56 protein-coding genes and 1 tRNA gene (2 of these 57 cut by a window edge) are annotated in these 56,700 nt (G+C 60.4%); 36 read left to right on the top strand and 21 right to left on the bottom strand.

The window, feature by feature from the left end; genetic code table 11:
• Together ACIOTN_RS05120 and ACIOTN_RS05115 are read right to left on the bottom strand one after the other, a co-directional pair.
• A protein-coding gene (locus ACIOTN_RS05120) for an acyl-CoA dehydrogenase (protein WP_133833390.1) crosses the window boundary here: on the bottom strand, positions 1-782 show its 5' portion. Its footprint begins 1,234 nt before the window's first position; 782 of the gene's 2,016 nt are visible here — the first part of the coding sequence; it begins with the start codon at positions 780-782; its stop codon lies off the left edge, out of view.
• A 52-nt stretch (positions 783-834) separates the two neighbouring features.
• Positions 835-1,494 carry a TetR/AcrR family transcriptional regulator gene (locus ACIOTN_RS05115; RefSeq protein ID WP_105661260.1) on the bottom strand — a complete coding sequence of 220 codons (660 nt, stop codon included), beginning with the start codon at positions 1,492-1,494 and terminating at the stop codon, positions 835-837.
• A 75-nt stretch (positions 1,495-1,569) separates the two neighbouring features.
• Between ACIOTN_RS05115 and ACIOTN_RS05110 the strand changes: the two genes are divergently transcribed.
• Genes ACIOTN_RS05110 through ACIOTN_RS05100 form a run of 3 tightly spaced genes read left to right on the top strand, consistent with a single transcriptional unit; the run spans position 1,570 to position 5,057 of the window.
• Positions 1,570-2,865: an acetyl-CoA C-acetyltransferase gene (locus ACIOTN_RS05110; protein WP_133833389.1), complete on the top strand. Its 1,296-nt coding sequence runs from the start codon at positions 1,570-1,572 to the stop codon at positions 2,863-2,865.
• The gene (locus ACIOTN_RS05105) at positions 2,865-4,202 is read left to right on the top strand and encodes a 3-oxoacyl-ACP reductase (protein WP_402734848.1); all 1,338 of its coding nucleotides are present in this window, start codon (positions 2,865-2,867) and stop codon (positions 4,200-4,202) included. The genes ACIOTN_RS05110 and ACIOTN_RS05105 overlap by 1 nt, the downstream gene beginning before the upstream one ends.
• On the top strand, positions 4,203-5,057 hold the full coding sequence (locus ACIOTN_RS05100; protein ID WP_402734847.1) for a MaoC family dehydratase: 855 nt from the start codon (positions 4,203-4,205) through the stop codon (positions 5,055-5,057). It abuts the gene before it with no gap.
• Positions 5,058-5,119: 62 nt separating this feature from the next.
• Here the strand turns inward: ACIOTN_RS05100 and ACIOTN_RS05095 are convergent, their stop codons facing one another.
• The 5 genes from ACIOTN_RS05095 to ACIOTN_RS05075 all read right to left on the bottom strand — a co-directional run bounded on the left by ACIOTN_RS05095 (position 5,120) and on the right by ACIOTN_RS05075 (position 9,810).
• Positions 5,120-6,313, bottom strand: a complete 1,194-nt coding sequence (locus tag ACIOTN_RS05095; RefSeq protein WP_402734846.1) for a glycosyltransferase — start codon at positions 6,311-6,313, stop codon at positions 5,120-5,122.
• Between the two features lie 67 nt (positions 6,314-6,380).
• Positions 6,381-7,358, bottom strand: a complete 978-nt coding sequence (locus ACIOTN_RS05090; protein WP_402734845.1) for an alpha/beta fold hydrolase — start codon at positions 7,356-7,358, stop codon at positions 6,381-6,383.
• A gap of 132 nt (positions 7,359-7,490) precedes the next feature.
• Positions 7,491-7,574: transfer RNA gene (locus tag ACIOTN_RS05085), tRNA-Leu, on the bottom strand.
• Positions 7,575-7,802: 228 nt separating this feature from the next.
• Positions 7,803-8,447, bottom strand: a complete 645-nt coding sequence (locus ACIOTN_RS05080; protein ID WP_402734844.1) for an NADPH-dependent F420 reductase — start codon at positions 8,445-8,447, stop codon at positions 7,803-7,805.
• 82 nt (positions 8,448-8,529) lie between these two features.
• A complete protein-coding gene (locus ACIOTN_RS05075) occupies positions 8,530-9,810 on the bottom strand; it encodes an Nramp family divalent metal transporter (RefSeq protein ID WP_105661266.1) in 1,281 nt (426 codons plus the stop codon).
• 243 nt (positions 9,811-10,053) lie between these two features.
• On the opposite strand from ACIOTN_RS05075, the gene ACIOTN_RS05070 reads away from it, so the two are divergent.
• From ACIOTN_RS05070 to ACIOTN_RS05050, 5 genes are all read left to right on the top strand, one after another.
• Positions 10,054-10,722 (top strand): response regulator transcription factor, encoded by a 669-nt coding sequence (locus ACIOTN_RS05070; protein ID WP_402734984.1) that lies wholly within the window; start codon positions 10,054-10,056, stop codon positions 10,720-10,722.
• Positions 10,719-12,155 (top strand): ATP-binding protein, encoded by a 1,437-nt coding sequence (locus ACIOTN_RS05065; protein ID WP_402734843.1) that lies wholly within the window; start codon positions 10,719-10,721, stop codon positions 12,153-12,155. Before ACIOTN_RS05070 ends, ACIOTN_RS05065 begins: the two co-directional genes overlap by 4 nt.
• Positions 12,052-13,119 carry a TAXI family TRAP transporter solute-binding subunit gene (locus ACIOTN_RS05060; RefSeq protein ID WP_402734842.1) on the top strand — a complete coding sequence of 356 codons (1,068 nt, stop codon included), beginning with the start codon at positions 12,052-12,054 and terminating at the stop codon, positions 13,117-13,119. Before ACIOTN_RS05065 ends, ACIOTN_RS05060 begins: the two co-directional genes overlap by 104 nt.
• 84 nt (positions 13,120-13,203) lie before the next feature.
• Entirely contained in the window at positions 13,204-14,520 is a 1,317-nt protein-coding gene (locus ACIOTN_RS05055) for a M20/M25/M40 family metallo-hydrolase (RefSeq protein ID WP_181148864.1), read from the top strand.
• A gap of 47 nt (positions 14,521-14,567) precedes the next feature.
• Positions 14,568-15,707, top strand: a complete 1,140-nt coding sequence (locus tag ACIOTN_RS05050; RefSeq protein ID WP_105657868.1) for an acyl-CoA dehydrogenase family protein — start codon at positions 14,568-14,570, stop codon at positions 15,705-15,707.
• 65 nt (positions 15,708-15,772) lie between these two features.
• Here ACIOTN_RS05050 and ACIOTN_RS05045 read toward each other — a convergent pair whose 3' ends face one another.
• A complete protein-coding gene (locus ACIOTN_RS05045; RefSeq protein ID WP_402734841.1) occupies positions 15,773-16,006 on the bottom strand; it encodes a DUF5703 family protein in 234 nt (77 codons plus the stop codon).
• A gap of 44 nt (positions 16,007-16,050) precedes the next feature.
• Between ACIOTN_RS05045 and ACIOTN_RS05040 the strand changes: the two genes are divergently transcribed.
• The 3 genes from ACIOTN_RS05040 (at position 16,051) to mshC (ending at position 18,553) form a co-directional block, all read left to right on the top strand.
• Complete coding sequence (locus tag ACIOTN_RS05040) at positions 16,051-16,260, top strand: hypothetical protein (RefSeq protein WP_105657829.1); 210 nt, start codon at positions 16,051-16,053, stop codon at positions 16,258-16,260.
• Positions 16,261-16,338: 78 nt separating this feature from the next.
• Positions 16,339-17,163: an undecaprenyl-diphosphate phosphatase gene (locus ACIOTN_RS05035; protein WP_105657830.1), complete on the top strand. Its 825-nt coding sequence runs from the start codon at positions 16,339-16,341 to the stop codon at positions 17,161-17,163.
• 127 nt (positions 17,164-17,290) lie between these two features.
• Positions 17,291-18,553 carry a cysteine--1-D-myo-inosityl 2-amino-2-deoxy-alpha-D-glucopyranoside ligase gene (gene mshC / locus ACIOTN_RS05030; RefSeq protein ID WP_105657831.1) on the top strand — a complete coding sequence of 421 codons (1,263 nt, stop codon included), beginning with the start codon at positions 17,291-17,293 and terminating at the stop codon, positions 18,551-18,553.
• Between the two features lie 33 nt (positions 18,554-18,586).
• Here mshC and ACIOTN_RS05025 read toward each other — a convergent pair whose 3' ends face one another.
• A complete protein-coding gene (locus ACIOTN_RS05025; protein ID WP_402734840.1) occupies positions 18,587-19,495 on the bottom strand; it encodes a PAC2 family protein in 909 nt (302 codons plus the stop codon).
• Between the two features lie 83 nt (positions 19,496-19,578).
• Here ACIOTN_RS05025 and ACIOTN_RS05020 point away from each other — a divergent pair, with 83 nt between their 5' ends.
• The 16 genes from ACIOTN_RS05020 to ACIOTN_RS04945 all read left to right on the top strand — a co-directional run bounded on the left by ACIOTN_RS05020 (position 19,579) and on the right by ACIOTN_RS04945 (position 38,359).
• Positions 19,579-20,292 carry an HAD family hydrolase gene (locus ACIOTN_RS05020; protein ID WP_402734839.1) on the top strand — a complete coding sequence of 238 codons (714 nt, stop codon included), beginning with the start codon at positions 19,579-19,581 and terminating at the stop codon, positions 20,290-20,292.
• A complete protein-coding gene (locus tag ACIOTN_RS05015) occupies positions 20,289-21,416 on the top strand; it encodes a site-2 protease family protein (protein WP_332486258.1) in 1,128 nt (375 codons plus the stop codon). The genes ACIOTN_RS05020 and ACIOTN_RS05015 overlap by 4 nt, the downstream gene beginning before the upstream one ends.
• A 42-nt stretch (positions 21,417-21,458) precedes the next feature.
• Positions 21,459-22,520, top strand: coding sequence for a tRNA (adenine-N1)-methyltransferase (locus ACIOTN_RS05010; protein ID WP_402734838.1), 1,062 nt, complete (start codon positions 21,459-21,461; stop codon positions 22,518-22,520).
• 220 nt (positions 22,521-22,740) lie between these two features.
• A complete protein-coding gene (gene arc / locus ACIOTN_RS05005; RefSeq protein ID WP_402734983.1) occupies positions 22,741-24,378 on the top strand; it encodes a proteasome ATPase in 1,638 nt (545 codons plus the stop codon).
• Entirely contained in the window at positions 24,375-25,991 is a 1,617-nt protein-coding gene (dop, locus tag ACIOTN_RS05000; RefSeq protein ID WP_133833377.1) for a depupylase/deamidase Dop, read from the top strand. The genes arc and dop overlap by 4 nt, the downstream gene beginning before the upstream one ends.
• A gap of 66 nt (positions 25,992-26,057) precedes the next feature.
• Positions 26,058-26,243: a ubiquitin-like protein Pup gene (locus ACIOTN_RS04995; protein WP_133833376.1), complete on the top strand. Its 186-nt coding sequence runs from the start codon at positions 26,058-26,060 to the stop codon at positions 26,241-26,243.
• 78 nt (positions 26,244-26,321) lie between these two features.
• Positions 26,322-27,695, top strand: coding sequence for a Pup--protein ligase (gene pafA, locus ACIOTN_RS04990; RefSeq protein ID WP_402734837.1), 1,374 nt, complete (start codon positions 26,322-26,324; stop codon positions 27,693-27,695).
• Between the two features lie 119 nt (positions 27,696-27,814).
• A complete protein-coding gene (locus tag ACIOTN_RS04985) occupies positions 27,815-28,750 on the top strand; it encodes an FKBP-type peptidyl-prolyl cis-trans isomerase (RefSeq protein WP_332486254.1) in 936 nt (311 codons plus the stop codon).
• A gap of 16 nt (positions 28,751-28,766) precedes the next feature.
• Positions 28,767-29,162 (top strand): FKBP-type peptidyl-prolyl cis-trans isomerase, encoded by a 396-nt coding sequence (locus tag ACIOTN_RS04980; protein ID WP_013348985.1) that lies wholly within the window; start codon positions 28,767-28,769, stop codon positions 29,160-29,162.
• 93 nt (positions 29,163-29,255) lie between these two features.
• Positions 29,256-31,259 carry a helix-turn-helix transcriptional regulator gene (locus tag ACIOTN_RS04975; protein ID WP_402734836.1) on the top strand — a complete coding sequence of 668 codons (2,004 nt, stop codon included), beginning with the start codon at positions 29,256-29,258 and terminating at the stop codon, positions 31,257-31,259.
• 102 nt (positions 31,260-31,361) lie between these two features.
• On the top strand, positions 31,362-31,622 hold the full coding sequence (locus tag ACIOTN_RS04970; protein WP_133833372.1) for a hypothetical protein: 261 nt from the start codon (positions 31,362-31,364) through the stop codon (positions 31,620-31,622).
• A 32-nt stretch (positions 31,623-31,654) separates the two neighbouring features.
• Complete coding sequence (gene tatA, locus ACIOTN_RS04965; protein ID WP_105657843.1) at positions 31,655-31,870, top strand: Sec-independent protein translocase subunit TatA; 216 nt, start codon at positions 31,655-31,657, stop codon at positions 31,868-31,870.
• Between the two features lie 9 nt (positions 31,871-31,879).
• Positions 31,880-32,746, top strand: a complete 867-nt coding sequence (gene tatC, locus ACIOTN_RS04960) for a twin-arginine translocase subunit TatC (RefSeq protein ID WP_105657844.1) — start codon at positions 31,880-31,882, stop codon at positions 32,744-32,746.
• A 28-nt stretch (positions 32,747-32,774) separates the two neighbouring features.
• Complete coding sequence (locus tag ACIOTN_RS04955) at positions 32,775-35,558, top strand: DEAD/DEAH box helicase (RefSeq protein WP_402734835.1); 2,784 nt, start codon at positions 32,775-32,777, stop codon at positions 35,556-35,558.
• Positions 35,559-35,614: 56 nt separating this feature from the next.
• Positions 35,615-37,219, top strand: coding sequence for an amidohydrolase (locus tag ACIOTN_RS04950; RefSeq protein ID WP_402734834.1), 1,605 nt, complete (start codon positions 35,615-35,617; stop codon positions 37,217-37,219).
• Positions 37,220-37,630: 411 nt separating this feature from the next.
• Positions 37,631-38,359, top strand: coding sequence for a polyprenol monophosphomannose synthase (locus ACIOTN_RS04945; RefSeq protein ID WP_105657847.1), 729 nt, complete (start codon positions 37,631-37,633; stop codon positions 38,357-38,359).
• Between the two features lie 358 nt (positions 38,360-38,717).
• On the opposite strand, the gene ACIOTN_RS04940 is transcribed toward ACIOTN_RS04945, so the two are convergent.
• The 6 genes from ACIOTN_RS04940 to zapE all read right to left on the bottom strand — a co-directional run bounded on the left by ACIOTN_RS04940 (position 38,718) and on the right by zapE (position 43,366).
• Entirely contained in the window at positions 38,718-39,065 is a 348-nt protein-coding gene (locus ACIOTN_RS04940; protein WP_105657848.1) for an RNA polymerase-binding protein RbpA, read from the bottom strand.
• Between the two features lie 184 nt (positions 39,066-39,249).
• The gene (locus tag ACIOTN_RS04935; protein ID WP_105657849.1) at positions 39,250-40,188 is read right to left on the bottom strand and encodes an SPFH domain-containing protein; all 939 of its coding nucleotides are present in this window, start codon (positions 40,186-40,188) and stop codon (positions 39,250-39,252) included.
• 55 nt (positions 40,189-40,243) lie between these two features.
• A complete protein-coding gene (locus ACIOTN_RS04930; RefSeq protein WP_105657869.1) occupies positions 40,244-40,720 on the bottom strand; it encodes an NfeD family protein in 477 nt (158 codons plus the stop codon).
• 104 nt (positions 40,721-40,824) lie between these two features.
• On the bottom strand, positions 40,825-41,676 hold the full coding sequence (locus ACIOTN_RS04925) for a putative RNA methyltransferase (RefSeq protein WP_402734833.1): 852 nt from the start codon (positions 41,674-41,676) through the stop codon (positions 40,825-40,827).
• The gene (def, locus tag ACIOTN_RS04920; RefSeq protein ID WP_105657851.1) at positions 41,676-42,317 is read right to left on the bottom strand and encodes a peptide deformylase; all 642 of its coding nucleotides are present in this window, start codon (positions 42,315-42,317) and stop codon (positions 41,676-41,678) included. The genes ACIOTN_RS04925 and def overlap by 1 nt, the downstream gene beginning before the upstream one ends.
• A complete protein-coding gene (gene zapE / locus ACIOTN_RS04915) occupies positions 42,314-43,366 on the bottom strand; it encodes an AFG1/ZapE family ATPase (RefSeq protein WP_181148991.1) in 1,053 nt (350 codons plus the stop codon). Before zapE ends, def begins: the two co-directional genes overlap by 4 nt.
• Positions 43,367-43,684: 318 nt before the next feature.
• Here zapE and ACIOTN_RS04910 point away from each other — a divergent pair, with 318 nt between their 5' ends.
• Together ACIOTN_RS04910 and ACIOTN_RS04905 are read left to right on the top strand one after the other, a co-directional pair.
• Positions 43,685-44,047 carry an ArsR/SmtB family transcription factor gene (locus ACIOTN_RS04910; protein WP_402734832.1) on the top strand — a complete coding sequence of 121 codons (363 nt, stop codon included), beginning with the start codon at positions 43,685-43,687 and terminating at the stop codon, positions 44,045-44,047.
• A 171-nt stretch (positions 44,048-44,218) separates the two neighbouring features.
• A complete protein-coding gene (locus ACIOTN_RS04905; RefSeq protein WP_402734831.1) occupies positions 44,219-44,686 on the top strand; it encodes an SRPBCC domain-containing protein in 468 nt (155 codons plus the stop codon).
• Positions 44,687-44,741: 55 nt separating this feature from the next.
• Here the strand turns inward: ACIOTN_RS04905 and ACIOTN_RS04900 are convergent, their stop codons facing one another.
• Complete coding sequence (locus tag ACIOTN_RS04900; RefSeq protein WP_402734830.1) at positions 44,742-45,329, bottom strand: HAD-IA family hydrolase; 588 nt, start codon at positions 45,327-45,329, stop codon at positions 44,742-44,744.
• Positions 45,330-45,555: 226 nt separating this feature from the next.
• On the opposite strand from ACIOTN_RS04900, the gene ACIOTN_RS04895 reads away from it, so the two are divergent.
• The gene (locus tag ACIOTN_RS04895; protein WP_105661272.1) at positions 45,556-46,017 is read left to right on the top strand and encodes a DUF3817 domain-containing protein; all 462 of its coding nucleotides are present in this window, start codon (positions 45,556-45,558) and stop codon (positions 46,015-46,017) included.
• Positions 46,018-46,166: 149 nt separating this feature from the next.
• On the opposite strand, the gene ACIOTN_RS04890 is transcribed toward ACIOTN_RS04895, so the two are convergent.
• Entirely contained in the window at positions 46,167-47,135 is a 969-nt protein-coding gene (locus ACIOTN_RS04890; protein ID WP_402734829.1) for an arsenic resistance protein, read from the bottom strand.
• A gap of 148 nt (positions 47,136-47,283) precedes the next feature.
• Between ACIOTN_RS04890 and ACIOTN_RS04885 the strand changes: the two genes are divergently transcribed.
• Positions 47,284-47,658 carry a DUF3054 domain-containing protein gene (locus tag ACIOTN_RS04885; RefSeq protein WP_402734828.1) on the top strand — a complete coding sequence of 125 codons (375 nt, stop codon included), beginning with the start codon at positions 47,284-47,286 and terminating at the stop codon, positions 47,656-47,658.
• Here ACIOTN_RS04885 and ACIOTN_RS04880 read toward each other — a convergent pair.
• Together ACIOTN_RS04880 and ACIOTN_RS04875 are read right to left on the bottom strand one after the other, a co-directional pair.
• Positions 47,647-48,189, bottom strand: a complete 543-nt coding sequence (locus ACIOTN_RS04880; RefSeq protein WP_208294227.1) for a hypothetical protein — start codon at positions 48,187-48,189, stop codon at positions 47,647-47,649. The two genes, ACIOTN_RS04885 and ACIOTN_RS04880, sit on opposite strands and share 12 nt — an antisense overlap.
• Positions 48,190-48,786, bottom strand: coding sequence for a sigma factor-like helix-turn-helix DNA-binding protein (locus ACIOTN_RS04875; protein ID WP_105658355.1), 597 nt, complete (start codon positions 48,784-48,786; stop codon positions 48,190-48,192). It abuts the gene before it with no gap.
• A 164-nt stretch (positions 48,787-48,950) separates the two neighbouring features.
• Between ACIOTN_RS04875 and ACIOTN_RS04870 the strand changes: the two genes are divergently transcribed.
• On the top strand, positions 48,951-49,232 hold the full coding sequence (locus ACIOTN_RS04870) for an Lrp/AsnC family transcriptional regulator (RefSeq protein WP_105658354.1): 282 nt from the start codon (positions 48,951-48,953) through the stop codon (positions 49,230-49,232).
• A gap of 85 nt (positions 49,233-49,317) precedes the next feature.
• Here ACIOTN_RS04870 and trpD read toward each other — a convergent pair whose 3' ends face one another.
• Entirely contained in the window at positions 49,318-50,385 is a 1,068-nt protein-coding gene (trpD, locus tag ACIOTN_RS04865) for an anthranilate phosphoribosyltransferase (RefSeq protein ID WP_332486218.1), read from the bottom strand.
• Positions 50,386-50,671: 286 nt separating this feature from the next.
• On the opposite strand from trpD, the gene ACIOTN_RS04860 reads away from it, so the two are divergent.
• From ACIOTN_RS04860 to ACIOTN_RS04845, 4 genes are all read left to right on the top strand, one after another.
• Positions 50,672-51,310 (top strand): heme-copper oxidase subunit III, encoded by a 639-nt coding sequence (locus ACIOTN_RS04860; RefSeq protein ID WP_105658353.1) that lies wholly within the window; start codon positions 50,672-50,674, stop codon positions 51,308-51,310.
• 76 nt (positions 51,311-51,386) lie between these two features.
• Positions 51,387-52,181: a cytochrome c gene (locus ACIOTN_RS04855; protein ID WP_105658352.1), complete on the top strand. Its 795-nt coding sequence runs from the start codon at positions 51,387-51,389 to the stop codon at positions 52,179-52,181.
• 71 nt (positions 52,182-52,252) lie between these two features.
• On the top strand, positions 52,253-53,302 hold the full coding sequence (locus ACIOTN_RS04850) for a ubiquinol-cytochrome c reductase iron-sulfur subunit (protein WP_105658351.1): 1,050 nt from the start codon (positions 52,253-52,255) through the stop codon (positions 53,300-53,302).
• 2 nt (positions 53,303-53,304) lie between these two features.
• A complete protein-coding gene (locus tag ACIOTN_RS04845; RefSeq protein WP_105658350.1) occupies positions 53,305-54,975 on the top strand; it encodes a ubiquinol-cytochrome c reductase cytochrome b subunit in 1,671 nt (556 codons plus the stop codon).
• Between the two features lie 1,058 nt (positions 54,976-56,033).
• Here ACIOTN_RS04845 and ACIOTN_RS04840 read toward each other — a convergent pair.
• On the bottom strand, positions 56,034-56,700 hold the 3' portion of the coding sequence (locus ACIOTN_RS04840) for a GntR family transcriptional regulator (RefSeq protein ID WP_105658348.1). The gene runs 116 nt beyond the window's last position; the window shows 667 of its 783 coding nt (coding positions 117-783); its start codon lies off the right edge, out of view; the stop codon is at positions 56,034-56,036.

Raw genomic sequence — 56,700 nt, 5'->3', positions numbered from 1 at the left:
GTGCCGGTTTCATCCACGTTGCCGTAGCGGTTGAGCAGGTTGGTGCGCGGCACGCGGACGTTGGTGAAGTGCAGACGGCCGTTATCGATGCCGTTCAGCCCGCCCTTCAGCCCGTCATCTTCGCCTCCGATGCCTTCAAGGAAGTTGCCTGCTTCATCGCGGATCGGCACGTAGAAGCAGTGCACGCCGTGGTTCACGCCCTTGGTGATCAGCTGCGCGAAGACGGTGGCGGCCTTGCCGTGCAGGGCGGCGTTGCCCAGGAATTCCTTCCAGGCGGCCTTGAACGGAGTATGGATGACGAACTCATCGGTGGCTTCGTCGTAGGTAGCGGTGGTGGCAACTGCGGCCACATCGGAGCCGTGGCCGATTTCGGTCATGGCGAAGGCGCCGGGGGTGTCCAGGTTCATCGCCCCGGGCAGCCATGCCTTGTGGTGCTCTTCGGTGCCCAGGTGCAGGATCGCCCCGGCAAACAGGCCCCACTGCACGCCGGCCTTGATCTGCAGCGACGGGTCCGCGGCGACCAGTTCCTCGAAGGCGGCGATGGATCCGCCGTGGTCGTTCTTGCCGCCGAATTCGGTGGGGAAGGCGCGCTGGACGGCTTCCTGCTGCACCAGGATGCCCAGCTGGCCCAGAACGCGTTCGCGGTGCTCATCCATGCCCAGCAGCGGGTCGCGCTGCAGCTGCGGGTCCGCGGCGCGGGCGCGAGAGGCCTTGCGGATTTCGGCATAGGGGCCGAAGAGCTGTTCGGACAGGGCGTTGACGTTGATGCGGTTCTCGCTCATGACGTGTCTTTCTATTCGGTGGTGAGTCGGGTTGGGAGTGCACCTGGGTGCTTCAGTTGGTTTTCGGGGTCCGGGTGGAGGCGATGCCATAGGCCAGCCAATTGGTCAGTTCCGCGGCCAGCGACGGCAATGCCGGCTTGTTGGCGGAATCCGGTTGGCGCAGCCACTGTTCGCCGGCCGCGCGGACCATGCCCAGCGCCGCGCGCGGCCACAACTCCAGGGTCGCGGAAGTGGCGCGCTGGTCATAGAGCTTGAGCAGGCGTTCGCTCATCAAGCTGGATGCCTCTTCGAAGAAGGTGCTCAGGGCGCCAGCGGATTCATCGTCGGCGCAGCGCGGGGCCGATGTCACGAAGAAGTACAGGTTCGGGCTGTTGGCTGCCAGCTCCAGGTAGGAGGAAACCATGGCGTGCAGGGCGCTGATTTCGTCTTCCTTGGCCAGGCCTGCGGCGATGACGCGTTCGCGGAAGTCGTTGATGACCATGGCGCTCAGTGCCTGGCGCAGGCCCTCCTTGTCGCCGAAGTACCGGTAGTACACCGGTTTGGAAGTTTTCGCGTGATTGGCGATGTCTTCCATGGAGACCTGCGGGCCGAGCTTGTGCACGGCCTTGCGCGCCAGCTTGAGCAGTTCTTCGTGGCGCGCGGTGCGATGCGCTTGCCAGCGAGCTGCCCGGCCGTCGGTCTCGCGGTCGATTTCCCCAGTGATCTTGTTCACGTAACTCACAGTATCATGTACTCTTGGTTGCAGTAATACTTGTCACACCAGAATATTTGTAGGAGTTCAACGAACATGAGCCAGCCCTCTGTGCGCAATGCCGTGATCATCGGTGGCAACCGCATTCCCTTCGCCCGTTCCAATACCGCCTACGTCAATGCGTCCAACCAGGACATGTTCACTGCAGCACTCGAGGGCCTGGTCGCCCGCTTCGGCCTGCAGGGACAGCGCATCGGCGCCGTCGCCGGCGGCGCGGTGCTCAAGCATTCCAAGAACTTCAACCTGATCCGCGAATCGGTGCTCGGCTCCTCGCTGGATCACGCCACCCCGGCCTATGACGTGCAGATGGCTTGCGCCACCGGCATGGAAGCCATCGGCTCGCTGGCCAACAAGATCAAGCTGGGCCAGCTCGATTCCGCCATCGGCGGCGGCGTGGACACCACCTCCGACGCGCCGATCGCCGTCTCGGATGCGCTGCGCGGCATCCTGATGGAGCTTTCCCGCGCCCGCAGCACCAAGGCCAAGCTCGCCGCGCTGGTCAAGCTGCGCCCAGGCCATCTGGCCCCCGCAGCCCCCGGCACCGGCGAACCGCGCACCGGCCTGTCCATGGGCGACCACCAGGCAATCACCACCAAGAAGTGGGGCATCACCCGCGAGGCCCAGGATGAACTGGCCCTGGCCAGCCACCAGAACTTGGCGGCCGCCTACGACCGCGGCTTCTTCAATGACCTGGTCACCCCGTTCAACGGCCTGTCCAAGGACAACAACCTGCGCGCCGATTCCACCATGGAAAAGCTGGGCAAGCTCAAGCCCGCCTTCGGCAGGAACCTGGGCGATGCGGCGACCATGACCGCCGGAAACTCCACCCCGCTGACCGACGGCGCCTCGGCCGTGCTGCTGGGCAGCGAAGAGTACGCGCAAGCCAACGACCTGCCGATGCTGGCCAATTTCGTGGACTTCGAAGCGGCAGCAGTGGACTTCGTGCACGGTGCCGAGGGCCTGCTGATGGCTCCGGCCTACGCCACCGCCCGGATGCTGGAGCGCAACAACCTCACCTTGCAGGACTTCGATTTCTACGAGATCCACGAGGCCTTCGCAGGCACCGTGCTCTCGACGCTCAAGGCGTGGGAGGACGAGGAATTCTGCCGCGAGAAGCTGGGGCTGGATGCCCCGCTGGGCGCCATCGACCGGTCGAAGCTGAACGTGAACGGCTCCTCGCTGGCCGCAGGGCACCCCTTCGCCGCCACCGGCGGGCGCATCATCGCCAGTACCGCGAAAATGCTGCATGAAAAGGGCTCGGGTCGCGCGCTGATTTCGGTCTGCGCCGCAGGTGGCCAGGGCGTCGTCGCAATTCTGGAGGCTCGCAGCTAATGGCGGACAAGTACATGGAACTGGTTAATTCCGGGATCACCAAGAAGCTGGCCACCCTGCTGGGCTTGCCGCGTCCTCCGCGCTTGCGCCGCTACAGCCCCGATGCGCCACTGCTGCCCGGCCCGGTGCTGGTGCTCGGTGCCTCGTCCAAGGCCCAGGACCTGAGCGACACCCTGGTCGCCTGGGGGCTGGATGTGCGCCGGCACGACGCCGGCGATGCCAAGCTCGGCGGCCTGGTGCTGCTGCTCGATGAACTCGAGCACCCCACCGAGCTGTCGCCGCTGATGCTGGCGGCCGGCCAGGCGTTGCGCAAGCTGCTGCCAGGTGGCCGCGTGGTGGCCTTCTCCCGTCCCGCCAGCGATGACGATGCGCCGGAGCTTTCCGCCGTGTGCCAGGGCATCGACGGCATCGTGCGCTCGATGGGCCGCGAAATGCGCGGTGGAGCCACCGCCAACGGCATCGTGCTTGCCGAAGGCACCAGCGTTGCCAGCCCTAGTGCGCTGGCCGCGCTGCGCTTCTTCTTCTCCGGGCGCAGCGCCTACGTGGACGGCCAGTTCCTTTCCGTGCGCACCAATGATGGCGTGCTGCCTGCCGACTTCGCCAAGCCGCTGGCCGGCAAGGTCGCGGTGGTGACCGGTGCCGCTCGCGGCATCGGCGCGGCCATCGCCAAGACGCTGTCCCGCGACGGCGCGCAGGTGGTTGTGGTGGATATGCCTGCTGCCGGCGAATCGCTAGCCAAGGTCGCCAACTCCATCGGCGCCACCGCCTTGCAGCTGGATGTCACCGCCCAGGATGCCGCCCAGCAGATCATGGACCATGCGATCGGCCGCCATGGCTCGCTGGATCTGGTGATCTACAATGCCGGCATCACCCGGGACAAGCTGCTGGCCAATATGGATGCCGGCCGCTGGGACTCGGTGATTGCCGTGAACATCGCTTCGCAGCTGCGCATGAATGAAGCCTTCCTGGCAGCCAAGCTGCCCGGTTTGCGCATCGTTTCGCTGGCTTCCACCTCCGGCATTGCCGGCAACCGCGGCCAGACCAACTATGCAGCCTCCAAGGGCGGGGTGATCGGCATGGTGCACGCCAGCGCCAAGCTGTTTGCAGAAAATGGCGGCTCCATCGCCGCTGTGGCTCCCGGGTTCATCGAGACCGAGATGACCGCGAAGATCCCGCTGGGTACCCGCACCGTTGCCCGCATGGTTCTCCCTTCGCTGATGCAAGGCGGTCTGCCGGTAGACGTTGCCGAGGCGATTAGCTTCCTCGGGTCCGATGCCGCAGCCGGGTTGAACGGCCAGGTGCTGCGGGTCTGTGGCCAATCGCTGGTAGGTGCCTAGATGGGTGCGCAGATCGTCACCTCGATTCCCTCGATGGCCTCGGTCTATGCCAAGGCCGTGAAGACCCTGAAGCGGAAGCCGAAGAACCCGGTGCTGCCCGAAACCGTCCTGGTCTTCCAGGGCGCCAAGGCCGATCCGGTGAAACTCGCCGAGTTCCGCCAGGCCGTAGGCGCGCCGATGAACGGCGTGCTGCCCAGCCTCTACCTGCACTCGCTGGCTTTCCCGCTGGCTATGTTCTTGATGGTGCAAGATGATTTCCCCATGCCGCTGCTGGGCATGATCCACCTGTCCAACCAGGTCGACGTGGACCAGCCGCTGGGGGAGCACGAAGCATTCGATATCGAGGTGCACAGCGAGAACCTTTCGGCCCATCCCCATGGGGCCACCTCCGACTTGGTGATGCGCCTCGTCGTGGACGGGCAGGACCGGGTGCTGCTGCGCAGCACGTTCTTGGCCAAAGGCGTGCGGCTCGAGGGCCGTGCACCGGAGAAGAGCGCGCATCCGGCCTTTGCTGCACCGCAGCGTACCGCGAGCTGGAAACTGGATCAGGGAACGGGACGTCGTTGGGCCGCAGTAGCCGGCGACTACAACCCGATTCACCTGTCCGCGCTCAGCGCCAAGGCGTTGGGCATGCCAGCGGCTATTGCCCATGGCATCTACCTGGCAGCCCGGGCATTGGCGGGGATCGAACCAGCTAACGGAACGTACCGCTGGAGCATCGAGTTCAAGTCCCCGGTAGTGCTTCCGGCATCGGTTGACCTGGCCTTCCAGCCGCAAGCCGATGGGTACAAGGTCCACGCGTGGAATGCACGCAAGTCCAAGCCCCACTTCGAGCTGGATCTGGTGCGCAGCTAGGCTCCACCGCTAGTGCCTTGGCCTTCAATGGAATTGCCTTGAAGGCCAAGGCACTATTGCGTTCAACGTACTTGGCGCTCGGACTGGGCGACACGGTAGCTGGCCAGGGTGGCCACGGCCGCGCGTTCCCAGGTGAAGAGGGCCGAATGTTCCAGCGCCCCATGTCCGGCAGTGGTAATCTGTTCAGGATCCCGGGCCAGTTCAAGCAGCTTGGCGGCCCAAAGCTGGGCATCAGGCTCGGTCATGAGCCAACCGGATTCGCCGTCATTGACGGCGTAGGCCAACCCTCCCACCGCATTGGCCAACACCGGCGTGCCGCAGGCCTGCGCTTCGGCGGCCACCAATCCGAAAGTCTCGGAGAGCGAGGGCACCGCGACGACATCGGCATTGGCGAAGACGAGCGCCAGCTTCTCGGGGGAGAGCGGATCGAAGAACCGGACGACGTCCTCCAGGCCGTGGTGTTGGACTTGCGCTGGCAGGTCGTAGTCCGTTGCCCCGGACAGCGCACCGAACAGCGATGCGGTAATGCGCAGGGCTGGATCCTCGCGACGCGCGATGCCCATGGCTTCGAGCAGAAGATGGGCTCCCTTCAGCGGTTGCATGCGCCCGGCGTAGACCAGGTGCAGGTCATCGTCTCCCAGAGGCCGGCGCAGCTTGTCCTGATCCGGGTGGAAGATGCGGTGGTTGACGCCGGGCAGGACGATGTCGAGCTTGTTCGAGTCCACGGCGTAGAAGCGCTGCAGCTGTTTCGCCTCGACGGGCGTGTTCGCGATGATGCGCGCGCAGTCGGCGAGCAGCTGCTTCTCTGCTTCCTTTCGCTTCCCAGGCTCGGGGAGACCTGATTCGTGTTCCTTGGCCGCGGCCGAGGTGTGCATCGAGACCAGCAAGGGAGCGGACCAGCGCTGCGCCAGTTGCAGCCCCACCATTCCGGAGAGCCAATAGTGCCCGTGGACGACATCGAACTTCATGCCGTGCGAGTGCGTTGCGATTTCCTCCGCGGCCTCGTCGATGATCGCCGGGAGCTGTTCCTTGGCAAGGTTCCGGTGGGCAGCGATCTGCACCTGATGCATCCACACGCCCTCGCTGACCTGGAGCGACTCGGATTCGTTGGCGGTGCGCGTGAGCATGTGGACTTCGTGGCCCAGGGCGCCCAGCGCATAGGAAAGGTTCTGGATGTATACGTTCATGCCACCTGCATCGCCGGAGCCCGGCTGCTGCATCGGTGAGGTATGCAGGGAAAGCATGGCTATGCGCATGTTCAGTACTCCAGTAGTGCTTTGCTAGTGACGGAATTTTTCGTTCAAAACTCCGCCTCTGATGCTATCAAGAAGCCAGGTCGAGCATGTTCGCGTTTGCCGACGTCCAGTGATCGACCATTTCTGCTCCGCCGTGGCCATCGTTCTCGCAGATAACCAGTGAGGAAGCTGGCCAGAGCTGGTGTAGTTTCCATGCGGTCATTGAAGGTCCTGAAACATCGGCTCGTCCGTGGATCAAAACGGCCGGCAGGTGCCGGATCCCAGCCATATTCTCGATGATCGGCGGTTGGCAGAAACCATCATGGGCCCAGAAATGAGTGGTCAGCCGTGCCATCGAATGCCGGAAGCGGCGGTCATGCCAGCGCGGATCGCGGATTACCTGCTCCGATCCGAGGGAAATGTGGGTATCCTCCCATAGCGCCCATTCGCGGGACGCCGCATCGCGAAGTTCCAGATCGGTGGAGCCGAGCAGTTGCGCGTAGGCCTCGACCAGTCGCAGTTCACCCGCCGCGTAGGCCGGAATGTGGCTGCTGGCGAATCGCGAGAAGAGGTCCCATGCTTCCGGGAAGAGCGCTCCAACAGTTTCGGTGATCCATTGGACTTCTTCACGGCTCGTTGTCGTGACGGCGAAAAGCACCATGCCGACGACGCGTTCGGGATGGGCCTGTGCGTAGGCGAGAGCCAAGGTCGAGCCCCAGGACACGCCATTGATAATCCATTTCTCGATACCCAGCCCGACACGCAGCGTTTCGATATCGGCTATCAGCCGCTGGGTAGTGAATTCTCCCATGTCCGTATCCGCAGCGGCTGCCGAGGGGAGAGAACGTCCGCAACCGCGCTGTTCAAAACCAATGAGGCGAGTACGGGACAGATCCCAGCGGTTCCGGTAGCGGCTCGCGCCGAGTGTTCCTCCTGGTCCACCGTGCAGGTGCAGTGCCGGGATTCCCTCGGGACTGCCGAACGCTTCCCAGTACAGCTGGTGGCCATCATCAGTTGGCATGAGCCCCTGCTGGGCGGGGATGTTGCCCGGGGAAGAATCAGTCATATAAGCACTTTACGACAGCGCACGTGCAAGCGCGGCGGAGGCATGCGCCGCATCCTCAATCGAGGGCGGGGATCCGTTCGGATTAAATAAAGAAATCCCCGGTTGACCGAAGTCAACCGGGGATTCTACCTGTGCGCGAAAGGGGACTTGAACCCCTACCCTCTTGCGAGGACTAGCACCTCAAGCTAGCGCGTCTACCTATTCCGCCACCCGCGCAGGTTGTCTGTTGTTCGCGTTGTTATCGCTGGCAACGAAGTAAAACTTTACCACCCCCAGCAGGGGATTTCCAATCGGGAAACTCCCCGCAACTGGAGGGTGAAAACCCCGGAATTCCGCGGGAAAACCGGGATTGAGTAGAGGTTTAAGGTAAAAATTCAGAAAATCAGTGTCGAGCGTCACAGGAATATGATGCGATCTGCCTAGTGAAACCCGGGTTTAGCGGCTTCACTGCGCAGATGGGCCGAGTCTGGCGGACAGCGTTGCCGCATCGAGTACTTCGTTGAAGATCGCGCCACCAGGTTCCAAGCCGCGGCCCGCGGCCAAGTTGGGCAGGAGGACCGGAGAGAAACCCAGGGCGACGGTAAGTTCCGAAACCGTCTGGGCATCCTGCTTGTTATCCGAGGCGACGCCCAAGGCGCGTTGCGCGGATTGCTTGGTTGCCCGATCCGCGTCCATGTCCCAATGGCTGATGTGATTGAGGGCTTTGACCACGCGAGAGCTCTTGAAATGGGTTGCAATGCCTTCGGAGCTGGACAAGCCAGCGTCAAGTGATGTTTCCAGCCAGTCGGGAAGCGGCTCGTCTTCCCAGCGATTGGTCGCATCCACCAGCAAGATGCCAGCCAGGGATGGGACATCAATGTCGTCGAGTTCCTCTTGGGGCACCATGAGCACCACCAAATCGGCATCCTCGGCAATGTCTTCGGCCAGTACGGCGGTGGCATGCGATGCGTACTGTGCCAGGTGGTACTTCATCATCCGTGGAGGCCTGGAACCTGCGATGCGTACGTCGATTCTGGCCGATGCTGCTGCGCGGGCGAGGGCTGTACCGGCTCGTCCCGCTCCGAGGATTCCAATCCGCTTGATGCTCATAACCTCCAGCCTAAACGCGAAAGCCATGGTGGCATGCAATTCATTGCATGCGACCATGGCTTCTGGACCTAGCGAAAGGCCATCAGCTCCAGAGCGGAGCCAGGGACTTGTACAGCTGCTGTACACCCAAGATGATGAACAGTACTGCGGTAATCGCCAACGCGGTGTTGGTGTGCCAGCGGTTGGCCCATTCCTTGGGGATGCGCTTGCCATTGAGCAGGCCCAGGAGGGTGACCGCCAGGAATGGCATGAACAGCGCACCGAGGACGCCATAGGCCAGGATCAGGGCAATTGGCTTGTCCAGCAAGAAGAGCACCATTGGCGGGAAGGTCAGCCACAGCACATAGAACTTGAAGTACTTGCCACCGGTCAGCGTATCCGGGTGGTTTGCCGGCTTCTTGCGCATATGGCCCCAGAAGTCGGCGAACATCAGCGAAACGCCATTCCATACGCCGATGATCGACGAGAAGGACGCGGCCCAGAAGCCAATGAGGAAGCCGTTGCCTACGACATCGCCGTATTCGGCTTTCAGCACGTCGCCCAGTTCCAGCAGGCCCTTGTCGCCACCGGAGATGGTCACGCCGGCGGCGCGAACAACTTCCGCGCCAACGATCAGCATGGCCAACACGAAGATGCCGGTCATGACGTAAGCCATGGAGTTGTCGATGCGCATGACCCGCATCCACTTAGGGGTGTACCAGCCTTTCTCGCGCAGCCAGTAGCCGTAAGCGGCCAAGGTGATGGTACCGCCGACGCCGCCAGCCAACGCCAAGGTGTAGACCACGCCGCCTTCCGGGATCATCGGGATCAGGCCCTTGAGCATTTCCGGAATATTTGGCACAGCGATGAAAGCCAAGCCCACCACGGTCACGAACATGATGCCCACCAGTACAGCGGTGATCTTCTCGAAGAAGCTGTACTTTCCGAACCAGACCATCACGAAGCCCAGCAGGCCCATGAGCACTGCCCAGATCTTCAGATCCACTGCCGGCATCAAGGCGGCCAGCGGCAATGCAGCGGAACTCATCGCTGTAGCGCCGTAAACGAAGCCCCAGATGATGATGTAGGGACCGAAGTACCAGGTGGTCCACTTGCCCAGGGTCTTCCAGCCCTCGAAAATGGTTTTGCCAGTTGCCAGGGTGTAGCGGCCGGCGCCTTCAACCAGAACAATCTTCAGGATCACGCCGACAATCACTGCCCAGAGCAGCGCATAGCCGTACTGGCTGCCTGCTACTAGTGTGGCAACCATGTCAGCTGCGCCAACGCCGGTCGCCGCAACGACCAATCCCGGGCCAATGACTTTCCAGCGCGGCGGGCCGCCACCGTCTAGGTCGGCGCGTTGCGCCTGGATGTTCTCGCTCATTTGATTTTCCTTTTGACACAGTGCGATGCCGCCGCAGAGTCGCATCGGCAGTGACGCGGACCACGGGGGTGTGAGATCGTATTCAATCTTGGTAGTGATCTTTCTTACTGGCAAACTCTCAGTCAAGTACTAACACTTTCTTAGGAATGCAGTGACGTGGAGAACACTGCGTGTTCCGAATTGCTAGAATTGATCAGTTACCCATGGGCGCCGAGCCCGGATCTGAACGTCGAGGATGATGCCGTGCAGCTGTTGATCGTCGAAGACGACCACGCCGTCGCCCGCGCCCTGATCGATGCCGTGAGCGCCGCAGGCCATCAGGCCGAGCATGTCAGCCGCGGTGCTGACGCGCTGTTGAAGCACCACAATGCACAGATGATCCTGCTGGATCTGGGCCTGCCGGATATGGATGGACTGGAAGTCCTGCGCAAACTGCGCCAAATCAGTGAAGTCCCCGTGGTCATCCTCTCGGCGCGCAATGACGAGCGGAGCGTTGTCCGGGGACTGCGCCAGGGCGCCGACGATTTCCTGGTCAAGCCCATCGGGCTGGCGGTCCTTCTGGCCCGCATCGATGCGGTGGCCCGCCGCGCCAAGGTCCAATCCAATGACAATGGCGGTGTGCTCATCGCCGGCGGACTGCGTGTGGACACCGGGAAGCACGAAGCAATTCTGAATGGACGGCACCTCCAGCTGACCGCCAAGGAATTCGAGCTGCTGGCATTGCTGGCCCAGCATGACGGAGCGGTGGTAACCCGGGAGCAGATTCTTGATCGCTTGTGGGGCGACGCGTTCGTGGCGGTGTCGCGCTCCTTGGATGTGCACCTCACCGGTTTGCGCTCCAAGCTTGCTGCGCCCGGGATGATCGTGAACGTTCGCGGAGTCGGCTACCGGCTAGAGACGCCAAGCCCGTGAGGCTGCGCGTACTGGGGATCCTGGGCACGCTGCTGCTTGCAATCGTCGCCATCGTCAGCGCGATGCTGTTGCAGAGCGTCAGCCGTGATGCCACCGCTGAAGTCCAGTTGAACCGGTTGTCGGCATTGAACCGCTTTGTCCAGCTTGCCGCCCATGCCGATCTGGCAAATGACATGTCGCTGCTCCAGCTGGAGATGGACACCTATAGCGACCTCTATGGCGAAGGGCTGCTGATCAATCTGGGCCAGCGGCAACTGGTCTCGGGCAGTATCGATCCTGCGGATCCCGAGGTCGCTGGCACCGTGCGCAATTCAGAGCTGAATCTGGGACTGGTCCAGATCCCGCCGATCGATCCTCTCTCGGATGCCACCGCCTTGCTCTCGCAGCCGTTCGGCAATTCTGCTCAAGTGCTCGGCTCTGTCACGATGCAAGTGAACTTGGAAACTGCACGCGCCAAGGTGCTGGAAAAGTCCAGCCTGCTGTGGCTTGTTGTCATTTCCATTGGCGCTGGACTCCTGCTCTTGGCCGACCGCCTGACCTTCTGGGTGCTCCGTCCGGTGCACCGGCTCAATGATGCCGTCAATGACATTGCGCGGCATCAGGCACCAGTTCTCCTCGAAGAGCAAGGCCCACCGGAACTGCGCCGGCTATCGCGGTCGCTGGGCAGCATGGCCCGAACTATGGCCGAGAGCCTGAAGCAGCAGCAGGAGCTCATTGCTGAAACATCCCATCAGCTTCGGAACCCCGTTGCCGCCTTGCGGTTGCGCGTGGATCTTTTGAAGATGCGCATGGGCGACCAAGCGGATCCCGTCGGAGTGCACGCGGTGGAAAACGAACTGCATCGGGTGGAAACCCTGCTGGACGGCGTCATGCGCTTGGCCAGCGCCGAGCATCGGCTAGCCGAGCAAAATGCGGGGGAGTCCTTGCCCGAGACAGCCGTGCACGGCCAACAAGTCGACGTCGGGCAGATGCTCGCCGAGGAAGTCGAACGCCAATCCGAGGTTGCTCGGCAACGGGGAAACCAGCTGGTGCTCGATGGCAGCGACACCTCGGGGCAGACCGCCATGGTGTGGTGCAACGGATTCGATTTGCAGCAGATGCTCGCGGAACTACTGGAAAACGCCTTCAAGTACGCCCCTGGCAGCAAGATCGTCCTGGGCCTGCGGCTCAACCCGGGAACTGCCAGCATCCAAATACAGGATCACGGAGCCGGCATGAACGCTGCTGAACTCGCGAATGCAGGCGAGCGGTTCTGGCGTGCAGAACGTGTGCGGCACAGTCCGGGAACAGGTTTGGGACTGGCTATCGTGGATCGCTTGGCGCGCGCGAATGCCGGTGAGCTCACGCTTGAATCGGCTCCGGGCGAAGGGCTCAAAGCAACGATCAGCCTGCCCCTGCATGGCAGCAAGCCCGAGGTGCCCGATGAATCCTGAGCCCATGCCGTCCCGGCGGAACTTGCTTCGATATCTCCTGGCAGCCCCATTCGCCGCCGGACTGCCAGCACTGAATTCCTGCAGCTCGTTGCCCACTGCGCATCGATTGGATATCGCCTCCGGTGAAGACGGGGGCATGTACTTCCAATTTGCCTCCTTGCTCTCCAACGCCTTGGTGGACCACGGCGTCGCCGAGCATTCCACTGCCCTCAATACCCAGGCCAGCGCCCAGAATCTGGCGATGCTCGCAGAAAACAAGGCCGGGCTGGCTCTTGCCCTGGCCGATACGGTGGACCAGTACCGGAAGGACAGCGCTCCACAAGCGCAGCCGCTGGCCCTGGGCCGCGTCTACCAGAACTATTTCCATTGCATCATCCGCACAGCAGCCGGGATTAGCTCGCTGCAGGATCTGGCAGGACGCACCATCGGCACCGGTGCGCCAGGGTCAGGTACGTGGGTGACCGGCCAGCGCATATTGCGGGCAGCGAAGCTGAAGAATCGCGGGATCGCGCCCAAGGAGCTGCAGTACGGGTACGCGGCAGGGCTGGAGGCGCTGGGCAAGGGAAGCATTGACGCGCTATTCCTTTTCGGCGGCCTGCCTGTTGCTTCGCTGAGCCGGCTCGCTTCAACCATGGACTTGGGCCTGCTCGATGTTTCAGCGGTGCTGCCGCAGCTGCGCGAGCGGTACCCGGATCTCTACGACGGGGTAGTCGTCCCGGAGGGAACCTACCGCGGAATCAAGGCCGTGGAGACGATCGGGGTTGGCAACCTGTTGATGGCGCGCGCGGACATGCCCGAGGAGCTGGCCGGAGCCGTCGTCAAGCTCCTGGTCGCCCACGCTGATCGGCTGGTGCCAGAATCCAGCGCCGGCATCCAGTTCTTGACCCCCGAAACCTTGGTCAGCACCGGAGGCCAGCCCCTGCACCCGGGCGCGAGGAAGGCCTACCAGGAACTTCACGGCTAGAAATTGCGCACGTGCGCACACGACGGTGAGGGCTTTGCCCACTAGTGTGTATTGCAAAGCACTGCTACGAGAGGATCATTGGCGATGTCCACTGCTGGCGACATTCCACTCATGGAAAATGAAGCCGTAGAGATCTGCAGGAAACTGATTCAGATCGACACGACGAACTATGGAGGCAACAAGGGCGCGGGGGAGCTTGACGCCGCCCGCTATGTCGCTGGGCTGCTCGAGGACGTCGGCCTGGAAGCCACGATCTATGAATCCGCTCCCGGGCGGGCCAACGTGGTCACCCGCATCCCGGGGGCCGATCCGTCATTGCCGGCCCTGGTCGTGCACGGCCACCTGGATGTCGTGCCGGCCATCGCCGAAGACTGGAGCGTGGATCCTTTCGGGGCCCAGATCATCGATGGGATGATCTGGGGACGCGGAGCGGTGGACATGAAGAACATGGACGCGATGATTATCGCCGCCATCCGCCACCTGCAACGCGAGAACATCACCCCGCGGCGCGATCTGGTCATCGCCTTCTTCGCCGATGAGGAAGCTGGCGGGGACTATGGTTCCGGCTGGATGGTGCAGAACCATCCCGAACTCTTCGCCGGGGCGGCCGAGGCCATTAGCGAAGTCGGCGGGTTCTCGGTCGAAATCAACGGCCGCCGGGCCTACATGCTGCAGACTGCGGAAAAGGGCATCGCCTGGCTGAAGCTGGAATCCAAGGGCATGGCCGGCCACGGCTCGCAGCTCAACACCGATAATGCGGTCACCCATCTGGCAGGAGCCGTCCATCGCATCGGTGAGCATCAATGGCCGCTGTCCTACACCAAAACCACTCGCGCATTGCTTGAGCAGGTGGCCGAGCTGTCCGGACTGGACTTCGATGAAGCCGATCCGGCCCCGCTGCTCTCGGCCATGGGCAATGTCTCGCGCTTCGTCGGGGCTACCTTGCAGAACACCGCGAATCCCTCCGCCCTGGAGGCAGGCTACAAGCACAACGTCATTCCCGGGCAGGCCCAAGCGCTGATCGACTGCCGCACCCTGCCCGAGCAGCACGAAGCCACCTTGGAGACCCTGCGTGAACTGGCCGGGGAACACGTTGAGCTGTCCATGGTGCATGAGCAGGAATCCCTGGAGGTGCCCTTCGCCGGTGCGCTGGTGGATTCCATGATCGCGTCGTTGCTGGCTGAAGACCCGGATGCCGTGGTTCTGCCCTATATGCTTTCTGGCGGAACCGATAACAAATGGCTGGCCAAACTGGGGATCACCGGCTACGGATTCGCGCCGCTGCAACTTCCTGCCGAGCTGGATTTCACCGGAATGTTCCATGGCGTCGACGAACGCGTGCCGGTGGACTCCATCAAGTTCGGCGTGCGGGTGCTGCAAAACCTCTTGCAGGAATACTAGAACCAGCGTTGGCCCAGCCAGCACAACAGAATCCAGGAGCAGAATCCTTGACCATCGAATCCATACTGAGCGACGAGCTGCTTGAGCGTTTCCGGGACCGGGCCGCCGGCTATGACGAGTCGAACTCGTTCGCCATCGAAGACTTCAACGAACTGGTGGAACTGGGCTACCTCAAGGCGCTGGTGCCGGCAGAGCGCGGGGGACTGGGGTGGAACTTCGAGACCCTGGCCCTGGCCCAGCGCCGCCTGGCCACCGCGGCACCCGGCACGGCCCTGGCGATCAACATGCACCAGGTATGGGCGGGCGTCGCGTATTTGCTGCAGGCCCGCGGGGACCGGCGCCTGGATATGGTGGCCGATTGGATTGCCGAGGGCGAAGTGATGGCGTTCGGGATTTCGGAGCCCGGCAACGACGCGGTGCTCTTCGACTCGAAGACCAGGGCGAGAACTGCTGCCGATGGCTCGGTGGAGTTCAATGGCGTGAAGATCTTCACCTCGCTGGCGCCGGCGTTCACCCGATTGGGGGTGTTCGGCAAGGATGAGGAATCCGGGGAACTGGTTCACGGCTTCGTCGCCAGGGGCGAGGGCGTGCATTCCATGAACGACTGGAACACCCTGGGCATGCGGGCCAGCCAGTCGCACACCACGAAGCTGGAAAATGCGGTGGCCCCGCGCGAATGGGTGCATAGCCGGCTGCCGGCCGGTCCTAACCAGGACCCGCTGGTCTTCGGCATCTTCGCATCCTTCCTGACCCTGACCGCAAGCGTCTACGTGGGCATCGCAGATCGTGCGGTGACCCTGGCTCAGGAGGCCCTGGGCCAGCGGGTGCACCAGGACGGGACCCGGTATGCGCAGGATGTGCGTGCCCGCGGGCTCTTGGCCGAAGCGGCGATGCGCCTGCTGGCCCTGGATGCCCTGCAACGCTCGGTGGCCGGTGACCTGGAGGCCAAGGCGGATCACCAGAGCGCGTGGTTCCCCAAGCTGGTGACGCTGCGCACCTTGGCCGGGGGCACTGCACGGGAGAACATCCAGGTTGCCGGACAGCTGCTGGGCGGTGGCGGATATTTCCGGGGATCGGAGTTCGAACGGCTCTACCGCGACGTGCAGGCCAGCTGGTACCACCCGTCCAATGCCGCCTCGGCAGCCAATACGGTGGCCTCGTGGCTGGTAGGCCCGCTCGACAGCTGAGGCAAGGACCCGCGATTGCCGTGAGGGCCAATGGCGGGCATGGTGCCATGTGCCCTGTTGCCGGTTCAGGGAGCCAGGGTGCTGCGAATGCGCATCACCCGGCGGCGCAGCCAGTACTTTTGGGCGCCGCCTTCATAGCGGCAGGTGCGCATAAGCTCCCATTTGCCGTTATCGGCGTGCTCCCGCAGGGCGGCGCGGGCGACATGCTTTGGTCCGCCCGGGAAAGAAGTTATGACCAGGTATTCAAAGCGCTGGTCATCGGGATGATGCAGCGGTGGCTTAATTCTTTCTTCGAGCATCCTGCCCCCTATCTAAAGAACGCCGTGCGTTGTAGCCTCATGCTATGAGTACTGAACCGAGTTTTGCACTGCAAGCATTTATTGCACGCCTGGAGCAGCACCTGGCAATTGTGTCGCAGAGCCGCGGTGCTGGCGAGGCATCCGTCGACGCGGCTTTTGGCGCGCTGGCCGATGCCTTCGAAGACTATGAAGACGCCCTCTACGATCAGTATTCCGAGTTATTGCCCTTCACCATACCCTCGGATGATGCGTGAGTACGACCACGGAGTGAATTTTTCCTATTCCGTGTTTCTGAGTCCGGATAGTCGCAATCGGTGAAGTAATGTCGAGGGGTGAATTGGTTTGAAGCAGCTTTCCTAGGATTGATCCAGGGCCTGACCGAGTTCCTCCCGATCTCGTCCTCAGCCCACTTGCGTATCGTTGGCGAACTCCTGCCCAACGCCCAAGACCCCGGAGCGGCATTTACCGCCATTACCCAGCTGGGTACCGAAACCGCAGTGATCGTCTTCTTCTGGCGCGACATCGTGCGGATCATCGGCGCCTGGTGCAAGGCACTGGCCGGCAAGATCCCGCATTCGGATCCGGACGCCAAGATGGGCTGGCTGATCATTATCGGCTCCCTGCCGATCGCGATCCTGGGCCTGCTGCTGGAAGACTACATCGATACGAACTTCCGTTCGCTGTGGATTGTTGCGACCACACTGGTGGTCTTCGGCCTGATCCTGGCCATCGCCGACCACTACGGCAAGCAGCAGCGCACCTTGGACAAGCTGACCGTCAAGCACGGCATCTTCTACGGTTTCGCCCAGGCCATGGCCTTGATTCCGGGCGTCTCGCGTTCGGGCGGCACCATCACCGCGGGTTTGCTCATGGGGTACACCCGTGAAGCCGCAGCCCGCTACTCGTTCCTGCTGGCGATCCCGGCGGTGTTCGCCTCGGGCCTGTACAAGCTGGTCAAGTCCTTCGACGAACCAGGTGTCTACACCCTGGCGCAGACCGGTGTCGCTACCGTCGTGGCCTTCGTCGTCGGCTTCCTGATTGTGGGCTGGTTCCTGAAGTTCGTTTCCACCCACTCCTACCGCTTCTTCGTCTGGTACCGCATCCTGCTGGGCCTGGCGCTGTTCGTCGCTCTGGGATTGGGCTGGATGGCCGCCTGATCCAGGTTTTCCAAGATGTCCGTGGACTGCTTCACGGGCATCTTGCAGTTAACGGGAATAAACCTCGCCTTGCTTCACTTGGAGTTAAAGGAAGAAATACGTCGCATCTGCGAAAGGATGTCCATAAGTGCACGCGTGGAATAACCCTGAGGTACCTCAGGTGGCTGGTTCAGCACCAACACTGGAACTTTTCAATACCGCCACCGGAGCCCGACAGGCCACTGCGCCAGCGGATGAAGCTATTGCGCCGGCCAGCATGTACGTTTGCGGTATCACCCCCTATGACGCCACCCATATGGGCCACGCCGCCACATATGTCACCTTCGACCTGGTGCAGCGCACCTGGCGCGATGCCGGTCGCACCGTGGCCTACACCCAGAACATCACCGACGTGGACGACCCGCTGCTCGAGCGCGCCGCAGCAACCAACGTCGATTGGCGCGAACTGGCCGAGTCGCAGATCCAGCTCTTCCGCGACGACATGGAAGCCCTGAACGTCATTCCGCCGCAGAACTACATCGGCGCGGTGGAATCCATCCACTGGCTGGTCCCGGTCGTCGAGCAGCTGCTCGATGCGGATCTGGCCTACCGTGTGCCGGCTGGTGCCGATGGGGTGGAAGGCGACGTGTACTTCGACACCCTGGCCGCCCAGAACGATGCCTGGAAACTGGGCGCCGTTTCGAACTACGACCGCGAGACCATGCTCGGCTTCTTCGCCGAACGCGGCGGGGATCCGGATCGTGCCGGCAAGCGCGATGCGCTGGACCCGCTGCTGTGGCGTGCCGCCCGCGAGGGCGAGCCGTCATGGGATGGCGGCAAGCTCGGTGCCGGCCGCCCGGGCTGGCACATCGAATGCTCGGTGATTGCCCGCAAGACCCTGCCGGCCCCCTTCACTGTCCAGGGTGGCGGCTCGGACCTGATCTTCCCGCACCACGAATTCTCTGCGGCCCACGCAGCTGCTGGCGATAACGCGGAACTCGCGCAGACCTACGTGCACACCGGCATGGTGGGCCTGGACGGCGAAAAGATGAGCAAGTCCCTGGGCAACCTGGTGCTGGTTTCCAAACTGCGCGAAGCCGGCGTCGAGCCGGTAGCGATCCGCGCCGTACTGCTCTCCCAGCACTACCGCAGCGACTGGTTCTGGACCGAGCAATTGCTGGCCGCAGCCCAGCAGCGGGTGGCTGCCTGGCGCCAGGCCTTGGCCACCACCAGCAACGAGGACGCAGCCAAGGTAGTGGAAAGCATCCGCAAGCACATGGCCGATGACATCGATGCGCCCTCCGCGCTGGAGGCACTCGACCGGTGGGCGGCGCAGCCGGCCGGGTCGAATGGCGACGGCGCCGAAGCGTTGCGCCACGGCATCGACGCGCTGCTGGGGCTCAAGCTCTAGGCAGCACCGCGCCAAGCATCCCGGGGTCCGGCTTCAGATATCGAAGTCGGACCCCGGGCTGTCTTTGCGGTACTTTCCCCGGCGGCGCAGATAGCGCTCGAATTCCCGGGCAATGGACTCGCCGCTGGCCTCGGGAAGCTCGCTGGTGTCCGTTGCCTGCTCCAGCTGTTCAACGTACTTGGCCACATCCGGATCCGCTGCCGCGAGCTCATCGACCCCGTGCTTCCAGGCCAGCGTATCCTCGCGCAGTTTCTGGTCCGGCACGGAGACCGGGATGACTTCCTCCAGCAGCTCGATGATGGCCAGTTGCACCCGCGGGCTGGGGGACTGCGCAACATAGTGGGAGAGCTGAGCCCAAAGCGACAGGCTCGGGATCCCGTACCGTTCGAACTCCACGCCGAGCACCGAGGGGATTCCGGTGGGCCCCTCGTAGGTGGAGGCGCTGATCCTCAAGTGCTCCTGGAACCGCGGATCGTCGCTGGCCAGCGAGGTCGGCACCGGCCGGGTATGCGGCACATCAGCCAGCAAGGCGCCCAGGGTGAGCACGGCATGGGCATTGTGGGATTGGGCCACCTTGATGATCCGCGAGCAGAAGGTCTGCCATTTGAACGTCGGCTCGACACCCAGCACCACCAGCAGGTCGGCGGCCGCCTGGGGCAAATGGATCTTGAAGATCTCGGTGCACGGCCAGTCCACTACGCGCCCGGTCCCGGTGCGCCGGGTCTTGGGCCGGGTGAACTGGTAGTCGTAGAAATCGTCCTCGCCCACGGTGGCCACATGCTCATGGGCGTTGGACTCGAGCAGCAGGCGGACGGCGTCCGTGGCCGCCGAACCGGCGTCGTTCCACCCCTCGAAGGCAGCCAAGACGATGGTGGGGCGAATCTCATGCTGGGTCTTGGCAATATAGCTATTCAGCGTCGGGGCGTGGTATTCCTCGTTCATTGAAGACTCCTTGGCAGCACTCGATGCTCTCGGCGTGGCTCGCCGAAGCGGCTTAGCCCCACTCTTCCATCTAGAATGGACTCATGCCAAGCACCAGTTTTGACTTTGCCGCCGGAACCGAGCCCGCAACCCCGCAAGCTGTCCTGTGGGATATGGACGGTACGCTGATCGACACCGAACCCTATTGGCTGGCTGCCGAAGCTGAGCTGGTGGCTTCCCATGGCGGCTCGTGGAGCCATGAACAAGGCCTGGCCCTGGTGGGCAACGCCTTGCCAGATGGAGCCCGGGCCCTGCAGCAGGCCGGGGTCAAGCTGGAGATCCGCGAGATCATCGACTGGCTCTCTGCCCGGGTGGTTGCCGGCATCCGCCGCGAGATCCCCTGGCGGCCAGGAGCCCGCGAATTGCTCGCGGCGTGCAAGCAGGCAGGCATCCCGCAGGCTTTGGTGACCATGTCCGAGCGCAGCATCGTCGATGAACTGATGCTCAGCATCCCCGAAGGCACCTTCCAGGCCAGCGTTACCGGTGAAGAGGTCGCCAACGGTAAGCCGCACCCGGAACCTTATCTGGCTGGACTGCAGCTGCTTGGCCAGTGCACCGGGAAAGAACTGGAAGCAGCCAGGTGCATTGGTTTCGAGGATTCCGTGCCGGGCATCGCCTCGGCGTCCGCGGCCGGGCTGCATGCGGTGCTGGTCCCCAACGCCACCGACCCGGGCGAAGGCAATTGGCGCCGGATCGACACCTTGGCATCCGTGGATGTACATGAAATGACTCGATGGTTGGTGCAGGTTAGCGCGTGAGCGACACTCAGGAAAAGTCCCCTGGAATCAAGCTGGGGCGTATCGGGGGCGTCCCGGTCTACCTCTCCAGCTCGTGGTTCATCATCACCGCGGTCATCACCTTCAGCGTTGGCATCCAGCTTTCGCGCGGCGGAATCATCCCGCCGCTGAACGCTTACCTGATGGGCCTGGCCTGCGCGGTGGCTATCGCCGTGGCCGTGCTGATCCATGAGGTCGCGCACGCGATGACCGCGCGCGCCTTCAAGTGGCCCGATGCTCACATCGTGTTGACGCTGATGGGCGGGCACACCCAGTTCGGTTCCTTCAAGGCCAAGCCCGGCGCCTCGCTCTGGGTGGCACTCTCCGGACCGCTGTCGAACTTCCTGCTGGCCGGAATCGGCTGGCTGGTGATCGAGAACGCGGCCATGGGCGTGTACCCGAACCTGCTGCTGGACTTCTTCGTCTATGCCAACCTGCTGCTCGGCGCCTTCAACGCGCTGCCCGGGCTTCCGCTCGATGGCGGGCGGCTGGTCGAATCGATCGTCTGGAAGGCCACCGGATCCCAGTTCAAGGGCACCATCGCCTCGAGCTGGGTGGGCCGGGCAATCGCCGTGGGCCTGGTCTTCTACTTCGTGATCTATCCTCTGGTACGCGGCGAGCAGCCCCAGATCATCACGGTGGTGGTCGGCATCATGGTGGCGATGTTCATGTGGCAAGCCACCACGCAGCTGATTGCGCACTCCAAGATGATGCTGAACCTGCCCACCGTGATCGCCACCGACTTGATGCGCCCGGCTTCGGCCATGGTTTCGCACGCAACCGTAGCCGACGTGCTCTCCCGCCAGAACGCTCGCGGGGGAGAGATCATCCTGGTCGACCCGAAAGGGATGCCGGTCGGGGTCATCGATGCGCAGGCACTGTCCCGGGTGGACCCGAACCAGGCGGCCCAGGTTCCGGCCTTGGCCGTGTCCCGTGCCCTGGGCCAGGGCGCGATCGTGGCCGAGGATTCCGATGGCCGCGCACTGATCGACTACCTGGCCAGCGTGGACAGCGCCGAATACGCGGTGATCAGCGCCACCGGGCAGGTGGTGGGCCTGCTGCACCAGCGGCAGATCGTCAACGCCGTCACCGGACGCCGCAAGTAAACTCTATACAGACTGAAAAGCACCAAGAAAAGGATCACATCAGTGAGCGAAGCTAAGAGCCAGGCGCCGCACGGCGCGGCAGCCCGTCGCGGCCCCTTCCGTGTCGGCGACCGCGTGCAGCTGACCGACGAGAAACGCCGGATCAACACCATCACCCTGCAGCACGGTGGAGAGTTCCACACGCACAAGGGCGTGCTGCCGCACGAGGCCATCATCGGCCTGCCCGAAGGCTCGGTCATCGAGAATATCGACGGCTTCCGCTACCAAGCCCTGCGCCCGCTGGCCAAGGATTTCGTGCTCTCCATGCCGCGCGGCGCCACCGTGGTCTACCCGAAGGATGCCGCGCAGATCGTGCAGTTCGGCGACATATTCCCGGGCGCGCGCGTCGTCGAAGCCGGTGTCGGTTCCGGCGCGCTGTCCATCTCGCTGCTGCGCGCGGTCGGCGATGAGGGCTTCCTGCACTCCTTCGAGCGACGCGAGGAATTCGCCGATATCGCCCGCGGCAACATCTCCACCGTCTTCGGTGGCGAGCACCCTTCGTGGCAGATCTCCATCGGCGACTTCCAGGACAGGGTCGTCGAGCGGGAAGAACCGGGCAGCATCGACCGCGTGGTCCTGGACATGCTCAGCCCCTGGGAATGCCTGGATGCGGTAGCTACCGTGCTGGCGCCAGGCGGCGTGTGGACCAACTACGTGTCCTCGGTGACCCAGATGTCCCGCGTGGTCGAGGCCATCCGTGCTTCGGGCCAGTTCACCGAGCCAGAGTGCTTCGAAACCCTGGTGCGCGGCTGGCACGTCGACGGCCTGGCCGTCCGCCCGGATCACCGCATGGTCGCGCACACCGCATTCCTGATCACCTGCCGCCGTCTGGCCGATTCCGCCGATGGCATCCCGAAAGCCAAGCGCATCAAGGAGCACTCGTACTCCGATGAGGACCTGAGCGCATGGACGCGCGATCACGCCGACGGCGAGTGGACCCCTGAAGCACTGGGCGAGCGCGGCTTGTCGGATAAGAAGCTGCGCCGGGCCGCCCGCGATGCCAACCAGTCCGTGCGCGTGCGTGCCGCTGAAGAAGACGCCGAAGGCGCTGGCGGCGAAGCCTGAGCTGCAACCATATATTGAGATATTGCGTCTCATTATGTGACATTGGGCCCCGAGTGTTCTGCACTCGGGGCCTTCAGTTCCTAGGATGGAAGCAAGACGGTGCGCCAAGCACCGGAAAAAACCTCATCAGGGCGCACGAACCGCCCCGGTGACGTTGGATGTTGGAGGTTGGAACGTGAACGATAATCGCGAGGCAGAACAATTGGCCGAGCGGCTGCAGATGACCGAACGCCAGGTCAACGTGCTGCGCGACAAGAATCGCAACCTCGACAAGCAACTCGCCGGGATCAGCGGCAATAACAAGCGCCTGGTGGCCCTGCTGGAAACCACCCGCGAGCAGATCATCAACCTGAAGTCGGCGCTGGAAAAAGACGGGGACACTCCCTTCAGCCACGGCACCATCGTGGCCAAGCACCCGCGCAAGCACCCCGAACCCGGGCTCGGCATCGAATCCACCGGCGCCCAGTCCGCAGATGTCATCTACTCCGGGCGCAAGATGCGCGTGGCCGTCAGCCCGCTGATGGATTTCGACAAGCTGGTCATCGGCCAGCAGGTGCTGCTCAATGAAGCACTGGTGATCGTCGCGGCGCTGGGATTCGAGGAGACCGGTGAACTGGTCACGGTCAAGGAACTGCTGGAAAATCACCACGCCGTAGTCATGGCCCGTGCCGATGACCAGCGCGTCGTTGAACTCGCTGGCCCGCTGCGCGAGATGCACCTGCGCGTGGGCGACCAGCTGGCCATCGATTCGCGTTCGGGCATGGCGGTATCCCGCGTCCAGCTCACCGACATGCAGTCACTGGTGCTCGAGGAAGTCCCGGACATTGCCTACTCGGACATTGGCGGGCTGAACTCGCAGATCGAAGCCATCAAGGACTCGGTGGAGCTGCCCTTCACCCACCCTGAGCTGTACCGCGAACACGGGTTGAGCGCGCCAAAGGGGATCCTGCTCTACGGCCCTCCGGGCTGCGGCAAGACCCTAATCGCCAAGGCGGTGGCGCACTCCCTGGCCCAGCGCGTCGTCGAGCGCAAGGAAGGGGCCAGCAACCGCAGCTACTTCCTGAACATCAAGGGTCCGGAGCTGCTGGACAAGTACGTGGGCGAAACCGAGCGGCACATCCGCCTGATCTTCGCCCGCGCCCGGGAGAAGGCGCTGCATGGAGATCCGGTGGTGGTGTTCTTCGACGAGATGGAAGCGCTGTTCCGTACCCGCGGCACCGGTGTCTCCTCGGATGTGGAAACCACCATCGTGCCGCAGCTGCTGGCCGAAATTGACGGCGTCGAGCGCCTGGATAACGTGATTGTCATCGGCGCGTCCAACCGCGAGGACATGATCGACCCGGCGATCCTGCGTCCGGGACGCCTGGACGTCAAGATCAAGATCCGCCGTCCCGATGCCGAGGGCGCCACAGAAATCTTCAGCAAGTACCTGACGACCGAACTGCCGCTGCACGCCGATGAGCTCGATGCCGATGCCGGGGATGCCGGCGCCACCATAGCGCGCATGATCCGCGGAGCCGTCCAGGCAATGTACTCCACCGAGCGGATCAACGAATTCCTCGAAGTCACCTATGTTACCGGTGCCACCGAAGTGCTCTATTTCAAGGACTTCGCCTCGGGCGCGGTCATCCACAACATCGTGGACCGCGCCAAGATGCATGCCATCAAGGCGCTGATTACGCAGAACGAGCGCGGACTGAAAATGGAGTACCTGCTGCGTGCGGTGCGCGAAGAGTTCGCCGAGCACGAAGACATGCCCAACACCACCAACCCCGATGATTGGGCCCGGATTTCCGGCCGCAAGGGCGAGCGGATCAGCAACATCCGTTCCCTGGTCCAGCAGCAGGCCGGCAAATGAGCGCCCGTCGCCTGGTCGGCCTGGAAACCGAATACGGAATTATCCGCCCGAACATGCCCAAGGCCAACGCCACGGTGCTTTCGGCGCAGATCGTTGACGCCTACGCGCAATTGGTCGCCGAGCAGGATTCGGCGGCCAAGGCAGCACGCTGGGACTACAGCGACGAATCCCCGCTGCAAGATGCGCGCGGATTCGCCATGGACCGGGCCCAAGCGCATCCGAGCCAGCTGACCGACCTGGAGCCGGGGCTGGACGACGAGGGCATCTGGACCGCCGAATCCATTGCGCTGGATGGCAACGACGCGCATCTGGGTTCAACGCTCTACCAGGAGAAGGAATCCACGGATGTCGTGATGAACATGGTCCTGGGCAACGGCGCACGCCTGTACGTCGACCACGCCCACCCGGAATACTCCAGCCCCGAATCGATGACCCCGCGTGATGCGGTGCTCTGGGACCAAGCCGGCGATGAAGTGATGCGCCGCGCCGCGGCCGCCGCCCAGCGCCTGGGCAGCGGGGAACTGCTGCTGTACAAGAACAACACCGATAACAAGTCGGTCTCCTACGGCTCGCATGAGAACTACCTGATGCCGCGCGGCATCGAGTTCTCTTCGATTGTCCGCGGGCTCACCCCGTTCTTTGCCAGCAGGCAGATCTTCTGCGGTGCCGGCCGGGTGGGCCAGGGCATGCTCAACGAGCGCGCCGCCTTCCAGGTCTCCCAGCGTGCCGACTTCTTCGAGGCGGAAGTGGGCCTGGAAACCACGATCAACCGCCCGATCATCAACACCCGCGATGAACCGCACGCGAACTGGGACAAGTACCGCCGCCTGCACGTGATCATCGGGGATGCGAACCTCGGGCAGATCTCCACCCTGCTGCGCGTGGGCACCACCAACTTGGTGCTCTCGCTGATCGAAGCGGGGATGGCCCCGCAGCTGGAACTGGTCGAGCCGGTCCTGGCCTTGCAGCAAATCAGCCACGACCCCACCCTGAAGGCCAAGGTGCGGTTGCGCGGCGGGGTCCAGCTCACCGCCATTGAAATCCAGCGCCATTACCTGCATGCGGCAGAAAACTACTGTGCGGCACGCGGCATTGATGATCCGGACACCACCGAGATCCTCAGCCGTTGGGCGCAGATCCTGGAGTTGCTCGAGCGCGACCCGATGGACGCGGCAGACCAGATTGACTGGATCGCCAAATACCAGCTGGTCAACGGCTTCGCCCAGCGCCACCAGCTTGAGCTGTCCGATCCACGCGTGGCGATGCTGGACCTGCAATGGGCTGATTTGCGGACCGACAAGGGCTTGTACTACCGCATGGCCGAACGCGGGGCCATCCAGAGGATCTTCAGCCAGCAGGAGATCAACCAAGCCGTGGCCAGCCCGCCGGAAGATACCCGGGCCTACCTGCGCGGCATGACCCTGCAGCGCTATGCGCCCTACGTGGTCGCAGCGAACTGGGATGCGTTGTCCTTCGCCGTCCCCGGGGCGCGCAAGATCAGCCGCTTCCACATGCCCGAACCGCTGGGCGGAACCCGTGCGCAGGTTGGCGAGCTGTTCGACACGCAGCTGGAGATTGCGGAATTTATCGACGAATTGGCCAGGCGTCGCTAATCGGCGCAGAATAGGTATGAGTCTCGGCGCGTAATTCCGGGATTCACGACGACTTAGGAGAAAACGATGACTCAGGAAAGCTTCTCGGCCCGCCGCAGCATCCAGAACCAGCAGGCCGAAACGGAACAGGTCCAGGTGAACACCACCGGCCAGTCCGCCGGCGTGGATGACCTGCTGGACGAGATCGACTCGGTGCTGGAATCCAACGCTGAAGAGTTCGTCCGCGGATTCGTGCAAAAGGGCGGCCAGTAAGCCCCAACGGGCACACAGCTTTGGAAGTCGTGTTCTGGCCAATGTGGCGGAACCGCAGTTGAGGGGAAGTAGCTTCGCGTGGATCGCAGAATCTTTGGTCTGGAAACCGAATTCGGGCTGAATTATGTCCCGTCGGATGGGCGCCGGCTCACCCCGGAGGATGCCGCACGGCACCTGTTCAAGCCGGTAGTCAGCTGGGGGCGCAGTTCGAATGTGTTCCTGGAGAACGGCTCGCGCCTCTACCTGGATGTGGGCTCGCACCCGGAGTACGCCACCGCGGAATGCGACCAGCTCAAGCAGCTGATCGCCCACGACCGCGCAGGGGAGGCATTCATGCTGGACCTCGTTGACCAGGCAGAGGACCAGCTGGCCGAGGAAGGCCACGAAGGCCGGATCTACATGTTCAAGAACAATGTGGACTCCGCCGGGAACTCCTATGGCTGCCACGAGAACTACCTGATTCCACGCAAAATCGAGTTCAAGCGCCTCGCTGACATGCTCATCCCTTTCCTCGTCACCCGCCAGCTATTGTGCGGTGCCGGGCATCTGATCACCGATGAAGAGCAGACCAAGTACGTCTTCTCCCAGCGCGCCGATCACATGTGGGAGGGGGTCTCCTCGGCCACAACGCGCTCGCGTCCGATCATCAATACCCGCGATGAGCCGCACGCCGATGCCGAGTACCACCGCCGGCTGCATGTCATAGTGGGCGACTCGTCGATGAGCGAAACCACCCAGCTGCTGAAGATCGGCGCCACCGACCTGGTGCTGCGCCTGATCGAATCCGGCGAAATCTACCACGATCTGCGACTGGAAAACCCGATTCGCTCCATCCGCCAGATCTCCCACGATTTCACTGGCCAGACCGTGGTGCGGCTCATGGGCGGCGACGAACCGACCGCACTGCAGATCCAGTGGATCCTCTTCGAATCCGTCAAGGAATTCATCGCCCGCCACGGCGCGCACCACGACCAGGTGGATACCGTCCTGGAATTGTGGGAACGCACGCTGAACGCAGTGGAAAGCCAGGACTTCTCGCTGATCGACCGGGACATCGACTGGGCGATCAAGCACAAGCTTCTCACGGGCTATGCCCAGGAGAACTCCCTGGAGCTCTCGGCGCCACGGATCGCGCAGCTGAACCTGACTTACCATGACATCGACCCGCAGCGCGGCCTGTTCCACCTGCTCAAGCGCCGCGGCCTGGCCAGCGCAGTCGTCTCCGACGCTGAAATCAATCAGGCTGTGAACAACCCGCCAGCCACGACACGCGCGGCACTGCGAAGCAAATTCATTCGCGCCGCCCGCGCCAATGGGCGACGCTATAGCGCCGATTGGGTCCACATGAAGTATGAGGATGGCCCGGGCGGAATTGTGCTGTGCAAGGACCCGTTCGCAACCACCAATTCACAGATTGACGAGCTCATTGAGCTGATGGGCCAGCAGCTTTAGCTAGCTGGAAACAAGTATTTACACAGCAAAAACCTCTAAGCTGGACGCAGATCATTACGGGCCTTGCCCTGTGCAAGCCCGCAATGCATGACCAGCTAGTCCAACCGGAAAGAAGATTCGTGCGAAAAGTTTTGGCAGTATGCGCCACCGCGTCCATCCTTGCCCTGGCGTCCTGCGGTTCGGGTTCGTCATCCCTGAGCGGCATCGACGTCAAGCCAGCAGAAGATAGCAAGACCGCACCTGAGGTCAAATTCGATGCGCCGCTCCTGACCGAAAAGTCAGAAGCAGTCACCGTGGTGGAGGGCGAGGGTTCCGACATCAAGGAAGGCGACACCATCCAGATCCAGTCGGGCCTGTACAAGACCATCGACGGCCTGCTGACCAATGAGAACTTCACTGCTGATCCGGCTCCCATGAAGGTTGACGAGACGCTCAAGGAGCAGATGCCCGAGCTCTACGAAACCCTGCTGAAGTCCCAGATTGGCGACTGGATCGCCTACGCAGCCATCGAAGGCGTTCAGCAGCCGGACGGGTCCATCGCCGAACCGGCCGAAGGCTCGCGTGCCGAACGGCTGATCGTGATCAAGATTGCGGACTCCAAGAGCCCTAGCCAGACGATGGGCAAGGAAGAAGTCCAGCAGCTCAAGGACGACGGCAAGCTCCCCACCGTGAAGACCGGCAAGGGCGATCCGCAGATCACCATCCCCAAGGACACCGAAGCCCCGGCAGGCCTGGCAGTGGACGTCCTTGAAGAAGGCGACGGCCCAGCCGTTGGCCAAACGTCCAAGGTCACTGCCCACTACCACGGCGTGCGCTGGGAAGACGGCAAGAAGTTCGACGGCAACTTCGGCAACGAAGAAGGCTTCGAAGCCGATATGGCCGGCGGAGTCATCCAGGGCTGGCTGCAGGGCTTCCAGGGCCTGAAGGAAGGCAGCAAGGTCTTGCTGACTGTCCCAACGGACTTGGCCTACGGCGAAACAGCTGAAGCCCAGGGGCGTCCTGCAGGACCACTGGTCTTCTACGTAGAATTAGACAAGGTAAGCGAAAGCAAGTAACAGAAAGGCCGTGACTATGTCGTTCGGAGAACGCAACTACGACCGCACCAAGCCTGAGATCGATTTCCCGGGCACCGACGCTCCTGAAGAACTGGTCATCACCGACCTGGTCGAGGGAACCGGCGCCGAGGTCACCCCAGGCACCACCGTTGAAGCGCACTATGTAGGCGTTGCCTGGTCCACCGGCGAAGAGTTCGACTCTTCCTGGGGCCGCGGGCAGACCCTCGACTTCCCAGTGGGTGTCGGAATGGTTATCCAGGGCTGGGACCAGGGCCTGCTGGGCATGAAGGTCGGCGGCCGTCGCCGACTGGATATCCCATCGCACCTGGCCTACGGCGAGCGTGGCGCCCCAGGCGCCATTGCGCCTAACGAAGCACTGATTTTCGTTGTGGATCTGATGGGCACCAAGTAATTCCAAGTGCTGGCAATGGCCTCGATTAAATAATCGGGGCCATTGCTGTCCCAGAAGTCATCCTTATCGGCGAAAGTTGGTTAGTCTAGGCACGTGAGCACAAAGCAATCCCCGGGACCCAGCAAGGCAGAACGCCTGACCAGCCTCATCTATGCGCTGGCAACTAAATCACGGAAGTTCAACGCCGACCGCATTGGATCCTATTTGGTGCCAGGCGGTACCAAGGAGACCCGAGAGAAGGCGCTGGATCGCCTCAAGGACGATATCCGCAATGACTTCGGGTTGCAGCTGGACAAAGAAGTAATCGACGATGTTACGTACTACAGCATCGACACGACCGAGTGGTTCTTGCCGCCGGTGGAATTCAGCCCCGCAGAAGCCGGCCTGGTCGGATTGGCCGCGAGCCTTTGGAAAGACACCAAGCTCCAGTCATTGGGGCTCAATGCCGCGGCCCGAGTCACCGGCCATGATGGCGTGGCCTCGCCGGTCGCTCCGTTGGCCGGCTCATTGGTCCCACGCCTTTCCATGGATGAACCGAACTTCCGCGAATGCGCCCTGGCGGTCTTCAACCGCAACACGCTCAAGTTCGCCTATACGTCCTCTGGCGGCGCACAGAGCGAACGAATTGTTGATGTGTGGGGGATCGGGCAGCGCTACGGCAACTGGTACTTCACCGGCTATGACCACACGCGGAAAGATACCCGTGTCTTCCGCCTCTCGCGGGTTCAGGGCAAGTTCACGAATTACCGGCATGGCGGCGCTAACGCCGACGGGCAGTACCACGCCCGCCCCCAGGATTTCGACATGACCCAGGTCTTGCAGGATTTCGACCTGCAGAATCCGGGACTGGTGGCAACGGTGCGGCTCTTGGGCGATGAAGCAATCCCGCTGCGCGCCCAGGCAGTAAATGGCCGCAGCGATCAGGATGAGCTGCAGATCGGCTATGCGGATCCGCATTCATTTGCCCAGCAGCTGGCAGCTTATGGTCCGGCCGTGAAAGTCCTGGGACCCTCCGAACTGGTGGCCCAGGTGCGCCGGATTCTGCGCGACGCGCGCAGCTCCCAGACTAGCCAGGGCAACCAGGATGCCTACGCAGAGGTGAAGTTCCGTCCGCATCGCGCCACCGGCCGTGGCACCACCACAACTCAGGTCATGCGAAATATCGACATGATCCAGTATGTGCACGCCCATGGTGCCGTAGAAATCGAAGCGCTGGCAGAACGCTACTCCATGAGCGTTGCCAAGGTTCGTGAAGAGCTGGCCATGATCATGATGTGCGGTGTCCCGTACGGCCAGCATGACGAACTGATCAACGTCAATGACGGCGACGTTGAATCCGATACCGTTACGATCTCCAATGCAGCCCTGCTGGCCGAGCCGCAGAAGCTGGCGCCGCTGGAAGCAGTAGCCGTGCTCGGCGGGCTCAACGCCCTGGCAAGCATTCCCGAGTTCGAGCACCAGCAGGTGCTCGACGCGGCACTGGCCAAGGTGAATTCCGCGGTGGCCCGTTTTGACGGCTGGAGCGGGGCGCTGGGCTTCGCACTGTCCAAGGCGCGCGAGAACGATATTCCGCAGCAGCTGATTCAGGCGATTCGTTCCCAAAACGTCGTGCGCATCGATTACTACTCGGCCCGTTCGCGAACTCACCAGGTTCGCGATGTGGAACCGATCCGGCTCATTGAAGACGGAGCGGTGCAGTACCTGCGGGCTTGGTGCCGAAAGCGCCAGAGCCTATTAACTTTCCGGGTGGACCGGATGTTAAGTGTGGAAACTGCCGGTGAACAATTCGAGCTGGCGGCTCGGCATGAAGACCAGCAAGATGTCCAGATCCGGTATGCCTCCAACGACGATGACTTAGAGGTCATGGTCTATGTAGACGCCGAGATCTTACCGGTTATCGAAGCTTTCCATCCTCTTTCCTGGTCCACGGGAAAGGTCGGTACGGGGTATCTGGCCAACGTCCGGTTCTCGGATCACCAGGTAGCTGCGCCGCTCGTGGCTCGCCATAGCGGTAAACTGACTGTGGTCTCTCCTGACGCTACGCGCGAACAGGTAGTGAACTGGTTGGACGAGGCTATCGCAATGTATGAGGATTAATAGATGCTTCCTTGGTGGTTTTGGGTACTTTTGTGGACTGTGCTCGTTTTGGCGACAATACTTGTTGCGGCACTTGCCGGCTTCCGTTTGTTCAAACGGGGAATGGCGGTCGTCGAGGGCCTGGGCGACGCTGCGGATCACATCAGCGCCGGTTTAAGCCAGGAGGGCACCGTCGTGGAGTACGCTGCGAACCCTCGTCGCTACCCGCACGGAACCGATGCCACGCACGCGGATCCGGAGAAGATCAAAAAGCTTCGCGATAAGGGCAAAGCTGAAAGAATCGAGGCGCGTCGAGTTCGCCGCGTCGCACGTCGCGCACAGCGCGGCCAAGCTCAGAACATGCGCGATCTTGGCTTGTTCTGACGTAGACTTTAGATAGAGAGAAGGGAATCCACATGGGTGGCTTACAGGGATGGCATTTGGTCATCATTATCGTGCTTGCACTGCTGCTTTTCGGCGCTCCAAAGCTTCCAGGCTTGGCTCGCTCGATGGGCCAGTCGCTGCGCATTTTCAAGTCCGAGGTTCGCCAGATGAAGGATGATGATCCTAAATCTGAAACCGTTGATGGCACCATCAATGATCCGAACCCCAACGAAAAGAACAACTCGTAGACCTCTTCAGTGGCAACAAATAAAGACAAGAACCCGCGCAGCAAGAAGAAGCGGGCCAAGGACGCAGAAGGTCGGATGGCTCTCAAAGAGCATCTGATTGAAGCACGGAACCGGTTATTCAAGTCGCTCATCGCGCTGACCTTGGGCACGGTAGCCGGTTTCTTCGTATACGACTGGCTGCTTGCCTTGCTGATCGCGCCTGTGAAAGCTGCCGGCGGCTCGGTAGTGTTCACCGCGGTGATGTCACCCTTCGACATCATGATCAAGGTGGCGCTGTTCGTCGGCCTGATCGTTTCCTCGCCGGTGTGGCTCTACCAGCTGTGGGCATTCATCGTGCCGGGACTGAAAAAGAACGAGCGCCGTTTGAGCTACAGCTTCGTAGCAGCCGCGGTTCCGCTGTTCCTTGGCGGCGTGGCGATGGCCTACTTCGTTCTTCCGTTTGCGCTGGAATTCTTCATTAGCCTGTCGCCGGAGAACTCGGATAACCTGCTGAACATTTCCGAGTACCTGCCGTTTATCTTCCGCCTGCTCCTGGCATTCGGCTTGGCCATGCTGGTACCGGTACTGATGGTTGGCCTGAACATGGTTGGCGTCCTGCCAGCCAAGCTCATCTTGAAGAACTGGCGTATCACCGTCTTCCTCATCGCCCTGGTTGCCGCTATGGCAGCACCAGGCGGCGATGCAATCACCATGTTCGCGTTGGCTGGACCGTTGTTCCTCACCTTCGCCGTTGCCACCTTGATCTGCCACTTCAACGACAAGAAGCGCGCAAAGAAGCTGGCGGCACGGGAAGCCGAGAATGAACGCCTAGCAGCTGGTGAAACTTCTGGCATTGAAACCCCTAGCTCGATTGACGAACCTAAATCCCAGCTCTGAACCAGGGCAAGAAAGTGAACGACCACAAGTGACTTCACCCGCGGAACGCTACGCGAATTCCAAGGCACGGCAGGTCGAAAACGGCACTGCACTTCCTGAATTCCGGGCAAGCATCTCCTTCGACCTGGATCCATTCCAGGCCGAAGCTTGCCAGAAGGTCGCAGAAGGGCACAGCGTACTGGTCGCTGCGCCCACCGGCGCCGGAAAAACTGTTGTTGGCGAATACGCCATCTACCAGGCTCTAGGCGAGAACCGCAAGGCTTTCTACACCACGCCCATCAAGGCGCTGAGCAACCAGAAGTATTCGGAACTGGTCAACCGCTATGGAGCGCAGAAGGTCGGGTTGCTGACCGGCGACACCTCCATCAATTCCGAAGCGCAGATCGTCGTCATGACCACCGAAGTGCTGCGCAATATGCTGTACGCGGATTCCCAAACCCTCGACGGCTTGGGCTACGTGATCATGGATGAGGTCCACTACCTCGCCGATAAATTCCGTGGTGCCGTATGGGAAGAAGTCATCATCCATCTGCCGTCCAACGTGCAGATCATTTCACTCTCGGCAACCGTGTCCAACGCCGAGGAATTCGGTGGCTGGCTGGATACCGTCCGGGGCCAGACCGACGTCATTGTCTCCGAGCATCGCCCGGTGCCGCTCTTCCAGCACGTCATGGTCGGCCCTAACGTGGTCGACCTGTTTGCCGAAGACGTAGCCTTCGACAAGGTGGCTGAAGACGATTCAAAGGCCTCGGTCAACCCCGAACTGCGAAAACTCGTACGCTCCCACAGCCCTGGCGGCCGAGTGCAGCGCGGCCGGGGTCGCGGCGGCCGCGGCCCCCAGCGCAGTTCAGGCATGGGGCACCGCATCAACCGTCCAGCGGTTATCGGGAAGCTTGACCGGGCTGCTCTGCTGCCAGCTATCTTCTTCATTTTCTCCCGCAAGGGCTGCGATATGGCCGTGCAGCAGTGCGCCATGGCTGACCTGCGCCTGACGACCAATGAAGAAGCCGCCGAGATCGCGCAAGCGCTGGATGAAGTCGCCTACCGGATCCCCAGCGAAGACCTGGACGTTCTGGAATTCTGGTCCTGGCGCGATGGTCTGGTTCGCGGCTTCGCTTCCCACCACGCCGGCCTGCTCCCGATCTTCAAGGAAATCGTTGAAGACCTCTTTGCACGCAACCTGATCAAGGTGGTGTTCGCAACCGAGACCCTGGCACTGGGCGTGAACATGCCAGCACGCTCGGTCGTGCTGGAAAAACTGGTCAAATTCAACGGCGAATCCCACGTGCAGATCTCTTCGGGGGAGTACACCCAGCTCACCGGCCGTGCCGGGCGCCGCGGCATTGACGTCGAAGGCCATTCAATTGTTGTCTGGAACCCCGACCTGGAACCGGAATCCTTGGCAGGACTCGCTTCGAAGCGAACCTATCCGCTGAATTCCTCGTTCCGTCCGACCTACAACATGTCCACCAACTTGCTGGCGCAGTTTGGCCGTGAACAGACTCGTCAAATCCTCGAAACCTCCTTTGCCCAGTACCAGGCGGACCGTTCCGTGGTGGGCATGGCGCGCCAGGTGCGTTCCAAGGAAGAATCCCTGGCCGGCTACGCCAAATCGATGGAATGCCATCTCGGAGATTTCACCGAGTACCTGAAACTCCAACGAAACCTGGCCCAGGTCGAGAAGAACGCTGCGAAGGACCGCCGCCACGAGCGCCGTTCGGCAGCTGAGCAGTCCCTGCAGGCCGTGATCCGCGGCGACGTGGTGGACCTGCCAGGTGGCCGCCGCTTCGGCCGCGCCGTGGTCGTCGAGCTTGATAAGGCCATGTACAACCCGCGACACACCGTGCTGACCGAAGAAGCGCAGCTTCGCCGGCTCTCGGTGGAAGACCTCAACGGACCAGTGCAGATTATTTCGCGGATCAAGATTCCCAAGGGGTTCAACGGGCGCACACCGAAGGAGCGCCGGGACCTTGCTTCATCCTTGCGCAACGCGATCTACGAGTCGCGTCCTCCACGCCAGGACGCCCAGAGCTTTGATTTCGAAGGCTCGGATTCCTTCGAGCGTGAAATCAACGCACTGCGCCTGGAGCTCAAGGACCATCCTTGCCACGCCTGCTCGGAGAAGGACCAGCACATGCGCTGGGCCGACAGGTACTGGAAGCTGAAGAAGGACACGGACAAGGCCCGTCGCGCCATCCGCGGGCGAACCAATACCATTGCCACGCAGTTCGACAAGGTCTGCAAAGTGCTCGAGCAGTTCGAATACCTCGTGCCTTCCGAGGGCGGCGAAGATTTCGCGCTGACCGACTCGGGCCGCCGCCTGCGCCGCATCTATGGCGACCGCGATCTGCTCACCAGCCAAATCCTGGAGACCGGCAAGCTCACGCAGCTCAATGCGGAAGAACTCTGCGCGGTTGTCGCCAGCCTGGTCTACCAGGCACGCCGCGACGGGGACCGTGCCGATCCGAAAATGCCAACGGGCAAGATCGATGACATCTGGAATAGCACTATCAGGATTTGGGGCGAGCTATCGGACGCTGAAGAGGCCTTGGGCCTTGACCCGACCGCTCCACCGGAATCCGGTTTGATCTGGCCAATGTACAAGTGGGCCCGCGGTTCGAGCCTGAACAGCGCGCTGCGCGGTACCGATCTGGCACCGGGTGACTTCGTGCGCTGGGCCAAGCAGGTCATCGACACATTGGACCAGTTCGCAAAGAATAGCGACCTTCCGCCATTGCTGGTTCGCAATGCCTACAAGGCAGTAGACCAGATCAAGCGCGGTGTAGTGGCCTACTCGAACGTGCTGGACTAGCCAGCAGGTCCAGCCGAAAAACTTATTAGCCAGTGCACGAGAAAAGGGAGACGCTGATGGCAAAAACACTCTACCGAAACGGGTCCATCTACTCAGCGGCCGATCCATTTGCTACCGCAATGGTGGTGGACGGCGACACCATTTCATGGTTGGGCGGCGAGGACGCAGCCGAGCGCCACGCGTCTGCCGTCGACGAAGTGGTCGACCTCAATGGTGGTTTGATTACCCCGGCGTTCGTCGAATCCCACACGCACCTTGCCGCCTTGGGCCGCACCCTTTCGGGAGCCGATTTGGGTGCAGCAACCTCGGCTTCTTCGCTGCTTTCCCTCGTCGCCGAGCAGGCGCAGAAGTCGACCAAGCTGGTCCTGGCTCAGGGGTGGGACAACTCGAACTGGGCTGACCAGCAGCTGCCCGCGGAAACCGACCTGACCAGTGCCGCGGAAGGCCGCGGCTATTACCTGGCGCGTCGCGATGTGCACAGTGCCCTGGTCAATCGGGAACTGCTGGATTTGCTGGACCTGGGCCACCTCGCCGCTGGCATCATTTCTGGTGCGGATCACGACGCCGTGCGTGAAGCACTCACCAATACGCAGAAGGCCGAACAGGAATACCAGCGCCTGGCACTGGAGCACTACGCCTCGCGTGGTTTCGCCAGCGTTGTGGAGATGGCGGCCCCGCATATTGAGGGCCGAGAGGCGCTGGAGCAGTTGCTGGCCATCGACAACCCTGAACTGCCGCAAGTCCATGCCTACTGGGGCGAACTGGTTAGCGATGCAGACATCGCCCAGGAGCTGGCCGCATCCTTCCCAACGGGAAAGGTGCTGGGCTTGGGTGGCGATCTTCGCGTGGATGGTTCGCTAGGCAGCCACACGGCGTACCTGCGCGAAGACTACAGCGATCAGCCGGGCGAACGCGGCACCCTGTATCTGAAGCGTGACGAAATTGCGGCCCACCTGGTCGCTTGCAGTTCCCGGGAGATCCAGGCCTCGTTCCATGTGATCGGAGACGGCGCCCTGGACGAGGTGTTGGCAGGTTTTGACCTGGCTGCTGAGCAGATTGGGGCAGCTAAGCTGCAGATGTGCCGGCACCGTCTGGAGCATGTCGAGATGGTTGATGAAGACTCGCGGGCCCGTTTGCTGCAGTACGCCATCATGGTTTCGATGCAGCCGGTCTTCGACCAGGCGTGGGGCGGCTCGAACGGCATGTACGCGCAGCGCCTGGGGGAGCGCGCAGCATCGATGAACAACCTCTCCGCTATGCTTTCGGCTGGTGTGCCAATGGTGCTTGGCTCTGATGCTCCGGTAACGGAGGTTGATGGCTGGCAGGTTGTTCGCGCCGGCATGAACATGACGAATGCTGAGGCTCGCATTTCGGCTCGTGCGGCCTTCTTGGCTCAAACCCGATCCACCTACCGCGCCATGGGCGAGATGAACCCGTTCGCCGGGCAGCTCGTGATCGGCGCGCCGGCGACTTTTGCAGTGTGGACTGCCTCTGAACTTGCTGTGCAAACTCCGGACGTCCGAATCAGTTCTTGGAGTACCGATGCACGAGCTGGAACTCCGATGCTTCCGGTCATTGATGAGGAAATTCCGCAGTGCCTGCGTACAGTACGCGCTGGAATCACGCTTTTCAATACCCTTGAGCCAAGCGAATCGGCTTAAAGCGAAACAGATGCTCAATAAGCAGAATGAATTCGCAAAATTTGCCCTGACTAGTGGTGTCTAGGTAAAGAGTGAAGTCATTTGATGGTTGACAGCCTAGGTGGGGTACCCACTAGGCTGGTCTAAGCGCCTCTTCGAGATGCACATGCATTGCGTTGGAAACTACGCAATTTAAACAACGATCCTCAGTGACCTTAGATAACATTCTCTGTGCCTTTCGGCGTGGAGAATAGGGCCGAAGTCACTGAGGATCGTTCGTTAATGCGGTGTCTCCAGCGCGCTGATTGGCAAATGATGACTATACTTTGAATTTGGATTAACTCTTTTCGACCCGGTGTCCTGCATAAGCCATGCAGTCGACGCCGAGCAGGCAAGAGGCTTTGTGTTATATACCCAGAAAGGTGCCGCCGCGTGCGCGTCATTACAATCATTCCGACTTACAACGAACTGGAGTCGCTCCCGCTGACCGTAGGACGCTTGCGTACCGCAGTTCCTGACTCGGATGTATTGATCGTTGATGATAACTCGCCTGACGGCACCGGAGAACTTGCAGACAAGATGGCTGCTGAGGACTCGAATATCCACGTATTGCACCGTACCGGCAAGGATGGCCTGGGAGCCGCCTACATTGCAGGTTTCGAATGGGCGTTGGCTCGCGACTACGACGTACTGGTAGAGATGGATGCCGATGGCTCGCATATGCCAGAGCAGCTTCCACGCCTTTTGGAAGCCAGTGCCGCGGGCGCAGATCTCGTAATCGGTTCGCGTTGGGTCAAGGGCGGCGAAGTCGTGAACTGGCCAATGCTGCGCAAGATCATCTCGCGCGGCGGCAGCTTCTACTCGCGCACCATGCTGGGCTTGCCTCTGCGCGACATCACCGCAGGCTACCGCGCCTTCAAGCGCGAAACCCTGGAAGCAATCGATTTTGACGCCGTTGAGTCGCGCGGCTACGGCTTCCAGGTGGACATGACCTTCCGCGTGGCCATGCTGCGCAAGACGATCGTTGAAGTTCCCGTGACCTTCGTAGAGCGCGAACTGGGCGCGTCGAAGATGAGCGGCAACATTGTGTTCGAAGCAATGTGGAATGTCACCCGCTGGGGCTTGGGCGCCCGGTGGAAGAAGCTGACTTCCAAGAAGTAATACCCGTGGTTAAGCGAACTGGCGTGCAACGATGGATCGTTGCACGCCAGTTCGTTTAACCAGGAATCATCATCAGGTCTCGGGCAGGCAGTGAAATACAAACCAGCCCACCGCCCCAAAGGCGGACTGTGCAGGATGAAGATAGCTTCTACGAAGCTGCTTAGGCCGGCGGCGCTGGCCGCGCAATTTCATGCAGGCTCTTTGACGCAGTTGAAAATACTGGGCGTGGTCTTTGAGCCCCATAGCAGACAGGCAAAAGAGTGAGGGCTGGGTTTGATAACCATTGGTCATCAAACCCAGCCCTCAACCAAGCCCCTACGGCCATGCTAAGGCAGCATGGAACCGTGCGTGGGGGAGATTAGGCAGTTTCCCCGCGAGCAGCGCGCAGCTGCTGGAGGCGGTCTGCCAGAGTCTTTTCCAGTTCTTCTTCGGAACGGCGCTCAAGAAGCATGTCCCAGTGGGTACGGACAGGCTTTTCATTGCCCGGTTCTTCGGCCTTGGCTTCGCCGTGGACGAGCTTGGCTTCCTTACCGGTCTTGGTGTGCCAGGTTGCTGGAATTTCAGCTTCGGCAGCAAAGACGACGAAGACGGTCTCGCCCTCTTCGGTACGGTATTCCACACGCTGACGGGCAGCCGGCTCCACACCTGCCTCAGATTCCATGCTCTGTGCACCCAGGCGCATGCCTCGTAGGCTGCGATCGCTCATGTTTTCCCTCCGCGATGATTGAAGAATTCGCTACACGTACCAACGTTTGGCACTCGGAAATAATTCCCTCCGACTAGAGGTGAAGATAATTCTTGGTGCCAAAACATCCATTATACGCGTCTGCGGCGAGGTGCATTGTATGCACCTCGCCGCAGACGGCTAATCGGTTCTAAACCAGCTGTTGCTACAGGTTGCTACCTGGGGCCGATGGCGATTCCGGAGTGGCAGGCTTGCTGCCCGATCCGTTGCCGCCCAGCGCTCCGCCGATGCCCTTGAGTGCTTCGGTCAGTTCGCTTGGAATCACCCACAGGGTATTCGAAGTGCCTTCGGCAAGCTTCGGCAGAGTCTGCAGGTACTGGTAGGCGAGCAACTCATGGTCCGGCTTGCCGGCGTGAATTGCATCGAAGACCTTCTGGATGGCCTGGGACTCGCCGTCAGCGCGCAAGATTGCGGCCTGTGCATCGCCCTCGGCTTCGAGGATGGAAGCCTGGCGTGCGCCTTCGGCAGTAAGGATGGAGGACTGCTTGGTGCCCTCAGCGGTCAGGATGGCAGCACGGCGGTCACGCTCGGCGCGCATCTGCTTCTCCATCGAGTCCTGGATGGACAGCGGTGGATCGATAGCCTTCAGCTCGACACGGGAAACACGGATGCCCCACTTGCCGGTTGCCTCGTCAAGGACACCACGCAGCTGGCCGTTGATCTGGTCGCGGCTAGTCAGGGCCTCTTCCAGATTCAGGCCACCGACGACATTACGAAGCGTAGTGGTGGTCAGCTGTTCTACGGCCTGGATGTAGTTAGCGATTTCATACGTCGCGGCACGCGGCTCGGTGATCTGGAAGTAGACCACGGTATCAATCGAAACTACCAAGTTGTCCTCGGTAATAACTGGCTGCGGCGGGAAGGAAACAACTTGTTCACGCAGGTCCAGCAGCGGCAGCAAGCGATCCACAAAGGGGATCAGGATTGTCAGACCGGGATTTAGGGTTCGGTTGTACTTGCCGAGGCGCTCAACGATGCCAGCACGTGCCTGCGGCACGATGCGCACGCTGCGCAGTAGGACGACAATCACGAAGATTGCCAGAACGACAAGCACAATAGTCAAGCCAAAGCCATCTGAATTCATGGTTCGTACTCTCTTTCCTTGTGCAGTAGTGATGAATTTGGGGGCGTCAGGCTAGCTAGCCGTTAGCAGGGTCAGGGGACTTCGCGGTGAGGTATGCAGTTGCCCCGTCGATACGTGAAACCACGGCATAGGTGCCGGGATTCATGGTCGGAACGCTGGATTCAGCACGGGCGGTCCAGATCTCTCCACGGATCTTGGCCGAACCCGACATGCGCGAGGTCGGCTCGAGAATAAGTGCATCCGCACCGATTAATCGCTCGATATTGGTGCGGAAGCCCTCGGGTGATTTCCGTAAATGTTTGACGGCAATAGGTCGAACCAGGAAGATCATCAACAATGAAATGACGCAGAATACAAGGACCTGCAACCACATGGGTCCACTGAGCAGTGCGACCGCTACACCACCAAGGGCACCTACGCCGAGCATGATGAAGTAGAGATCAAGAGAAAGCATCTCGATGATCGCCAGCAGCAAGAACAGTGCCAGCCAGATCACCCAAGCGTTGCTGATGATCCATTCGGCTGTTGTCATGGCATTCACCTAAATTCTGTTAGGACATTGACCAGTCGTAACTGGTCTTTCCTACATTCTGCCGTAGAAGGCAGATAAAAGGTGTAGTCATTTTGGGGTATCTTCTAGCCCTGCGTGACGAATGCGTGTACTCCAAAGGAAGCTGTTACAGGCTGGGAACCCAACGCCAGCGTCTGCTGATGAAGAATTTCAGGGGAGAGGTGGTGCCCGGACGGACCCATGAATGCAAGGTTATAGAGATCGTCCGCATTCAGGTTCATCCGATATGTCAGATTCTTGGATCCGCGATGATTAAGGCCTTCAGCCGCAAATTTTTCCACCAAGGCGGCTTGCTTGCCCTGTCCTACGGTGAGCATGCCCAGCGGGTCGACGACTTCGTTGAGATGATCTGGTTCGCCGGTCACGACAATGCATAATCCACCAGTACGCAGTACACGTTGGAACTCTGCCGGGTTATGCGGTGCGAAGCAGTTGATCACCACATCGCGTGATCGGTCGGCAGTAGGCAATTTGCGCCAGACATCCCAGACCACAGCGAGCGTGCTTGGAACCTTCGCGGCACGACGCATGGCAAAGCGGGAGATGTCCAGAGCCAAAGCATCAAGTTCAGCAGCAGGAGAGTTCTCTAGAATCTTCCCCAGGTAGTAGCCGGTACCTGCGCCCGCATCCAGCACGTCAAGCGAATGTCCGTCGTGATGATCATTGATCAGCTCGGACAGCGCGCGCGCCAGAGGCTCATAATGTCCCTTTGACTGGAAAGCATCGCGGGCTTGGACCATGGCCGAGGTGTCTTCGAGGAAGTTCGTTCCTTTGCCAGTAAGGAAGTTGAAGTAACCCTGTTTGGCAGCATCAAAACGATGCCCGGCTTCGCAACTCAGGGTTCTATCCCGAGTTTCCTCGAAGCCAAGGGGTTGCTCGCAGACCGGGCAAGTAACGTTCGTGGTGCCGGAGAACATTAGAATTTCAGAACCTCTTGTGCCGTTGCAACGTCCATGCTTTCATGGCGCCACAGTTCGGATTCGTTAATCAAGGAGCGGGTAAGTGCTTTGTCGATATAGACAGTGCCCGACAGATGATCAGTTTCGTGCTGGACAATGCGGGCCTGCCAACCGGAGAAGCTTCGAGTTATTTCCTGGCCGTCCCGATCTTTATAAGTGGCGGTGATATCGGCGGCCCGGCTCACTACGCCTTGGAATCCTTCGAAAGACAGGCAACCTTCGTAGAAGACTGCCGCGCGCTCTGTTGATGCCGTATATACGGGGTTGAAGATCTCGAAGTACTCCAGCGGCTCACGCTCTCTGTGCGAGGCAGCTTCCTCCGGAATGGGATAGAGATCTTCGAGCACGGCAATCTGCAGGGGGATACCCACCTGAGGAGCGGCGAGTCCTACGCCAGGGGCGTCGTACATGGTCTGGCGCATTGCTTCAAGGAGTTCTTCGAGCAGTTCCTGCGGAAGCTGCTGCTCGTAGGCCACCGCCTGCTGGCGGAGAACGGGATGTCCCAGCTGGACAATAGGCAGTATGAGGTTCTCATCTGCAGTCTCCAGGACTTCTCGAACGATATTCTCGATGTCCTGTGCGGTGTACTCGGTGTTCATCGGCAAGCGCTAGTCCGTTCGTATTCGTTGAGCTGAAGTTGAGCCAGGCGCGAGGTGAGTCGGGCCTTTTCAGTGTCATGCAGCATGTGTCCAAGATTGCCCAGATTGTCTGCGGCGTACAGATGGACTTCCACGTTCTTGTCGTAGAAGATATCGATAAGATTCGCCAGTCGGCGTTCCTCATCCATTGGCATGGTGGCACTAGCTGGGATGCAGGTTACATGCCAGCGCGAATACCGGCTTGCCAAATCCAGATAGTCGGCAGTGTTGCGGCGAGTTCGGCAGATCTGATCGAAGCTGATCCAGATCTCATCCGCATTCACGTGGACTGGCCCGATTTCGTCGTAGCCGATCTGGATCATCGTATCGTGGACCGGCAGTTCTCCTGGTGCTTCGAAGAGATTTAGCGTGCCTCTCCGATACCCGTCCAAGACCTGCTCGGGATCGGCGGCGAGCTGTCGGTAGTCCACCGAATGATCCAGTGAGAATACAGTGAAGTCCCGTTGGATCCGGTCAATAATTGGCTGAACCAGGTGATGGAAAGTGTCATCGTCAAGCAGCTTCTCCGGCCCGTAGTTCGACGTAGTGACCAGCTGGATCTCGTGTTCCGTGCAATGCCGAATGAGCTTGGCCATGAACATCGCGTCGCCAGGTTCGGTGCAATGGAACTCATCGAAGACCAGCAACTGCAGTCCAGCGAGCTCGCGCTCAAGCCCTTGCGAGAAAATCGCGCCCAGCGGCTGGCCCGGGACACGGTTGACCGGGGAATTTACGCGCTGGAAGAACTCGTGGAAATGGAAGCGCGCTGTCGTGGTTTCAGGCAGCACCGAGACCAAGGTATTGATGATGAGGGTTTTGCCTCGACCAGGAGGGCCATAAATGTAGACGCCAGGGTGCTTTGCCGTCATCGTCGTACGCAAAGTACGTCCTAGAAGGTCGATCAGATCACTCTGAACCGGGTCAACTTCGATACCTTGCAGCTTGAGAGCTTCGCGGATCTGAAGAGCGTACTTATTCCCGTGGGGAATGCGTAGCAACGGATTAGCCATATCTAAATTTTGCCACTGAGCGCAGACGCGGCCAATCTTCTGTGATGCAATCGCCACCATTCCAGCTTGCAGGGATGCCTTGCGGTGCCGAGGCGACGTTAAAGTGCCTAGTCAAGAAGCCTTCGATTTATTTCGAAACGGATGATTTAAATAGGGGAGTGCTCCCAAAGATGGCTACGAGCCTGTTTAGTCTTGTGAATTTTGAGCATACCTATCGCTTTATCTTGATCCGTGGCCATAATGGACACACCCACAGAGCTGGGTTGAAGCAGTTGAATCGAAGCAGGGCGGGCGAAATGCGGAGAGGGAGCGCGTGAGATGACCAGCGAATTCATTGTCCCAACGGCTGAAGACGAGATCGTCTCCAGCGATCTTTTGGACATGTCGGCAACGGTACTCAAAACCTTGTCGGATCCGGCAAGGCTCCAGATGCTCTGGGCGCTGTCCATGGACGATCTTTCCCTGTCCGATTTGGCTCAGTTGATCGGCGTTAGTCCAACGGTTGCCGGCCAATTGCTATCCAAGCTGCGAGCAGTCGGTGTATTGCAAACGAGGAAGTCCGGCCGCCATGTCATCTACTCGATGCATGATGAGCGATCGCGCGAGTTCATTCGGCAGACCCTGGACTTCGCGAGGCACCGGCTGGATTTGCAGGATCAGCGTCAACAAGCTGAGCAGTAAGCGGCCTTCGAAATCCGAGGCGTAAATGGACGAATAAGGCTACTTCCAGCGACATTGCGAATAAGCCGATAATCTACATTATGTAAAGTAATGGAATCCACGACTCCCCACGCAGGGTCTCACTGCAGCCATTTGTGCTGGCTGCCCCGTCTATCGAAGCAGGCTCCTTTCATGCCCATCATTCGAAAGTTCGCGGACGCTTCGGCGGGATCTGTGGATCTCAGGTGGTCCTTCGGCGTATCGACCGACAGGCTTTGGCACGCAATGATTGATCGTCAGGCATTGCCACTCTGGCTGGGAACTCACGTCGCTGGAAGCCTTGGCGTGGGTTCTACTGTGCAGATCGAGCATGCGGAAAACTACATCTGCGAAAGCCGGATTGAACAGGTCGAGCCAGCATCCGCCCTCGTGGTGTCCTGGAAGTTTCCGGAAGAATCTGTGTCGGAGGTTAGTTTGACTCTGCAGTCGAGCCTCTTCGGAGCTGAACTTGCGCTGAGCCACTCCAAACTCAGCGTTGGCGTCTCGAATTACCTGGCGGGATGGGAAACGCATCTCATGTATCTGGAGGCCGTCCTGCTTGGGGCTCCGCGCTCGATGGATCAATTCTGGGACGTTTATCAGGAGGTATTCGAGAACTAGGGCGCTTTCCTCTTGCCACTCCCCTCGATGTTATTCCAAACGATGATCGATCCGGCTAGAGTACACCGCGCCGGGTCAATGCCGACCTCAAATCCGCAGCGGAAGCAAAGTGATGTGTGTGGATTCCGAGATCGGTCGCCCCGACAAGTTTCCCGGCGGAATCGTCGGTAAAGAGGATCTGGTTTGCACACAGGTGCAGAGCATTGATTACGTGCAGAAATGCTCGTCGGTCTGGCTTCGGATAACCGATTTTTGCTGAATTGAATACTCGGGCGACGTGGGTGGCGATTCCTTGCCGCTTAAGTTCGATGTCAATGGTGTCGCTGCCGTTCGTGAGAATGGCGGCGGTGATACCTGCACGTTGTAGATCGTCGAGTAGCTGCAGCACATCGCGATCTACAACGGGCTCTATGCGACCCCATGCGTTGGCGGCTTCCGTGGATCCAATGCTCTTCCCAATCTCCTTGATCCATGTCAAACGAGATATTTTACCTGTAGTGAGTCCTTCCAGGCGAGCAGGGTCGAAAGCCGCCGCGTTCAAAGTGCCCGATGGCAACCCATATTCCATTTCAACGTCAGCAGTGGCGGCCTCGGGAAAGTTGCGGATCACTCCGTCCAAATCGAAAACTACTGCGTGGATCATGGGGCAATCCTGCCAGATGCAGGCGCATTGGGGCATCTGGGGCCAAGTGCATGCGGTGCCTTTCCTGCAGCGAGGGCCTGCCTAGAAATCTAGCAGGTGCTGCGTCAACCGGGAACTCCATGTCCCAGGGCAGGATGTCGGCGGTATCCCGGGAGCCAGATAGGCTAGTACTTGACCGAGTTCCCGGACTACTCCCCTATCTACCTTCAAGGACAGAAAACACCCTATGTCTCCAAGCGCCCTGTACCGTCTAGTTGCCCGCGCTGAAGCTGTCACATGGACGATGCTGATCATCGCATTGATTTTGAAGTACGTCGTCAAGGTTGGTGATTGGCCTGTTTCCATTGCCGGCTTCATCCACGGCTTTGTCTTCCTGACTTATGCAACGATGGCTGTGCTCATTGGCATGAATCAGCGCTGGAGGAAGTCGCTGATCATTGGAGCTGCCGCGACCGCCGTCGTCCCATATCTGACCATTCCTTACGACAAGTGGCTGGAACGCAAGGGAAAGCTGGAAGGTACCTGGCGTACCGAAGCAACCGATCATCCAGATGATCGCAAGTGGACCGACGCGACGATGCGTTGGCTTGTTGCCCGCCCGGCGCTGACCACGGTCCTGCTATTCGTCGTTATTGCCGGTATCTTCTCGGCCATGCTTTTCATTGGCCCTCCAGGTGGCGAGCACTAATCATGGATTCTATGAGGAGCACGCTGCTTTCGCCTGGGCATCACTGAATGCACTGACTCCTCAATCCAATTTGCCTGGCCCGGTCACTTCCATGTGTTCTTGGCCAGGCAAATTCTGTTTAATCCGGACATAGCAGGGTAAGGCTCGAACTACTTGGTGGTGCGTTGCTTCGGTGCGTAGTGAACCATCACCAACATTCCAATTAGCTCTACCAGGGTCTGGCTAACGACCACGGCAGAGGCTAATTCCAGCTCCGCGGGCAAAGCCAGGGCCAGGGGAAGCACCACCAGAGAATTGCGTGTGACGCCGCTGAAAGTAACTGCCCGCCGCGAGGCGGTGGGCAGCTTGAAGAGTTTCCCCGCGGAGTACCCAAGGACATTCATGATGCAGATAAACAGGGCGAAAACCATAATGGCCAGCCCTAATCGACCCAGGCCTGCGCTCACCGTGAAGATCTGCGAGCCGACCACGCTAAATAGCGTTCCCATCAACAACGGAACCATTAGATAGTCGGCCCAATCCCCGACGGGCTCTGCCCAGGAAAATCGTTTGGCGAGTGCCTGGGTGAATGCTGCTGCCAGCAGTGGGAGCACGATCAGTCCTAGCAGTGCCCCCAGGAAAGGAGCTGGCACGATCACGTCGATCGCCGAGGGAGCAGCAAATATATAGAGGTATGCCGGCACGAGCAGCATCTGCAAGATCAACAAGAGCGGTGTGGCCGCCAGCAGCCGTTGGCTGTCTCCCCCGGCTAAGCCGGTAAAGACGATAACGTAGTCGATGCAGGGCGCTAGCAAGACCAGCAGCACGCCGAAGAGCAGCGCCTGGTCCCCCGCCACTATTCGCGATAGCCCGAAGGCCACGAGCGGCACCACGGCAAAGTTGACCGCGCACAGTGCACCCATGAAGCGAGTGTCCCGAAAGGCCTCCGGAAAACGGGTCAGCGGCATGCCCAGGAAAGTAGCGTAGAGCAGTAACCCAAGGAACGGGTTAACCGAGTTCTCGAGACCCTTGCTTGCGGCAGGCAAGGCCAGGCCGAGAACGCAACCGGCAGTGATCGCGGATAAATACAGGGCGATTTGGTGCCCTTGCATCCATGCATTGCCAGGCCAGATCTTCATAGGACTAATGCTAGAACAATAGCTGCGGCCACCATGGCCGTGAGCTCATACGGGCGAGCCCCGACGGCGACCTTCTGTGTCTGAACCGACAACGATCCAGCCAACGCCGAATTACTCACGAACACCGGGGTAAACCTATGATGAGTACATGAAGGATTCTATTCGTAAGTGGCCGCTGTGGATGGCTGTCGACGTTGTTCTCATTGTTCTATTCGCCCTGCTCGGTCGACGTGAACACGAACATGGCTTGAGCATTGGCGGCATCCTGATGACCGCCCTGCCGTTCTTGGTTGCCTACGTCGTCGTGACCTTGCTGTCCAAGCCTTGGACCACGATCAACAAGCTCTTCCCTGTTGGCGTACTGGTCTGGGTGGTGACCGTAGCAGCGGGCCTTGCGCTTCGCGTTGCCATGGATTCCACTGCGGCACTCCCCTTCATCATTGTCGCGACATTGGTTCTGGGCGCATTCTTGATGGGGCGTCGGCTGGTTACCTCAATGGTGGCTAAGCGGCTAGGTAAATAGCAGGCCGAGCCCGTAGGAACCGGCAGCGACGAGACCGCTGGCGAAAGTCCCCAGAATAAACTGTTCGGCGGCGCGATGGTTTTTCAGTTCAGAGAACCGGCCAAGACCCTTGACCGCCAAGACGACGGCAATGCCTTCTGGCCAACCGGCCCAGAGGCTGCCAACGATGGCCGTGCGCTCCAGGAGTCCGATCCACAGCCCGCCTCGAAGCGGTGAAGGGTCGGACTCCTCCTTTTGGAGCTCGACATCATTCTTCGCAGCAAGCCGGAAAACAAGTTCCGTAAACGGACCGCCGAAACTAATGGCAAAGATGGAACTCAGGACGATCGCGTACACCGGCGAAAGCCCGTTCTGCTCCAACGAAGTTTGAGAAGCAACTGCCAGCAGGGCCGAGAGAATGGCGAACAGGGCAGAGCCCACAACTAGCCAGTCGCGGACACGAGCTCGTTTGCCCATGGCATAGCCAAGGTAGGCAGCTATGCAAGAGACAAACGCCGCCAGGCTCAGACTCCCCCAAGCGATCCAAAGCATTTACTGCTCCTTTAGCATCTTCAGCTGTCGGTTCAGCGATTTGGCAGCTTCATCCATCATTCGGTTCGCCTCAAACCATAGCGCGGCCGACAGACGAGAAGAGACAGCCTGCTGGGTGATTCCTAATTCTTGGGCAATCTGCTGCTGGGTCAGGCCTTCGTCGGCCAGAGTGCCCGCTTCCCATGCCGTGACCCGTCGCTTCGAAACTATGCAGGCAGTCAGCTGGAGCTCGGCTTCCAGACGGGTGGCTTCATGCGACGGTCCATGAACAGCTAGATGCGCATTGGTGTTCTTTGCCCGCTCAACTGCGACACGAGCATATTCAAAGGCAGGCCCCCGGCCGGCACGGGTTTCTTCGGGCAGTGGCGTTTCGACTTGCCCAAAGCCAATGCCGACACTCCAGTCCCCTGAAGCTGCCATCATCACTGCCAAGCGAATTGCTTCGTTGGCGTTATCCAGGACAGCTTGGACTTCATCGCCGGCGGTTCGCTGGAAGGGGCGGACCACTGGAACGGTAGCATTAGCTTGCTTGACTAGAGCCTCCACCTTATCTTCGGTGGAACGGGAACGCCGCTGGTCAATGGTCAACACAATCATGGAACAATTGTAAAACTTTGTATTCGAATCTACAAATTAAAATCATTGTACTATGCGAAGCGGATTGATGGGCCCATGCCTCTCATTCGCTGCTTTTCGACTAGAGTTGATTCCAGATCAGCCGCCTCCTGGCAGGCGATAAGTTAGAACCGAAAGGCACAGTGATGGTCACCGCATTCGTCATGATCCAGACTGCAACGGACAGTATCCCTGAATGCGCTAAGCAGATCTCCGCAATCTCGGGCATCAGCGAAGTCTATTCCGTAGCAGGCGACTGGGACTTGATTGCAATTGCACGAGTCAACAAGCACGAGGACCTTGCCGAAGTCATTGCCAATAAGCTTTCCAAGATTCCAGGCATCCGCGGCACCCAGACCCACATTGCATTCCGCGCATATTCGGAACATGATCTTGAAGCAGCTTTTTCCCTAGGCCTAGGCGACTAAGGACTTTTCAAGAACAAAGCCGGCCTTCGGTTCAGCGATTGTAAAATCGCGAACCAAAGACCGGCTTTGTTGGCATCTGACGGTGCTACGCGCCTACGATCGCCTGGGTCGTTGAGGACCAGGCTTCCAAGGTCGCCTTCGCCGCACCGGAATCGATGGAATGCGCTGCTTTCCCAATCGCCGCCCGCATGCGGTCTTCGAAACTGCCTTCAGCAGTATCGCTGTAAGCCACCATTCCGGCAGCCGCGTTCAGGAGGACCGCATCTCGAACGGGTCCGGGAGTCCCCGAGATGACATCTCGTACAACCCCTGCGTTATGTAGTGCATCTCCACCGCGCAGATCATTAAGCGTCGCACGGGCAAATCCCACGTCCCGGGCATCGAACGTGAACTCGGAGACCGTGCCGTTGCGCACTTCCCAGACGCGGTTAGCTGCAGTGGTGGTTAGTTCATCCAGTCCGTCATCCCCGCGGAAGACCAGCCCACGCACGCCACGGCTTGCAAGAACGCCCGCCATGATTGGTGCCATGACCATGTCGGAGCAGCCGATGGCGGATGCGCTGGGCAATGCGGGATTGGTCAAGGGGCCCATGAAGTTGAAAGCGGTTGGTATGCGCAATTGACGGCGTGCTCCGGCAACGTGGCGCATCGAGGGATGGAAGACGTTGGCGAAGCAGAACGCAATCCCGACCTTGTCGTACACCTCTACAAGGCGCTCGATTGGTACCTCCAGGCGGACGCCCAATGCTTCAAGCACGTCGGCGGAACCCGAGGACGAAGAGGATGCGCGGTTGCCGTGTTTAACTATGCTCACGCCCGCGCCAGCGCACACCAGTGTGGCCATCGTTGAGATGTTGACGGTGTTCTGGCGATCGCCACCGGTCCCAACAATGTCCAAAGTTTGTGCATCGATGGTCAAGGGGCGCGCATTAGCGACCATGGAGTCCACCAAGCCGGTCAATTCGGCCACGGTTTCACCCTTGGATCGCAGTGCAACCAGGAACCCGGCAATCTGAACGTCGCTCGCCTCGCCGGACATGATCTCATTCATTGCCCAAGCGGCCTGTTCGCGGCTGAGATCGCCACCGTTGATCAGGGTGGCCAATAGATCTGGCCACGTCGGGAACTTTTCGTTTACAAGGCTCGTTGACACATGGGAAAGCCTATCCAGACACCGGGGCGCTACCCAATTCATGTCGTTAGATGATGTGGCTCAGGTCGCTAAAAATGCCTAGTTTCTGGGGTTAAATACGAAACACTTTCGTTGCATAAATGATTGTTTCGTGAGACTCGCCGGACGAAGCTCTACGAATTGTAGAAAGAGTTTTCTCTGTACTTCCGCATGTTTCCGCGGATGTTGCCAAGATGTGGCGCAACAAACCTCTGCCAACCCGCTTTTGCATTGGTATCTGAGGGGCATTTAGAGACATAATGTCAGTGTGACAACTGCGACTCATGCCCCAAATACGACGGCGCCACATGCGCCGAACCGCCCAAACATGGTGTCGGTGGGAACGATGGTGTGGCTCTCCAGCGAGCTCATGTTCTTCGCCGCCCTCTTCGCCATGTACTTCAGCCTCCGGGCTGCCGCGCCCGAACTATGGGCGACTGAAACTGCCAAGCTCAACGTACCGTTCGCGCTGGTTAACACCATCATCCTGGTGTCCAGCTCGTTCTCGTGCCAGCTAGGCGTGTTCCGTGCCGAAGAATTCAAGCCTCGCCGTTCCGGTGGGCTTTTCAACTTCAAGGAATGGGGAATGATTGAATGGTTCATTCTTACCTTCATCCTTGGCGCGATCTTCGTTTCGGTTCAGGCCTACGAATACGCTGTCCTCGTTAGCGAGGGCGTGGCATTCGACTCGAACTCCTACGCTTCGGCCTTCTACATTACGACCGGCTTCCACGGCATTCACGTCGCTGGTGGTCTGATTGCATTCTTGCTGATCATTGGTCGTGCGATGCTGGCTAAGAAGTTTGGTCACTTCGAAGCAACCGGCTCCATCGTCGTGTCCTACTACTGGCACTTCGTTGACGTTGTTTGGATCGCCCTGTTCGCGATCATCTACTTCTTGAAGTAGCAACTTAAATTCATTAGTTGCCTCAACAAGAAGTACGGCAACACCACACCAAAGAAACTAAGTGAGGAACCAGCAAGTGAAGGCTCTTTCGAAAAAGCGCCGCCACCCGCTCGCCGCTGTGGCCCTGCTTCTGTTCGGATTGCTGATTACCGGCAGTCTTTACACTGCAGCCGGTAACATCAGCGAAGCGAAGGCAGCTGAGACCACTTCTGCATCGCAGGCCGATGTAGAAGAAGGTCAGAAGCTTTTCGTCGCCAACTGCGCTACTTGCCACGGCATGAATGCCGAAGGCTCAGACTCCGGTCCATCGCTGATCGGCGTTGGCGCGGCTTCTGTTGACTTCCAGGTCGGCACCGGCCGTATGCCGATGCAGATGCAGGGCCCGCAGGCCCAGGTCAAGCCAGTACAGTTCGACGACGAGCAGATCTCCCAGCTGGCAGCGTATGTTGCAAGCCTGGGTGCAGGCCCAGCGATCCCTGATGAGGAATACTTGGATACCACCCAGGGCGACGCCGCCCACGGTGGCACCGTCTTCCGTGTGAACTGCGCAATGTGCCACAACGCGGCTGCTGCCGGTGGCGCGTTGACCCGCGGCAAGTTCGCACCAACCCTGACCGGTGTATCCGAGAAGCACATCTACGAAGCGATGGCTACCGGCCCACAGAACATGCCAGTGTTCAACGACTCGAACATCACCCCAGAAGAGAAGCGTGACGTTATCACCTTCCTGAAGACCATTGAAGCAAATGGTTCCGCTGGCGGTGCAGCCCTGGGCTCCCTGGGTCCAGTTGCTGAAGGCCTGTTCACCTGGACCGCAGGTCTGGGTATCATCATTGCCTTCACCATTTGGTTGACCTCGCGTCCTTCCTAAGGCAAACCCGCGGCCTCGGCCGTAACCATCACTACGTACATAAATTCCTAACAGAAGGATGAGAGAGAAACATGGGCGACCATAGTCACGGCAGTCCCGAAAACTCGGGCACCGTTGCTAAGGCTGACGATGTAGCTCAGGATCGATTCCCAGATCCGGGCTTACCACCCCATCGTCCGCGTCTCGCAGACCGCGATCCGCGCGCAGCCAAGCGACATGAGCGTCAAGTAGCGCTCCTATTTACCATCTCCATCATCGGCACGCTCTTCTTCTTCGTGGCCTACTTCGTCCTGGGCCACCTGGGCGAGATGACCTTCGCTGAACTGCGTGTGCAGAACGCTGCACTGGGACTGGGCACCGCTTTCGCGATGCTCGGTATCGGTGTGGGTATTGTTCACTGGGCCAAGACCCTGATGCCGGATCACGAGCTCATGGAAATGCGCCACGAGATCCGCTCGGAAGAAGATCGCCAGGATGCCGTCGAAATCATCGATACCGTGCTCGAAGAGTCCGGCATCAAGCGTCGTCCGCTGATCCGCAATACCCTGATCGGTGCCATCGCCTTGGCGCCAATCCCAGCAATCTTCATGTTCCGCGACCTGGATCGCACCGGTAACACCGCGAACGAGATGATCGATTCCCTGCGCCACACCATGTGGGACAAGGGCATCCGTCTGACCCGCGACCCATCTGGTACCCCGATCAAGGCTTCGGATGTGCAGATCGGTTCCGCATTCCACGTGATCCCAGAAGGCCTCAACGAGACCGAGCACCCGCTGAACGAAAAGGCCAAGGCCGTCGTTCTGCTGATGCGCATGGATCCAGCAGAAATGCAGATCTCCGAGGGACGCGAAACTTGGAACGTCGACGGCATCGTCGCATACTCCAAGATTTGCACCCACGTGGGTTGCCCGATTGCTCTGTACGAGCAGCACACCCACCACTTGCTGTGCCCTTGCCACCAGTCGACCTTCGACCTGACGCAGGAATGCAAGGTCATCTTCGGCCCAGCTGGCCACGCACTGCCACAGCTGCCAATTACCGTGGACTCCGAGGGCTACCTGGTAGCTCAGAGTGACTTCCACGAACCAGTTGGCCCGTCCTACTGGGAGCGTGGTTAATCATGACGACGACTAACGAATACCAGGCATCGACCGCTACCGGTCGCATCGCCAACTTCGTGGATTCCCGCGTCGGCGCTTCGGGCATGGTCAAGGAATTCGGTCGCAAGATCTTCCCGGACCACTGGTCGTTCATGTTCGGCGAAGTGGCAATGTACACCTTCGTACTGCTGCTGCTCTCGGGCACCTTCCTGACCTTCTTCTTCGATCCGTCCATGGCTCACGTCGTCTACGACGGCTCGTACGTACCGATGAAGGGTATCGGCATGTCGACGGCTATGGCCTCGACCATGGATATCTCCTTCGACGTGCGCGGCGGCCTGTTCATGCGACAGGTACACCACTGGTCGGCATTGCTGTTCGTCGCTTCCCTGTCCGTGCACATGCTGCGCGTATTCTTCACCGGCGCATTCCGTCGCCCACGTGAACTGAACTGGGTTGTCGGCGGCGTGCTGCTGATCATGGGTCTTGCTGCCGGCTTCACCGGCTACTCCCTGCCAGATGATCTGCTGTCCGGTAACGGCCTGCGCATTATCGATGGCGTCATGAAGGCACTGCCGATCGTCGGCACCTACCTGTCGATGTTCTTCTTCGGCGGCGAGTTCCCTGGCGATACCGTGATTCCGCGACTGTACTCGTTGCACATCATGATTGTTCCTGCGGTCATCATCTTGCTGATCGTTGTGCACCTGTTCATGGTCGTGACCCACAAGCACACCCAGTACCCTGGCCCAGGCCGCACCAACGACAACGTTGTTGGCTTCCCGGTTGGTCCGGTATACGCAGCCAAGGCCGGTGGATTCTTCTTCATCGTCTTCGGCATCGTGGCATTCATTGCTGGCCTGTTCCAGATCAACCCGGTATGGAACTACGGTCCATATGACCCATCCCCTGTTTCGGCTGGTACCCAGCCGGACTGGTACATCGGTTTCGTCGATGGCGCGCTGCGCTTGATGCCAGGTTACCTGGGCAACTTCAGCTTCGAATGGATCATTCCATTCCCATGGGGCGATAACACCCTGGTGATGTCGGTACTGCTGCCAGCACTGGTTCCTGCAGGCGCACTGTTCGCCGTGATGTTCGCATGGCCGTGGATCGAACGCTGGATCACCAAGGACAACCGCGAGCACCACCTGCTCGACCGTCCACGCAACGCTCCATTCCGAACCGCAGTGGGCGCTGCCGGCGTAGTCTTCTACTGCGTCATGTGGGCTGCTGCTTCCTCGGACTTGATCGCGACCCACTTCCACGTGTCGCTGAACGATGTCACCTACTGGCTGCGTACGCTGTTCTTCCTGGGCCCAATCTTCGCCTTCTGGTTGACTCGCCGTATCTGCCTGTCGCTGCAGCGCAAGGATCGCGAGATCGTCCTGCACGGCCGCGAAGCTGGCATCATCCAGATGTCGCCTGAGGGCGGCTTCTCGGAGAAGCACGAGGAAGTCGACGTCTACAAGCGTTACCTGCTGACCAACTACGTTGATCGCCAGTACATCCCGGCTCAGCCTGACGCAGCAGGACACGTCTCCGGTTCGGAGAAGCGTCGTGCAGCAATCTCGAAGTTCTTCTTCGAAGATCGCGTCGCCCCGGTAACCCCATCGGAGCTGGAAGCTGCTCATGCAGCCCACGGCCACCATGAGGTTGAGGGTGACACGCAGGACTCGATCGCCAAGTAATAGCGACCTGAGTTAGTCACAAAAGGAGGGACACACCGCAAGGTGTGTCCCTCCTTTCGTTAACCCGGCTTTCCCAGGGGTCCCAGTGAGCCTAGCGCCGGTGAGCGCTCCGAAGACGCATGGTGGACGCCCATCGAAATTCCAGTGGCTTAGAACGCCATCTGGCACTGCCGGGTGCTCAGGGTGGAAAGTCCGTTCCTGCTCCCCTAGCCGCGTATCGAGCTGCGCTCCCCAGTGCGGAGAAGAATTGGCCATCCTGTTTGGCACTTCAGTCAGAAATGCCGTTCGGGGCTGAGTGCTACTGCCGGCCTGCAGTGCAGCCATTCTGGATTGGCTGGAATCGAATGCTGCACGCCAATGCCAGTTGCGACTGGCGCAGCTGCCCGGTGTCGTCCCGGGCCGAACCGGAGCGGAGAGCTGCTCAGTGCATTCGTCTTTCCAGCGAAGGCGCTCAAGACTGGGGACGAGCTCAGTTCCGCAATCACGTTCGCCAAGACTTCGAATGCAGCAGTTCAGACTCCCGTTTTGGCGCTCGGCATGGCCGAGCCGATATCCAGAGCGCTCTTCCAAAGGCTGCTCCCCTGCCAGAAAGAATGCCCGGCAGGCACCATGACCTCCAGTCCTGCTTCAGAATCGTTTGAATTGGATGACGGAATAACTCTGGACGCATCGACCGGATGGCAGAATCACGCTGCAAACAAGACTGTGTGATCTAGGGATATATTGGATCTTCGCTACGGCCTATCGCACCAGTGTGGCTGGTTTCCCACTGGACAGGGCGGCTGGAGTGTCCACTTTTCAACTTCCGTCGACATTCCATGTCCTGCTGCCTTGAAGCGGCTTTGAGCTTGCGCCGCGATCTTCTTCCGTGTGCGGGAGACCTGCTTGCTCCTGCTATAGCTCCATACCGGCGGACCAGGCTGCGGGAGTGCTTATTCAGTAGTTGATGCCCGGAACCATTTTGAACGGCAGATATGGCATCCTTGGGCATGGTTGACGGGTTTGCCTGGTACTTGCCCGTTGAAATCGAAGCAGCCGGCCGCCTGGCCAGGCCAGGCCTAGAAAGTATCGGTGTAGCGAGGCGTGCGTGTGCCCACTCGCTGCAACGGCACGAAGAGCTTGTAGCGGTCTGAGCGGTAGAGCGAGACCGAGTAGTCGGCTAGCCGATCGCCGATGTAGGCATACCGGGTGATCTGCAGGAGCGGGAAGCCTGGTTCTACGCCCAGGAGCACGGCTTGCCGCTTGCTCGCCGCAGTGCTTTCCACCTGGTCCTCACCCCATTCGAGCAAGATGCCATAGCGCTCGTGCAATGCCTGATAGAGCTTTGACGGCGGCTCGCCATCCACAAAGCCAGGCACGAGATCGGCAGGCATATAGTTCTCGTCCAGGCTCATGGGGGTGCCATCGGCCAGCAGCAGGCGCTTGAACTGGACTACGGCAGTACCCTCCTCCACCATCAGCTGCGAAGCCAAGGTGGCGCTGGCTTTGATCTCCGCGAATTCGAGTACATGGGCATCGGGAACCATGCCGCGGCGCATCATATCTTCGGAGTAGGAATGCAGGCGGACACGAAGGTCCAATTTTTCGGGCACGACGAACGTGCCGATTCCCACCACGCGTTTGAGCACTTGTTCATCCACCAAGGCATCGATGGCTTGGCGGATGGTCTTGCGGGCCACGCCGAAGTGCTCTGCCAGCACGCGTTCGGGCGGAAGCTTGTAGCCG

The organism is Glutamicibacter sp. NPDC087661 (genome assembly GCF_044743275.1).
Taxonomy (GTDB): Bacteria; Actinomycetota; Actinomycetes; order Actinomycetales; family Micrococcaceae; genus Glutamicibacter.
This window is presented reverse-complemented; position numbering and strand designations above follow the sequence as displayed.

What these genes read in the sequence shown, in the direction of transcription:
- ACIOTN_RS05075 (WP_105661266.1), bottom strand. Translation starts at nt 9,810, where the DNA reads ATGAGCGAGAACATCCAGGCGCAACGCGCCGACCTAGACGGTGGCGGC.
- ACIOTN_RS05025 (WP_402734840.1), bottom strand. Translation starts at nt 19,495, where the DNA reads ATGAACGAGGAATACCACGCCCCGACGCTGAATAGCTATATTGCCAAG.
- ACIOTN_RS04845 (WP_105658350.1), top strand. Translation starts at nt 53,305, where the DNA reads ATGACGACGACTAACGAATACCAGGCATCGACCGCTACCGGTCGCATC.
- dop (WP_133833377.1), top strand. Translation starts at nt 24,375, where the DNA reads ATGAGCGCCCGTCGCCTGGTCGGCCTGGAAACCGAATACGGAATTATC.
- zapE (WP_181148991.1), bottom strand. Translation starts at nt 43,366, where the DNA reads ATGGCTAATCCGTTGCTACGCATTCCCCACGGGAATAAGTACGCTCTT.
- ACIOTN_RS05080 (WP_402734844.1), bottom strand. Translation starts at nt 8,447, where the DNA reads ATGAGCATCAAGCGGATTGGAATCCTCGGAGCGGGACGAGCCGGTACA.
- ACIOTN_RS04850 (WP_105658351.1), top strand. Translation starts at nt 52,253, where the DNA reads ATGGGCGACCATAGTCACGGCAGTCCCGAAAACTCGGGCACCGTTGCT.
- ACIOTN_RS05100 (WP_402734847.1), top strand. Translation starts at nt 4,203, where the DNA reads ATGGGTGCGCAGATCGTCACCTCGATTCCCTCGATGGCCTCGGTCTAT.
- ACIOTN_RS04935 (WP_105657849.1), bottom strand. Translation starts at nt 40,188, where the DNA reads ATGAATTCAGATGGCTTTGGCTTGACTATTGTGCTTGTCGTTCTGGCA.
- ACIOTN_RS04875 (WP_105658355.1), bottom strand. Translation starts at nt 48,786, where the DNA reads ATGATTGTGTTGACCATTGACCAGCGGCGTTCCCGTTCCACCGAAGAT.
- ACIOTN_RS04970 (WP_133833372.1), top strand. Translation starts at nt 31,362, where the DNA reads ATGGCGGTCGTCGAGGGCCTGGGCGACGCTGCGGATCACATCAGCGCC.
- ACIOTN_RS05045 (WP_402734841.1), bottom strand. Translation starts at nt 16,006, where the DNA reads ATGCTCGAAGAAAGAATTAAGCCACCGCTGCATCATCCCGATGACCAG.
- ACIOTN_RS05090 (WP_402734845.1), bottom strand. Translation starts at nt 7,358, where the DNA reads ATGACTGATTCTTCCCCGGGCAACATCCCCGCCCAGCAGGGGCTCATG.
- ACIOTN_RS04910 (WP_402734832.1), top strand. Translation starts at nt 43,685, where the DNA reads ATGACCAGCGAATTCATTGTCCCAACGGCTGAAGACGAGATCGTCTCC.
- ACIOTN_RS04995 (WP_133833376.1), top strand. Translation starts at nt 26,058, where the DNA reads ATGACTCAGGAAAGCTTCTCGGCCCGCCGCAGCATCCAGAACCAGCAG.
- ACIOTN_RS04950 (WP_402734834.1), top strand. Translation starts at nt 35,615, where the DNA reads ATGGCAAAAACACTCTACCGAAACGGGTCCATCTACTCAGCGGCCGAT.
- ACIOTN_RS05020 (WP_402734839.1), top strand. Translation starts at nt 19,579, where the DNA reads ATGCCAAGCACCAGTTTTGACTTTGCCGCCGGAACCGAGCCCGCAACC.
- def (WP_105657851.1), bottom strand. Translation starts at nt 42,317, where the DNA reads ATGAACACCGAGTACACCGCACAGGACATCGAGAATATCGTTCGAGAA.
- ACIOTN_RS05040 (WP_105657829.1), top strand. Translation starts at nt 16,051, where the DNA reads ATGAGTACTGAACCGAGTTTTGCACTGCAAGCATTTATTGCACGCCTG.
- ACIOTN_RS05110 (WP_133833389.1), top strand. Translation starts at nt 1,570, where the DNA reads ATGAGCCAGCCCTCTGTGCGCAATGCCGTGATCATCGGTGGCAACCGC.
- ACIOTN_RS04930 (WP_105657869.1), bottom strand. Translation starts at nt 40,720, where the DNA reads ATGACAACAGCCGAATGGATCATCAGCAACGCTTGGGTGATCTGGCTG.
- ACIOTN_RS04895 (WP_105661272.1), top strand. Translation starts at nt 45,556, where the DNA reads ATGTCTCCAAGCGCCCTGTACCGTCTAGTTGCCCGCGCTGAAGCTGTC.
- ACIOTN_RS04925 (WP_402734833.1), bottom strand. Translation starts at nt 41,676, where the DNA reads ATGTTCTCCGGCACCACGAACGTTACTTGCCCGGTCTGCGAGCAACCC.
- ACIOTN_RS04880 (WP_208294227.1), bottom strand. Translation starts at nt 48,189, where the DNA reads ATGCTTTGGATCGCTTGGGGGAGTCTGAGCCTGGCGGCGTTTGTCTCT.
- ACIOTN_RS04905 (WP_402734831.1), top strand. Translation starts at nt 44,219, where the DNA reads ATGCCCATCATTCGAAAGTTCGCGGACGCTTCGGCGGGATCTGTGGAT.
- ACIOTN_RS04900 (WP_402734830.1), bottom strand. Translation starts at nt 45,329, where the DNA reads ATGATCCACGCAGTAGTTTTCGATTTGGACGGAGTGATCCGCAACTTT.
- ACIOTN_RS05095 (WP_402734846.1), bottom strand. Translation starts at nt 6,313, where the DNA reads ATGCGCATAGCCATGCTTTCCCTGCATACCTCACCGATGCAGCAGCCG.
- arc (WP_402734983.1), top strand. Translation starts at nt 22,741, where the DNA reads ATGACCGAACGCCAGGTCAACGTGCTGCGCGACAAGAATCGCAACCTC.
- ACIOTN_RS04890 (WP_402734829.1), bottom strand. Translation starts at nt 47,135, where the DNA reads ATGAAGATCTGGCCTGGCAATGCATGGATGCAAGGGCACCAAATCGCC.
- ACIOTN_RS04885 (WP_402734828.1), top strand. Translation starts at nt 47,284, where the DNA reads ATGAAGGATTCTATTCGTAAGTGGCCGCTGTGGATGGCTGTCGACGTT.
- tatA (WP_105657843.1), top strand. Translation starts at nt 31,655, where the DNA reads ATGGGTGGCTTACAGGGATGGCATTTGGTCATCATTATCGTGCTTGCA.
- ACIOTN_RS04870 (WP_105658354.1), top strand. Translation starts at nt 48,951, where the DNA reads ATGGTCACCGCATTCGTCATGATCCAGACTGCAACGGACAGTATCCCT.
- ACIOTN_RS04940 (WP_105657848.1), bottom strand. Translation starts at nt 39,065, where the DNA reads ATGAGCGATCGCAGCCTACGAGGCATGCGCCTGGGTGCACAGAGCATG.
- ACIOTN_RS05105 (WP_402734848.1), top strand. Translation starts at nt 2,865, where the DNA reads ATGGCGGACAAGTACATGGAACTGGTTAATTCCGGGATCACCAAGAAG.
- ACIOTN_RS05060 (WP_402734842.1), top strand. Translation starts at nt 12,052, where the DNA reads ATGCCGGTGAGCTCACGCTTGAATCGGCTCCGGGCGAAGGGCTCAAAG.
- ACIOTN_RS05055 (WP_181148864.1), top strand. Translation starts at nt 13,204, where the DNA reads ATGTCCACTGCTGGCGACATTCCACTCATGGAAAATGAAGCCGTAGAG.
- ACIOTN_RS04980 (WP_013348985.1), top strand. Translation starts at nt 28,767, where the DNA reads ATGTCGTTCGGAGAACGCAACTACGACCGCACCAAGCCTGAGATCGAT.